Origin of the sequence: Actinoallomurus sp. NPDC050550 (assembly GCF_040655075.1) — a bacterium.
In the GTDB taxonomy this organism is placed as follows: domain Bacteria; phylum Actinomycetota; class Actinomycetes; order Streptosporangiales; family Streptosporangiaceae; genus Actinoallomurus.
The window spans coordinates 1-57,671 of record NZ_JBFAJC010000053.1 but is presented as its reverse complement, the minus strand read 5'-3'; the positions used below and the strand labels follow the sequence as shown (position 1 = coordinate 57,671).

At 71.7% G+C, this 57,671-nt stretch carries 47 protein-coding genes, 1 pseudogene and 1 riboswitch (1 of these 49 running past the window's edge); of the genes and pseudogenes, 27 read left to right on the top strand and 21 right to left on the bottom strand.

The annotated features are described in order from the left end of the window. The 6 genes in view from AB0I04_RS43880 to AB0I04_RS43855 are tightly spaced (at most 59 nt apart) and all read left to right on the top strand, a layout consistent with a single transcriptional unit that may run on beyond the window. On the top strand, positions 1–2,241 hold the 3' portion of the coding sequence (locus tag AB0I04_RS43880) for a DUF4132 domain-containing protein (protein WP_360898738.1). Its footprint begins 1,080 nt before the window's first position; 2,241 of the gene's 3,321 nt are visible here — the last part of the coding sequence; the start codon falls outside the window, past its left edge; the stop codon is at positions 2,239–2,241. Next, positions 2,238–3,335: an AAA family ATPase gene (locus tag AB0I04_RS43875; protein ID WP_360898736.1), complete on the top strand. Its 1,098-nt coding sequence runs from the start codon at positions 2,238–2,240 to the stop codon at positions 3,333–3,335. The genes AB0I04_RS43880 and AB0I04_RS43875 overlap by 4 nt, the downstream gene beginning before the upstream one ends. Then, the gene (locus AB0I04_RS43870; RefSeq protein ID WP_360898734.1) at positions 3,335–5,698 is read left to right on the top strand and encodes a DUF5682 family protein; all 2,364 of its coding nucleotides are present in this window, start codon (positions 3,335–3,337) and stop codon (positions 5,696–5,698) included. Before AB0I04_RS43875 ends, AB0I04_RS43870 begins: the two co-directional genes overlap by 1 nt. Then, positions 5,695–6,840 carry a VWA domain-containing protein gene (locus AB0I04_RS43865; protein WP_360898732.1) on the top strand — a complete coding sequence of 382 codons (1,146 nt, stop codon included), beginning with the start codon at positions 5,695–5,697 and terminating at the stop codon, positions 6,838–6,840. The genes AB0I04_RS43870 and AB0I04_RS43865 overlap by 4 nt, the downstream gene beginning before the upstream one ends. After that, positions 6,837–9,116, top strand: a complete 2,280-nt coding sequence (locus tag AB0I04_RS43860) for a hypothetical protein (protein WP_360898730.1) — start codon at positions 6,837–6,839, stop codon at positions 9,114–9,116. Before AB0I04_RS43865 ends, AB0I04_RS43860 begins: the two co-directional genes overlap by 4 nt. A gap of 59 nt (positions 9,117–9,175) precedes the next feature. Next, positions 9,176–11,122 (top strand): potassium transporter Kup, encoded by a 1,947-nt coding sequence (locus AB0I04_RS43855; protein ID WP_360898728.1) that lies wholly within the window; start codon positions 9,176–9,178, stop codon positions 11,120–11,122. Positions 11,123–11,144: 22 nt separating this feature from the next. Here the strand turns inward: AB0I04_RS43855 and AB0I04_RS43850 are convergent, their stop codons facing one another. Then, complete coding sequence (locus tag AB0I04_RS43850; RefSeq protein WP_360898726.1) at positions 11,145–11,927, bottom strand: IS200/IS605 family accessory protein TnpB-related protein; 783 nt, start codon at positions 11,925–11,927, stop codon at positions 11,145–11,147. 121 nt (positions 11,928–12,048) lie between these two features. Here AB0I04_RS43850 and AB0I04_RS43845 point away from each other — a divergent pair, with 121 nt between their 5' ends. Then, positions 12,049–12,378, top strand: a complete 330-nt coding sequence (locus AB0I04_RS43845) for a hypothetical protein (protein ID WP_360898724.1) — start codon at positions 12,049–12,051, stop codon at positions 12,376–12,378. An 854-nt stretch (positions 12,379–13,232) separates the two neighbouring features. On the opposite strand, the gene AB0I04_RS43840 is transcribed toward AB0I04_RS43845, so the two are convergent. The 3 genes from AB0I04_RS43840 to AB0I04_RS43830 form a co-directional block, all read right to left on the bottom strand. After that, a complete protein-coding gene (locus AB0I04_RS43840; RefSeq protein WP_360898722.1) occupies positions 13,233–13,940 on the bottom strand; it encodes an RraA family protein in 708 nt (235 codons plus the stop codon). 314 nt (positions 13,941–14,254) lie between these two features. Beyond that, positions 14,255–14,902: an anthrone oxygenase family protein gene (locus AB0I04_RS43835; protein ID WP_360898720.1), complete on the bottom strand. Its 648-nt coding sequence runs from the start codon at positions 14,900–14,902 to the stop codon at positions 14,255–14,257. Next, positions 14,899–15,747: an NmrA family transcriptional regulator gene (locus tag AB0I04_RS43830; RefSeq protein ID WP_360898718.1), complete on the bottom strand. Its 849-nt coding sequence runs from the start codon at positions 15,745–15,747 to the stop codon at positions 14,899–14,901. The genes AB0I04_RS43835 and AB0I04_RS43830 overlap by 4 nt, the downstream gene beginning before the upstream one ends. Before the next feature lie 80 nt (positions 15,748–15,827). Between AB0I04_RS43830 and AB0I04_RS43825 the strand changes: the two genes are divergently transcribed. Further along, positions 15,828–16,814 carry an AraC family transcriptional regulator gene (locus AB0I04_RS43825; RefSeq protein ID WP_360898716.1) on the top strand — a complete coding sequence of 329 codons (987 nt, stop codon included), beginning with the start codon at positions 15,828–15,830 and terminating at the stop codon, positions 16,812–16,814. Between the two features lie 88 nt (positions 16,815–16,902). Here the strand turns inward: AB0I04_RS43825 and AB0I04_RS43820 are convergent, their stop codons facing one another. Continuing rightward, a complete protein-coding gene (locus AB0I04_RS43820) occupies positions 16,903–18,105 on the bottom strand; it encodes a helix-turn-helix domain-containing protein (RefSeq protein ID WP_360898714.1) in 1,203 nt (400 codons plus the stop codon). Positions 18,106–18,391: 286 nt separating this feature from the next. Here AB0I04_RS43820 and AB0I04_RS43815 point away from each other — a divergent pair, with 286 nt between their 5' ends. Together AB0I04_RS43815 and AB0I04_RS43810 are read left to right on the top strand one after the other, a co-directional pair. Then, complete coding sequence (locus AB0I04_RS43815; RefSeq protein ID WP_360898712.1) at positions 18,392–19,714, top strand: aminotransferase class I/II-fold pyridoxal phosphate-dependent enzyme; 1,323 nt, start codon at positions 18,392–18,394, stop codon at positions 19,712–19,714. Between the two features lie 153 nt (positions 19,715–19,867). Continuing rightward, the gene (locus AB0I04_RS43810) at positions 19,868–20,590 is read left to right on the top strand and encodes a CHAP domain-containing protein (protein WP_360898710.1); all 723 of its coding nucleotides are present in this window, start codon (positions 19,868–19,870) and stop codon (positions 20,588–20,590) included. A 49-nt stretch (positions 20,591–20,639) separates the two neighbouring features. On the opposite strand, the gene AB0I04_RS43805 is transcribed toward AB0I04_RS43810, so the two are convergent. Together AB0I04_RS43805 and AB0I04_RS43800 are read right to left on the bottom strand one after the other, a co-directional pair. Next, positions 20,640–20,996 carry an arsenate reductase family protein gene (locus AB0I04_RS43805; protein WP_360898708.1) on the bottom strand — a complete coding sequence of 119 codons (357 nt, stop codon included), beginning with the start codon at positions 20,994–20,996 and terminating at the stop codon, positions 20,640–20,642. A 107-nt stretch (positions 20,997–21,103) separates the two neighbouring features. Then, the gene (locus AB0I04_RS43800; RefSeq protein WP_360898706.1) at positions 21,104–21,238 is read right to left on the bottom strand and encodes a hypothetical protein; all 135 of its coding nucleotides are present in this window, start codon (positions 21,236–21,238) and stop codon (positions 21,104–21,106) included. 274 nt (positions 21,239–21,512) lie between these two features. Between AB0I04_RS43800 and AB0I04_RS43795 the strand changes: the two genes are divergently transcribed. Beyond that, positions 21,513–22,646 carry an NAD(P)/FAD-dependent oxidoreductase gene (locus tag AB0I04_RS43795; protein WP_360898704.1) on the top strand — a complete coding sequence of 378 codons (1,134 nt, stop codon included), beginning with the start codon at positions 21,513–21,515 and terminating at the stop codon, positions 22,644–22,646. A 95-nt stretch (positions 22,647–22,741) separates the two neighbouring features. On the opposite strand, the gene AB0I04_RS43790 is transcribed toward AB0I04_RS43795, so the two are convergent. The 5 genes from AB0I04_RS43790 to AB0I04_RS43770 form a co-directional block, all read right to left on the bottom strand. After that, a complete protein-coding gene (locus AB0I04_RS43790) occupies positions 22,742–23,107 on the bottom strand; it encodes a winged helix-turn-helix domain-containing protein (RefSeq protein ID WP_360898702.1) in 366 nt (121 codons plus the stop codon). Positions 23,108–23,215: 108 nt separating this feature from the next. Continuing rightward, positions 23,216–23,740, bottom strand: coding sequence for a hypothetical protein (locus AB0I04_RS43785; protein WP_360898700.1), 525 nt, complete (start codon positions 23,738–23,740; stop codon positions 23,216–23,218). Positions 23,741–23,770: 30 nt separating this feature from the next. After that, on the bottom strand, positions 23,771–26,215 hold the full coding sequence (locus tag AB0I04_RS43780) for a choice-of-anchor Q domain-containing protein (protein ID WP_360898698.1): 2,445 nt from the start codon (positions 26,213–26,215) through the stop codon (positions 23,771–23,773). A 129-nt stretch (positions 26,216–26,344) separates the two neighbouring features. Then, the gene (locus AB0I04_RS43775; RefSeq protein WP_360898696.1) at positions 26,345–27,277 is read right to left on the bottom strand and encodes a hypothetical protein; all 933 of its coding nucleotides are present in this window, start codon (positions 27,275–27,277) and stop codon (positions 26,345–26,347) included. Between the two features lie 241 nt (positions 27,278–27,518). Next, a complete protein-coding gene (locus AB0I04_RS43770) occupies positions 27,519–28,427 on the bottom strand; it encodes an aminoglycoside phosphotransferase family protein (protein WP_360898694.1) in 909 nt (302 codons plus the stop codon). Between the two features lie 205 nt (positions 28,428–28,632). Between AB0I04_RS43770 and AB0I04_RS43765 the strand changes: the two genes are divergently transcribed. After that, positions 28,633–30,204, top strand: coding sequence for a protein kinase (locus AB0I04_RS43765; protein ID WP_360898692.1), 1,572 nt, complete (start codon positions 28,633–28,635; stop codon positions 30,202–30,204). Between the two features lie 6 nt (positions 30,205–30,210). On the opposite strand, the gene AB0I04_RS43760 is transcribed toward AB0I04_RS43765, so the two are convergent. Then, positions 30,211–30,552 (bottom strand): DUF5713 family protein, encoded by a 342-nt coding sequence (locus AB0I04_RS43760; RefSeq protein WP_360898690.1) that lies wholly within the window; start codon positions 30,550–30,552, stop codon positions 30,211–30,213. Between the two features lie 102 nt (positions 30,553–30,654). Next, positions 30,655–32,790 carry a SpoIIE family protein phosphatase gene (locus tag AB0I04_RS43755; protein ID WP_360898688.1) on the bottom strand — a complete coding sequence of 712 codons (2,136 nt, stop codon included), beginning with the start codon at positions 32,788–32,790 and terminating at the stop codon, positions 30,655–30,657. Between the two features lie 593 nt (positions 32,791–33,383). Here AB0I04_RS43755 and AB0I04_RS43750 point away from each other — a divergent pair. Beyond that, positions 33,384–34,613, top strand: a complete 1,230-nt coding sequence (locus AB0I04_RS43750) for a transposase (RefSeq protein ID WP_360898686.1) — start codon at positions 33,384–33,386, stop codon at positions 34,611–34,613. A 26-nt stretch (positions 34,614–34,639) separates the two neighbouring features. Here AB0I04_RS43750 and AB0I04_RS43745 read toward each other — a convergent pair whose 3' ends face one another. The 3 genes from AB0I04_RS43745 to AB0I04_RS43735 form a co-directional block, all read right to left on the bottom strand. After that, a complete protein-coding gene (locus AB0I04_RS43745; RefSeq protein ID WP_360898684.1) occupies positions 34,640–34,945 on the bottom strand; it encodes an Orn/Lys/Arg decarboxylase N-terminal domain-containing protein in 306 nt (101 codons plus the stop codon). A 174-nt stretch (positions 34,946–35,119) separates the two neighbouring features. Beyond that, positions 35,120–36,010: a TIGR03620 family F420-dependent LLM class oxidoreductase gene (locus tag AB0I04_RS43740; protein WP_360898682.1), complete on the bottom strand. Its 891-nt coding sequence runs from the start codon at positions 36,008–36,010 to the stop codon at positions 35,120–35,122. Between the two features lie 146 nt (positions 36,011–36,156). After that, the gene (locus AB0I04_RS43735; protein ID WP_360898680.1) at positions 36,157–36,489 is read right to left on the bottom strand and encodes a metalloregulator ArsR/SmtB family transcription factor; all 333 of its coding nucleotides are present in this window, start codon (positions 36,487–36,489) and stop codon (positions 36,157–36,159) included. A gap of 181 nt (positions 36,490–36,670) precedes the next feature. On the opposite strand from AB0I04_RS43735, the gene AB0I04_RS43730 reads away from it, so the two are divergent. The 4 genes from AB0I04_RS43730 to AB0I04_RS43715 all read left to right on the top strand — a co-directional run bounded on the left by AB0I04_RS43730 (position 36,671) and on the right by AB0I04_RS43715 (position 43,759). Then, positions 36,671–37,450, top strand: coding sequence for an SDR family oxidoreductase (locus AB0I04_RS43730; RefSeq protein WP_360898678.1), 780 nt, complete (start codon positions 36,671–36,673; stop codon positions 37,448–37,450). Between the two features lie 98 nt (positions 37,451–37,548). Beyond that, positions 37,549–40,335, top strand: a complete 2,787-nt coding sequence (locus AB0I04_RS43725; protein WP_360898676.1) for a LuxR C-terminal-related transcriptional regulator — start codon at positions 37,549–37,551, stop codon at positions 40,333–40,335. A gap of 403 nt (positions 40,336–40,738) precedes the next feature. Then, a riboswitch (cyclic di-AMP (ydaO/yuaA leader) is annotated at positions 40,739–40,883 on the top strand. A gap of 192 nt (positions 40,884–41,075) precedes the next feature. After that, a complete protein-coding gene (locus AB0I04_RS43720; RefSeq protein ID WP_360898674.1) occupies positions 41,076–41,624 on the top strand; it encodes a CHAP domain-containing protein in 549 nt (182 codons plus the stop codon). A 353-nt stretch (positions 41,625–41,977) separates the two neighbouring features. After that, complete coding sequence (locus tag AB0I04_RS43715) at positions 41,978–43,759, top strand: cellulase family glycosylhydrolase (RefSeq protein WP_360898672.1); 1,782 nt, start codon at positions 41,978–41,980, stop codon at positions 43,757–43,759. Positions 43,760–43,810: 51 nt separating this feature from the next. Here the strand turns inward: AB0I04_RS43715 and AB0I04_RS43710 are convergent, their stop codons facing one another. From AB0I04_RS43710 to AB0I04_RS43700, 3 genes and pseudogenes are all read right to left on the bottom strand, one after another. After that, on the bottom strand, positions 43,811–44,440 hold the full coding sequence (locus AB0I04_RS43710; protein ID WP_360898670.1) for an isochorismatase family cysteine hydrolase: 630 nt from the start codon (positions 44,438–44,440) through the stop codon (positions 43,811–43,813). Next, a pseudogene (locus AB0I04_RS43705) lies at positions 44,437–44,619 on the bottom strand (hypothetical protein); the annotation flags it as partial. The gene AB0I04_RS43710 and the pseudogene AB0I04_RS43705, both read right to left, overlap by 4 nt. Before the next feature lie 21 nt (positions 44,620–44,640). Next, a complete protein-coding gene (locus AB0I04_RS43700) occupies positions 44,641–45,252 on the bottom strand; it encodes a TetR/AcrR family transcriptional regulator (protein WP_360898668.1) in 612 nt (203 codons plus the stop codon). 155 nt (positions 45,253–45,407) lie between these two features. On the opposite strand from AB0I04_RS43700, the gene AB0I04_RS43695 reads away from it, so the two are divergent. Both AB0I04_RS43695 and AB0I04_RS43690 read left to right on the top strand, forming a co-directional pair. After that, positions 45,408–45,980, top strand: coding sequence for an ester cyclase (locus AB0I04_RS43695; RefSeq protein ID WP_360898666.1), 573 nt, complete (start codon positions 45,408–45,410; stop codon positions 45,978–45,980). 214 nt (positions 45,981–46,194) lie between these two features. Then, the gene (locus tag AB0I04_RS43690; protein ID WP_360898664.1) at positions 46,195–47,007 is read left to right on the top strand and encodes a transporter substrate-binding domain-containing protein; all 813 of its coding nucleotides are present in this window, start codon (positions 46,195–46,197) and stop codon (positions 47,005–47,007) included. Positions 47,008–47,034: 27 nt separating this feature from the next. Here AB0I04_RS43690 and AB0I04_RS43685 read toward each other — a convergent pair whose 3' ends face one another. Next, positions 47,035–47,856, bottom strand: a complete 822-nt coding sequence (locus tag AB0I04_RS43685) for a DeoR/GlpR family DNA-binding transcription regulator (protein ID WP_360898662.1) — start codon at positions 47,854–47,856, stop codon at positions 47,035–47,037. A 265-nt stretch (positions 47,857–48,121) separates the two neighbouring features. Here AB0I04_RS43685 and AB0I04_RS43680 point away from each other — a divergent pair, with 265 nt between their 5' ends. The 8 genes from AB0I04_RS43680 to AB0I04_RS43645 all read left to right on the top strand — a co-directional run. Continuing rightward, a complete protein-coding gene (locus AB0I04_RS43680; protein WP_360898660.1) occupies positions 48,122–49,204 on the top strand; it encodes a substrate-binding domain-containing protein in 1,083 nt (360 codons plus the stop codon). A 66-nt stretch (positions 49,205–49,270) separates the two neighbouring features. Then, positions 49,271–50,119, top strand: a complete 849-nt coding sequence (locus AB0I04_RS43675; RefSeq protein ID WP_360898658.1) for an ATP-binding cassette domain-containing protein — start codon at positions 49,271–49,273, stop codon at positions 50,117–50,119. Then, complete coding sequence (locus tag AB0I04_RS43670) at positions 50,112–51,356, top strand: sugar ABC transporter permease (RefSeq protein ID WP_360898656.1); 1,245 nt, start codon at positions 50,112–50,114, stop codon at positions 51,354–51,356. Before AB0I04_RS43675 ends, AB0I04_RS43670 begins: the two co-directional genes overlap by 8 nt. A 30-nt stretch (positions 51,357–51,386) precedes the next feature. Next, the gene (locus AB0I04_RS43665; protein ID WP_360898654.1) at positions 51,387–52,877 is read left to right on the top strand and encodes an FGGY-family carbohydrate kinase; all 1,491 of its coding nucleotides are present in this window, start codon (positions 51,387–51,389) and stop codon (positions 52,875–52,877) included. Next, on the top strand, positions 52,874–54,451 hold the full coding sequence (locus AB0I04_RS43660) for an FGGY family carbohydrate kinase (protein ID WP_360898652.1): 1,578 nt from the start codon (positions 52,874–52,876) through the stop codon (positions 54,449–54,451). The genes AB0I04_RS43665 and AB0I04_RS43660 overlap by 4 nt, the downstream gene beginning before the upstream one ends. After that, complete coding sequence (locus AB0I04_RS43655) at positions 54,448–55,074, top strand: histidine phosphatase family protein (protein ID WP_360898650.1); 627 nt, start codon at positions 54,448–54,450, stop codon at positions 55,072–55,074. The genes AB0I04_RS43660 and AB0I04_RS43655 overlap by 4 nt, the downstream gene beginning before the upstream one ends. Beyond that, positions 55,071–56,084, top strand: a complete 1,014-nt coding sequence (locus AB0I04_RS43650; RefSeq protein ID WP_360898648.1) for a 2-hydroxyacid dehydrogenase — start codon at positions 55,071–55,073, stop codon at positions 56,082–56,084. Before AB0I04_RS43655 ends, AB0I04_RS43650 begins: the two co-directional genes overlap by 4 nt. 216 nt (positions 56,085–56,300) lie before the next feature. Next, the coding region (locus AB0I04_RS43645; protein WP_360898646.1) for a glycosyltransferase family 39 protein at positions 56,301–57,671 on the top strand (1,371 nt) is incomplete at its 3' end.

The window sequence follows — 57,671 nt, the reverse complement described above, 5'->3', positions numbered from 1 at the left end:
GCCGAGGCCCGCGCCGTCGTCGAGTCGATCCGCGCCGCCATGGCGCAGGTCCCCGACGCACCGGCGGAGGCACTGCCGCCGGTGCTGGTCACGCCACCGTGGACCCGCAGGCGCAAGGCCGTGAAACCGGTGGTCATCGAGGGTCTGACGCCGCCGGCCGAGCGGCGCGCCGACTGGGCGCCCGGCGAGCGCGAGACCTGGCGCAAGGCGCCGGCGGCCTACTGGCGCGCTCCTGAGGAGACCGACTGGGCGAAGGCGGTCGCGCAGTTCCGCAAGGGAGAGCTGGCCTGGTATAGCCAGGCCGGCCTCTTCGTGGACGGGCCCGAGGAACAGGTCCGGCCGCTGGTGGCGGGCTGGAGGCCGAGGGACATGTGGGAGGCCGCGGAGTGGATGCGGCCGGTCGCCGCGCGATTCGAGCTCGACGCCCTGCCCGTCGCGCTTCACGTCGCCCGGTCGGAGCCCGCCAACGCCGGCGGGGCCCTGCTGCCGTTCCTGGACACGGAGGCGGCACTGCTGACGGCCGAGTGGCTGATGCGCCTCAAGACGGCCCGCAGGCACGCGCTCGCCTGGTTCGGGCGGCACGGGGTGAGCGCGGTTCCCCACCTGGTGCCCGCCGCGCTCGGCAAGGCCGGCCCGGACCGGAGCGCCGCCGAGGGCGCGCTGCGGCTGCTCGCCTCGCGGCACGGCGCCGAGGAGGTCGTGGCGTCCGCGCGGGCGTACGGCGACGACGCGGCCCAGGCGGTGGAGACGCTGCTGGCCGCCGACCCGCTCGAGGTGCTGCCCGCCCGGATGCCGAAGATCGGCGGCTGGGCGGACCCGGCCGCTCTCCCGCAGGTGCTGCTGCGCGACCGCGCGACGGCCCTTCCGACCGAGGCCACCGGCCACCTGCTCACCATGCTCGCGATCTCCCGGCTCGAGGAGGCGTACGCGGGGCTCGACATCGTCCGTGGGCTGTGCGACCCAGGGTCCCTGACCGCGTTCTCCTGGGCGGTGTTCGAACGCTGGCAGGCCGCCGGCACGCCGGCCAAGGACGGGTGGGCGCTGACCCAGCTCGGCGCTGTCGGCGACGACGAGACCGTACGCCGGCTCACCCCGGTGATCCGTGCCTGGCCCGGCGAGGGCGGTCACAGCAAGGCGGTGACCGGGCTCGACGTGCTCGCGGCCATCGGCACCGACGTCGCGCTGATGCATCTGCACGGCATCGCGCAGAAGGTGAAGTTCAAGGGCCTGAAGGCGCGTGCGCAGGAGAAGATCCAGCAGGTCGCCGCGCAGCTGGAGCTGACCTCCGAGCAGTTGGCCGACCGGCTCGTCCCCGACTTCGGCCTGACCGCCGACGGCAGCATGATCCTCGACTACGGGCCCCGCCGGTTCGTCGTGGGCTTCGATGAGCAGCTCAAACCGTTCGTGACCGACGAGGGCGGCAAGCGCCGCGCGAGCCTCCCCAAGCCCGGCGTCAAGGACGACCCCGACGTGGCCGCCGCCGCGTACAAACGCTTCGCCGCGTTGAAGAAGGACGTGCGCACGGTCGCGGCCGACCAGATCAGGCGCCTGGAGGCCGCGATGGTCACGCGCCGCCGCTGGTCCATGGCCGAGTTCGGTGAGTTCTTCGTCTCTCACCCGCTCGTGTGGCACATCGCGCGCCGGCTGGTGTGGGCGACGGAGGCCGACGGCCGTACAACGACGTTCCGGATCGCGGAGGACCGCACCTTCGCCGACGTCTCCGACGACGTGCCGGCCCTCCCGGACTCCGCGTGCATCGGCCTCGTCCATCCGCTCGACCTGGGCGACGACCTGGAGGCGTGGGCGGAGGTGTTGGCCGACTACGAGATCCTGCAGCCGTTTCCGCAGCTCGGCCGGGCCGTGCACCGGCTCACCGACGACGAGGCGGCCGAGGGCCGGCTGGCGCGTTTCGAGGGCGTCACCGTGCCCGTCGGTAAGGTCCTGGGGCTGGAGCGCCGCGGCTGGCGGCGCAGCGAGCCGCAGGACGCCGGCGTCGAGCGCTTCATCTCCAAACAGTTCCCCGACGGCCGGCACGTCGTGATCGACCTGGACCCGGGCATCGCGGTCGGCGCGATCGACATGCTGCCCGAGCAGAAGCTCGACGTCGTCTGGCTGGCCGACGTGCCGCAGGACTACTGGCCGAGCCGCGGCACCACGCATCGGTTCGGCGAGCTCGACCCGATGACCGCCTCAGAGCTGCTCGCCGACCTCACCGAGCTGACCGAGGCGGCGGTCCGATGAGCACGAACACCGAAGAGACGCTGCAGCGGCCGCCGGCCGAGATCAGGTTCGCCGACGAGCTCGAACGCCTACGGGAGACCGACACCGCGCCGCGACCGCCGGGCTGGGCGCTCAGCCTGGAGGCGGCCCGCCGGTTCATCGTCGGCGACGACGACCGCGGCATCCGGCGCAAGTTCGTCGGCGACCCGTCGCTGATCGACCGTGCGCTCGTCGCCCTTGCCACGAGCCGGGGCCTCATGCTGGTCGGCGAGCCCGGCACCGCCAAGTCGCTGCTGTCCGAGCTGGTCGCCGCGGCCGTGAGCGGCGACTCCACGCTGACGATCCAGGGCGGTGCGGCCACCACCGAGGACCAGATCAAGTACTCCTGGAACTACGCGCTGCTGGTGTCCGAGGGGCCGTCCACCCGGTCGCTGGTGCCCGCGCCGCTGCTGCGCGGCATGGCCGAGGGCAAGGTCGTGCGCTTCGAAGAGATCACCCGTTGCCCGCTGGAGGTGCAGGACTCCCTGCTGTCCCCGCTGTCCGACCGGGTCCTCGCCGTTCCCGAGCTGGCTGGTCCGGACGCCATGGTGTTCGCCCGCGAGGGGTTCAACATCATCGCCACCGCCAACACCCGCGACCGCGGCGTGAACGAGATGAGCGCCGCGCTCAAGCGCCGGTTCAACTTCGAGACGGTGTTCCCGATCGCCGACTTCGCCACGGAGCTCGACCTCGTGGAGGCGGAGGCCACCCGGCTGCTGGAGCAGTCGGGGGTGGGCGTGCCGCCGCGCCGCGACGTGCTCGAGGTGCTCGTGGCGACCTTCCGCGAGCTGCGCTCGGGGACGACCGAGACCGGCCGGGCCATGGACCGGCCGTCGACGGTGATGAGCACGGCCGAGGCGGTGTCCGTCGCGCACGCCGTCGGCATTCGTGGCTGGTTCCTGCGCGGCGAGGCGGGCACCCCCGCCGACATCGTCGAGTGCCTGGCCGGCACCGCGGCCAAGGACGACCCCGACGACCTCGCCCGGCTGCGCCGCTACCTCGAGCAGGAGGCGCCGCACCGTAAGGGCCGCCAGTGGAAGGCCCTGCACGGCGCCCGTCACCTGCTGCCCGGCTGATGGCGGTCACGTTTGTCGGGGTCCGGCACCACAGCCCCGCGTGCGCGCGGCTGGTCGCCCGGACCATCGAACGGCTGCGGCCGGCGTACGTCCTGATAGAGGGGCCGGCCGACTTCGGTGACCGGATCGACGAACTGCTCCTCGGGCATGACCTGCCGGTCGCGATCTTCAGCCACTACCGGGACGCGTCGCGGACGCACGCCTCGTGGACGCCGTTCTGCGCGTACTCCCCGGAGTGGGTGGCGCTGACCGCGGGCCGGGACTGCGGGGCGCGGGTGCGGTTCATCGACCTGCCCGCCTGGCACCCCGCCTTCGCCGACCGGCGCAACCGGTACGCCGACGCCGAGGAGCGGTACGCCGAGGTGACGCGCAGGCTCTGCCGGTCCTTCGCCGTCGACAACACCGACGCGCTCTGGGACCACCTGTTCGAGGTGGAGCCCGGCGACGACCTGGCGGAACGGCTCGCGACCTACTTCGACCTCGTGCGCGGTGAGTCGGCGGCCGGACCGGACGACACGGCGCGCGAGTCCTACATGGCGCGCTGGATCCGCGCGGCGGCCGCCGACGCGGGGGAGCGCCCGGTCGTGGTCGTCACCGGCGGCTTCCACCGGCCGGCACTGCGCGCGCTCGCCGAGCGGGGCGACCCCGCCGAGGAATGGCCTGAGGTGCCGCGGCCGCCCGAGGGCGCGGTCGGCGGCAGCTACCTGGTGCCGTACTCCTTCCAGCGGCTGGACTCCTTCACCGGCTACCAGTCCGGCATGCCGTCGCCGGAGTACTACCAGCGGCTGTGGGAGAGCGGGCCCGAGCGCGCCGCCGCCGCGCTCACCGAGATCGTCGTCACCCGGCTCCGCCGACGGCGGCAGCCGGTCTCGACCGCCGACCTCATCGCCGCCCGTACGCTCACCGACGGGCTGGCCCGGCTGCGCGGCCACCGCGTCCCCGCGCGCACCGACCTGCTCGACGGCCTGGTCGCCGCGCTCGTCGCCGACGACCTGGAGCACCCGCTCCCGTGGACGGCCCGGGGTCCCCTCGCCCCGGGCGCGCATCCGGCCGTTGCCGCGATGGTCACCGCGCTGAGCGGGGACCGCGTCGGACGCCTGCATTCCGGCACGCCCGCGCCGCCACTCCTGCACGACGTGACCGCCGAGCTCGAACGCCTCGGGCTCGACGGCGAAGGCACAGTCGTCCTCCGCCTGACCGGCGACCGCGACCTGCTCCGCAGCCGCGTCCTACATCGGATGCGGGTGCTTGGCATTCCCGGCGTCGACCGCGAATCCGGGCAGGCCGCCGGCACCGAGCCGATGGCCGAAGAGCGGTGGACGCTGTCGCCCGGCGAGCATCGGATCCCCGCCCTGATCGAGGCGGGTGCGTACGGCGCCACGCTCGCCGACGCGGCAGGGGCCGTGCTGGAGGAGCAGACCGCCGAGGCGGGGGCCGACATCGGGAGGCTCGGCGCAGTGCTGTTCGACGCCGCACTCTGCGGCCAGGCCGATCGGTCGGAGCGGATCGCCGGGACCCTCGCAGCCGGGATCGCGGCCGCGAGTGAGGTCGGAGCTCTCGGCCGGGTGCTGGGCACCGTCCTCGGCCTGTGGCGGCACGACCGGCTTCTCGGCACCGCGGGAAGCCTCCTGTTCGGCACCGTCATCGGCGAATGCGTCGGCCGCGTTCTGTGGCTCGTCGAGAGCGTCCGCGGCGGCCCCGCTCCCGCCGACCTGGAGCGTCTCCACGCGCTCGCCGCGACACGGGACGCGCTGCTGCACGCCGGCGGCCCGCTCGGCCTCGACCGGGACGCCGCACTCGGCGTGGCCGGACGGGTGAGCGCGAGCACCGACGCGCCGCCGGACCTGCGCGGTGCGGCCTTCGGCCTCGCCTGGCGCCTCGGCGGCACGGCCGACCCGGTCCGTGCCGTACACGGCGTCGCCGCTCCGAAGACCCTGGGCGACTGGCTGGCCGGCCTGTTCGCCCTGGCCCGTGACGAGGTGCTGGCCGACGAGTCCGGAGAGGACACCCTCTCGGCGGGAGACGTTGAGGCGCGGGGAGAACCCGGGCCGGGGACATCGCAGACCGGACCTGGCGGCCCCGGTCTGCTCGGCACACTGGACGAGCTGATCAGCGGGCTGCCCGAACGCGACTTCCTGGTGGCCCTGCCCGCCCTGCGACAGGCCTTCGAGTTCTTCCCGCCGCGCGAGCGGGAGATGATCGCCCGGCGCCTCCTCGACCGTCGGGGCGTACGCGACTCGGCTCGGGCGCTGCTGCGGACACCGGCCGATCCGCTGGTGATCGCGGCGGGGATGGACCTGGAGGACAGAGTGGACCGGCTGCTCACCGCGGAGGGTCTCATCACAGGAAGGGAACCGGCGTGACCGAGCCCGACCCGGACCTCGAGCGCTGGCGGCTCATCCTGGGCGCGCCCGCCGAGCGTCACACCGGCGCGCCGGCCGGCGACGCGGCCGCCCGCGACGCCGCTCTGGACTGGCTGTACGGCCGCGATCCGGACCTGGAGCGCCGTGGCGTACGCCGCGGTGGGCTCCGGCCCGAGGACCGGCAGGGCGGGTCCGGGCCGTCGGTGGTCACCACCGTCGACTGGCTCGATGACGTCCACCGGCTGTTCCCCAAGGAGACCATCGAACGGCTCGAACGCGACGCCGTCGAACGATACGAGATCCACGAGGTGGTCACCGATCCCGACGTCCTCGAACGCGTCGAACCAGACCCGGCGTTGCTACGGGCGGTCCTCCGCACCAAGCACCTGATGAACCCCGAGGTGCTCGCCCTGGCCCGGCGTCTCGTCGAACAGGTCGTCCGCGAGCTGATGCGGCGGATGGCGACGGAGGTGCGCCAGGCGTTCCACGGCACCCGGTCCCGCCGGCCCAGCCGCGCGCCCCGGGCGCGCGACTTCGACTTCCACGGCACGATCCGGGCGAACCTCGCCCACTATCGGCCCGAGGAGAAGCGCATCCTCATCGAGCGTCCCCGCTTCCTGTCCCGGACGCGACGGCATCTCGACCAGTGGCAGCTGATCCTGCTCGTCGACCAGTCCGGTTCGATGGTCGGCTCAGTGATCCACTCCGCCGTGACCGCCGCCTGCCTGTGGGGCCTGCCCGGACTCAAGACCCACCTCGTCGCGTTCGACACCGCCGTCGTCGACCTCACCTCCGACGTCACGGACCCGGTCGAGCTGCTGCTCAAGGCCCAGCTCGGTGGCGGCACCGACATCGCGCGCGCCGTGGAGTACGGTGCCGGGCTGATCGAGAACCCGCGCCGGGCGATCCTCGCCGTCGTCACCGACTTCTATGAGGGAGGCGACGAGCACCGCCTGGTCCGTACCGTCCGCGGAATGGTGGGACAGGGCACCCAGGTGCTCGGCCTCGCCGCGCTGGACGAGGACGCGAACCCCTCCTACGACCGGGATCTCGCGCGCCGCCTGGCCACCGTCGGCGCCCAGGTCGGAGCGATGACCCCGGGGCGGCTGGCGGAGTTCGTCGCCGAGAGGATCGGCCGATGATCCGCGCCGACCTCCTCGCGCTGACGCCCGACGCGCTCGCCGCGCTCGCCAACCGGGGGCTCGTGAAGCGCGCCACCAAGGAGCTCGACGCCGGGAACGCGCCCGCGGTGGATGTCGCCCCGGACGGCGCCGTTCACGGCCGCTTCCCCGACGGGGCCGAGGCCTTGCTCCCGGACGGCGGTGGGCTGGAGGGCGCATCCTGTACGTGCGCCGCCACCGGCGTCTGCCGTCACCGGATCGGCCTGATCCTGGCATACCAGCGGCAGGCGGCCGAAGGCGGAAGAGCGGCCGATGCGGAGAGCACCGCATTCGGCGAGGCTGCACCAGCGGGCACCGCACCTGGCAAGGGAGCCATCTCGGGCGGTGAAAGGAACGTGCCGGATCCCGCGGCCGGTGAGACGGATGCGGCGGGCGCTCGGGTCGTGGAGGCGGGGGAGAGCACTGAGCCGGCCGCTCCGGTCGGCGGTGCGGGTGCGGCGGGCCCTCCGGCCCAAATGGCGAACCACGGTGCGGAGCCCGCCCTGGCCGACTCGGCCGACCCGGTCAGAGCCGCCGGGCCCGCCGACTCCACCGGAGCCGCCGGGCCTCCCATGAACGCCGGCCGCCCGCCGTGGTCCCCGTGGTCACCGGGTGCCTTCGACGATGAGGCGCTGGCCCGCGCCCTCGGGCAGCGGGCGCTGACCGCGGCCCGGCGGACACACCGGGCGGGCTATTCGGCGCGGATCCGCCGGCCCACCCCCGCCGACCCGGTCGCGGCCGTCGAACTGCCCACGTGCACGGTCCGGTTCCTCGTGCCGGGCGAACTCGGGTACGTGCACACCGACGCCGCGGCCGGGCTGCGAGGGGAGGTGATCACGCTCGCGGCCTGGGCGTTCCGGGCGGCCGACGAGCGAGGGCTGCGGGGGGAGGACGTACGGGTCGACGTTGGCGGCCGCCCCGGCGGCGGTCCGGGGCGCTCGGGGCTGGAGGCCGTGGTCGGGCTCGTGGACGAGGTCCTCCTCGAAGGCGCCGTGCACGCCGGGCCGCTCCAGCCCGCGGCGCTGCGCCGCGCGTCCCGGGAGCTGACCACCCGCGACCTGCACTGGCCCGCCTCGGCCCTGGACGACCTGACGGAGCAGCTGGCGGCCTACCAGGACCGGGCCGCCCGGTACGCCCCGGAGACGCTCGCCTGGCTGCTGGCCGAGGTCCATGCCCGGCATCGTGCCTCCCGCCACCCGGGCGGCCTGCCACGCGCGCAGGTCCTCGGCACCGACGAGTCGGCCGAGACGCCGCTGCGGCAGGTCCGGCTCACCGCGCTGGGCTGCCGGGTCGGCGGCACCGAGGACGAGCGCACCGCCGACGTCTTCCTCGCCCATGCCCAGAGCGGCGTCGTCCTCGTGCTGAAACGGCGTTGGGAGGTCGCCGAGGGACAGGCTCTGACCGGCGGTGACCTGGCCTCGCGCCGGATCCTCGGTTCGACGCTGCGCTCGCTCGCCGCCGCCAACGTCGTCTCCGAGAACGCTTCGCGCAGCGCCGGCCGCGTCGTCCGGCTCGCGGCCGGGCGGGTGTCCCGCACGACGGTCACGCCGGTGGGAGCGGCCTGGACGGACCTACCCGGTTCCGTTCTCGTCCGTGACCTGCGGGTGCTCGACCGGGAGGTGGCGGCGCTGCCTCCCGCCCTCATCCGGCCGCGGGTCGAGGCCGAGCTGATCCGCGTCGTTGAGGCCGTCGCGGTCCACGAGGTCGGCTACGACCCCGGAGGCCAGCGGCTGGAGGCGGTGATCGCCGATGCGAACGGCGCGACGGCCGTCGTGTCCGCCGTTTACAGCCCGTACCGTCCGGGGGCGCTCGACAGCCTGGCCGAGGTGCTGAAAGAGCAAGCGACCGGCCCGCTCCTGCTCAGCGGCGCCGTCCGCCGCACCGGAGGCTCCCTCGTCCTCGATCCGATAGCCGTCATGGCGGGCGGTGCCGTGATCGTGCCGGACCTCGCGCCGGGCGCGGGCGGTGCGGCGCTCGACCCGTACGCCGGGCGGCAGGCGGACCCACTGGGCGCGGCGCTCGGCGACGCCATCGCCGCCTGCGCCGACGCGGCGCACCGGGGGCTCCGTCATGCCACGGACGGCGTCCGTACCCGCGTCGAGAAGGCGGCGCACGGGCTGCGCCGCGTCGGCCTGCGAACCGCGGCCGACCTGGTCGCCGGGCTCGGGACGGCGCTGCGAAGCGAGGACGCGGACCGCATGACCGGAGCATGGATCGACGCATGGATCCGCCTCGCCACTCTCGTCGAGCTGCGATGACGCGCCGCCGTCCGACCCCGGTGCGCACGTTCCTTGCGCTCGTCAGGAACTATGACCTCATGACCGATTCTGCGCTGCGGGACGCCACGTCCGAATCCGAGCCGTCCGGGTCCGGGCACCGCTCGGGACTCTGGACGCTGATGCTCGGCGCCCTGGGCGTCGTGTACGGCGACATCGGCACCAGCCCGCTGTACGCCCTCCAGACCGTCTTCTCCATCGACAACGGCGCGGTGCGCCCCACGAGCGGCGACGTCTACGGCGTGATCTCGATGGTGTTCTGGTCGGTCACGCTGGTCGTCTCGGTGAAGTACGTGACGTTCATCCTGCGCGCCGACAACGACGGCGAGGGCGGCGTGATGGCGCTCGCCGCCCTGGTGCGCCGCGTCCTCGGCGACGTCCGTGGCAAGGCGGCGGTGGCGATGGCGCTCGGCGTGTTCGGCGCGTCGCTGTTCTACGGCGACAGCGTGATCACGCCGGCCATCTCGGTGCTGTCGGCGGTGGAGGGCCTGAAGGTGTCCACCCCCGGCATCTCCCACCTGGTCCTGCCGATCGCGGCGACGATCGTCGCGCTGCTGTTCGTGGCGCAACGGTGGGGGACGCACCGCGTCGGCGCCATGTTCGGGCCGGTCATGGTGATCTGGTTCCTGGCGATCGGCGTGGCGGGTCTCGGCGAGGTGCTCCGGAAACCGGGCATCCTGCTCGGGCTGTCGCCGACGTACGCCGGCGCGTTCGTGGTCGACCACCCGTACATCGCGTTCATCGCGATGGGCGCCGTGGTGCTGACGATCACCGGTGCCGAGGCGCTGTACGCCGACATGGGCCACTTCGGCCGCAGCCCGATCCGGCGTGCCTGGTTCGCCGTGGTCTTCCCGGCGCTGACGCTGAACTACCTCGGCCAGGGCGCGCTGATCCTGCGGGACTCCAAGAGCGTGACGAGCCCGTTCTTCCTGCTCATGCCCGGCTGGGCGCGGCTGCCGATGGTCATCCTCGCGACGGCGGCCACGGTCATCGCCTCCCAGGCCGTGATCACCGGGGCGTTCTCGGTGTCCCGGCAGGCCGTGCGGCTCGGCTTCCTGCCGTACCTGCGGATCCGCCACACCTCGCCGCAGGAGATCGGGCAGGTGTACGTCCCCGCCGTCAACTGGATCCTGTTCGCCGGCGTGCTGGCGCTGATGTTCGGCTTCGAATCCTCCGAGCACCTGGCGACGGCGTACGGCGTGGCGGTCACCGGGACCCTCATCATCACCACCGCGCTGTTCCTGGTGGTCGCGCGGGCACACTGGAACTGGCCCACGTGGCGGCTCGTGGTCTTCGCGGTCGTGATCGGCGGCGCGGAGGTCACCTACTTCGCCGCGAACCTGACGAAGGTCACGCACGGCGGCTGGCTGCCGCTACTGATCGCGATCTCGGTCTTCACGGTCATGAAGACGTGGGAGCGCGGCCGGGAGATCGTCACGGCCCGCCGCAACGCCAAGGAGGGCCCGCTCCCGGAGTTCATCGAGAAGCTCCGGGAGAAGAAGGTGACGAAGGTGCCGGGCACGGCGGTCTTCCCCCACCCGGGCAAGCAGACCACGCCGCTCGCCCTGCGGGCCAATCTCGACCACAACCACGTCGTGCACGAGCACGTCGTGATCGTCTCGGTGACCTCGGAGAACGTGCCGCACGTCCCGGTCGCGGAGCTGATCACCATCGACGACCTCGGCTACCACGACGACGGCGTCGTCCACCTCACCGTGCGGTACGGCTTCCAGGACGAACAGGACATCCCCGCCGCTCTGCGCATGGCGGCGTCCAAGGAGCCTCGCTCCGAACTCCTCGACATCGACCCGGAAAACGCGTCGTACTTCCTGTCCCGGGGAACACTGCGGCTCACCGACGACCCCGGCATGCGCAGGTGGCAGAAGAAGCTGTTCCTGGCGCTGGCGCACAACGCCGCCAGCCCGGCGGAGTACTTCTGCCTGCCCGAGGCCCGCACAGTCGTCATGGGCACCCAGGTCGACCTCTGAAGTGCAGCGCGAGGTACCGTTTCTACGGACTGAGCATGAGTTGTGTGTGCTCAGCCGGACGCTCCGAACGGTGTTGGGCGTCCTGGTTGCCCGCTTTCACTCCGCGTCCAGGCGGCACGGCTCGTGGTCGTGGTCCGGGGGTGCGGGGGCGGGGTTCCTCACGCCGTGGGGCACCTGGTGCGGCCTGGACGGTCCGATGCCTCTGCTCATCGCTCTGGTGAGCAGAGGGCGGTGCCGTCCGTCGCCGGATCGGGTGTCCCAGGGCGCGTCGTCCGATCGCCACCGCTGCCGCCTGATGGCGGGTGACGGGGCGCCGGGTGCTGGTGAGGGGGTGCTGCCAGTGCTGGGCGCCCCATTTGGAGGTGTAGGCGGGGTCGACGGCGACGATGGTGATGCCGAGTTCGGCCGCCATCGCCACCAGCCGGTTGCGGAGCTTGGCCACGGGCATGCCGGAGATCAGGTTGCGGAACCGCTTGCGCCGTCCGTGTTTCTCGCGGGTCGTCTCCGCTGCGAAGTCGAGGTTCTCGATCGCGATGGCCAGACCGTGCCGTTTGGCCCAGTGCAGCAGGCGAGCGTGGGCATGCCGGATCTGGGCGTCGCGGCGCTGCGTGCTGCCAGACAGGTCGAACTCGAATCGGCAGGGCTCGCCGACGGGGTTGCCGTGGGTGTCGAGTCTCCAGGCGGCCAGGTGGTCGGCGTTGGTGTCCACACCGATCAGGCCACCGGCACGAGCGGTCTCCAGCGGGACGGTCTTGACCGGTGGGATGGTCCAGGAGGCGGTCAGGTACCAGCGTCCACGCTGCACGTCTTCGTGGATGGTAGGCCACGGCTCGGTTTGCGTTCACCCGGTCGCGCCACTGGTCGCCCCGGTGCGGGAACGACACCTTCCCCGTGAGGATGTACCGACCGTGTGAGGCGTTGGCCAGGTGCGCCAACGGCGCCGGAAGCTTGATGGAGACCTCGCCCTCTGGGGTGACGCGGATGGTCTCGTTGCCGTACCGCTTGCCGGATTCGCCATCAGCTTGGAGGAACCGGCGCTCGGCCTGCCACCGCTCACGCCATTCGGCTGCGGTGAGCTGGGCAGCGTCCAGGTTGTGTCGGTTGCGCAGCAGCCTCTTGCCGCCGCGCACGACACATACACGCCCGGCCTCATGATCGGCCCGCTGTTGTTCGAGCCGGTCTTGGAGCAGGTGCAGGCGGCGGGTCTTGGCGAACCACTCCTGAGCGCTGTGATAGCCGCCCGGTGCCTTCTTTGAGCCTTTCTCTCCGACCGGCAAGGACAGGCGGCGCGTGATAGTGCGCACCGCGGCTTGGAGGGTGTGAATGTGGGCGAGTTGAGCGCGCCGCGCCAGCGCCCACTGGTGATGAGTGGCCTTGGTGATCGAACCGGCCCAGCGCGACGACGACTCGTCTGTTAACGCCCGTTTGCGCTCCGCCCATTGATCGGTGTCGTGATCCAGCCCCGCCGCGCACCGCGCCTTAAGATCGGAGGAGGCCAGCGAAGCCAGGTGATCGCCCACCAGCCGCAGCACCTTCTCATCCTGCCGCGTTAAGCCCTTGAGCCGGTCACGGATCGCGACCCCTGACGGCCCGAGCGCAACGAACGGCGCCTCAATGGAACGCAGATCAGCCATGCCGGGCCGCCCCTACCGCCGTGCAGGCACGGTCCCGCGCTGAACGACGGCCATACAGGCGGGCGCACAAGCACGCTCGCGCCGCCCTCGTCAGCTTCATACCGCAACCATATCGTCACTCGCAGACACATCATGCGCACTCCTGAACACCAGATTCCACCAGTTCGCTACACCGTGAGTGCAGGTGCACGACTAGAAACCGCAGCGGCATCCGGCCGACGCGCGGTCGTCCCGCGCGTTCCGCAGCTGGGTGTCGTACGTCGCGGCGGAGTCGCAATGCAGAGCTCGCGAGACTGACGCGTCATTGTGGGAGCTTCCGGCCGGGGAGGCCAGCAGGGGAATGTGGGCGCGGGCTGCGAACCGTCGTTGCATAGGCGGATTCCGGAGTCTTGAGGCCGTTCCCCAACGGTTACGCCGCCGTTGTGCCTGCTTCACCCCCGATTTCCGGCGCCGCGACCAGTGTCTGCCGGGCGCAGTCACTCTTCTATGGCGCCGCCCACGGAGCGCAGGTGCTCGCGGAAGGTCAGCGACGGGTTCTCGCGGCGCGCGGCGAGGTAGGCGGCGAAGCCCACCTGCTCGCGCAGCGAGGCGCCCGCGCGGATCCGGTCGGCCTGCGCCCGCTCGGTGTCGCGGATCCGCTCGGCGATCGCGAAGAGGTTCTCGGCCTCGGCGGCCGGCACGAACAGCACCCCGTCGTCGTCGCCCAGGACCAGGTCCTCGCGGCTCACGACGTGGTCGCCCACCGCCGCGGACTCCAGCACGCCGGCGGGCCGGTCGCGGAGGCTGAGCGGACCGGTCGAGATCGCGCCCAGACTGAAGACCGGCAGCCCGATCGCCCGGATGTCGGCGGTGTCGCGGTGCAGGCCCCAGATCGCGATGCCCGTCAGGCCCGCCGCCTCGGCCTCCAGGACCACGAGGTCACCGACGCACGCCTCGTCGAGACGCCCGCCGTTGTCGACCACCAGCACGTCACCGGGCTCCGCCATCTCGAACGCCTCCAGGAAGACGTCGACGCTGCCGAGATGACGGGCGGGACAGGCACGCCCCAGCAGACGGTCTCCGGGTTCGACGGCGCTCATCGGCGCCGGGGCGCAGCGCACGGGGAGACCGGCGCGGATGCACGCGTCCGCCAGATGCGCGGTGGTCAGCGTCACGAACCGCGTCCGGAGATCCTGCCGGTCCATCCGTGGTTCCTCCCAGCTCGTACGGTCCGCGAGGCGGGCACGGACCCGCCCGCCTGCGCGCCGCGACACAGCGTCTCACGGGCGGTCTTCGCCGTCGGCGCACGAGGGCCCGCACGACCCCGCCGCACACCCACCCCTCACGCCCGAGCCGCCGCGGACCGGCGGGGAACTCGAAGGCGATCGCTGGGCGTCTCCTCCCGGTCCGCGGTCGGAACCGCCGGGCGCGTCTCCCGTACGCGCCCGGCGGTGAGTGACGGCGGCGAGCTGCCACGGTTCTCGGGGGCCCGCCGAACCGGCCCGCGGCGATGACGTCGTCAACGTGGGCCGAGTCTCGGACCGGGGCCGTACGGGGCGGGTGGCGGCCCGGCGTCGTACGGGCCGCCGCCCGGCCGGACATCGTAGGGAGCGGGCGGGTGGTGCATCGAAGCGGCCGATCCCGTGTGCCGGCCGGCGGGGCGCGGGTCGTCGCGGTGCGCGCCGTACAGGACCAGGGCCCAGGCGAGGCAGGCGAACGCGGCGAGGTTGCTGACCGCGCGGACGATGTTCCAGGCGACCCAGCGGCCCTCGAACTGATGGCGCACGGCAGCCAGGTCGGCGATGTGGCGCGGATCCCCGGCCTTGTCGAGCTGATTGTTGAGGGGGACGTTGATCCCGCTCGTGACGAAGAACATCACCAGGTAGAGGACCAGGGCGGCGACGATCCAGGGCAGCGCCGGCCGCCCGTGACCGCGCCAGGCCAGCACGGCCGCGCCGATGAGGAACACCAGCGAGCCGAGGAAGCAGGACATGAACCAGCCGTTCAGGATGACCCGGTTGATGTTCTGCATCGTCTCGACGAACGTGCGGTCACCGCCGCGATGCAGGGCGGGCATGACCGCGTACGCGAAGGCGGCGAACAGCCCGGCCATGAGGCCGGTCGTGACGGTCCCCGCCAACAGCAGGGTGGTCTGCAGAACTCTCATTGCTCGGCTCCGTTCCAGATGCCGGTGGCGGTGGTACGGCGGGCGAAGTCGCGGAAGTCCGCGGGCGGGCGGCCCAGGGCGCGCTGGACGCCGTCGCCCAGGTGGGCGTTGCGGCCGTCGAACAGCGTGGTGAACAGGTAGGTCAGCAGGTCGACGGCCTCGGCCGGCACGCCTTGGGCCCGCAGGCCGGCCGCGAAGGCGTCAGGGGCGACCGAGATGTACCGGATGTCGCGGCCGGTCGCCTCGGCGATCTCGGCGACCGCGTCGGCGAACGTCAGCAGCCGGGGGCCGGTCAGCTCGTAGACCTGACCGGTGTGCCCGTCCTCGGTGAGCGCCGCGACCGCGACGTCCGCGATGTCGTCGACGTCGACGAACGGCTCGCCCACGTCGCCGGCCGGGAGCACGACCTCGCCCTCCCGGACCGGGTCCGTCAGCTCGCCCTCGCTGAAGTTCTGGGCGAACCAGGCGCATCGCAGGACCGTCCACTCGGCGCCCGCGTCGGCCAGGGCCTTCTCGCAGGCCTGTGCCTCCTCCTCGCCCCGGCCGGACAGCAGCACGAGCCGCCGTGTCCCGCCGGCCAGCGCGGTCTCGGTGAGCCCGCGGATCGCGTCGACCGCGCCGGGCACGGCCAGGTCCGGCTGGTAGGAGAGGTACGCCGCCGCGGCGCCGTCGAGCGCGGGCGCCCAGGTGCCCGGGTCGGTCCAGTCGAACGGGGGTGAGCCCGAGCGGGAACCGACGCGTACGGGCAGTCCGCGCGCCTTGAGCCGCTCGGCGACCCGTCGGCCCGTCTTGCCCGTGCCGCCCAGGACCAGGATCGTCTCGCCATCTCGCGTGATCTGTGTCATGGCTCAATTCAAGGCCGCGAGAGTGAGACCCAACATGGCTGAAGCTATTTAATTCATGTTCAATCGTCTACAGTCGGGCCGTGGACGTCGTCGCCGGTCTGCTCAACGGCCCCCGCGCGCAGGGGGCGTTCCTGCTCCGTTCGTCGCTCGTGCCGCCCTGGTCGCTGCGCGTTCAGGATGAGGCGCCGCTGACCCTCGTGGCCGTGGTCCGGGGCACGGCGTGGGTGATCCCCGAGGGCGGGGCGGCCACGGAGCTGCATCCGGGCGACGTCGCCATCCTGCGCGGACCGGACCCGTACACCTTCGCCGACGACCCTGCCACGGCGCCGCAGGCGGTCATCCACCCCGGCCAGCGCTGCACCGCCCCCGACGGAGGAGAGCTGTCGGAGCTGGCAAGCCTGGGCATCCGCACCTGGGGCAACACCGACGACGGCGCGACCATCCTGATCACCGGCACCTACCAGGTGCTCAGCGAGATCTGCCGCCCGCTGCTGGACGCGTTGCCCCCACTCGTCGTGCTCCGGTACGACGCCTGGGACAGCCCGCTCGTCCCGTTGCTGGCCTCGGAGGTCGTCAAGGACGAGCCGGGTCAGGACGCCGTCCTGGACCGGGTCCTCGACCTGCTGCTGATCGCCGCCCTGCGCACCTGGTTCTCCCGGCCCGAGGCCGACCCGCCGCCCTGGTACCGCGCGCAGAGCGACCCGGTCGTCGGCACCGCCCTGCGTCTCCTGCACGACGCCCCGGAGCGCCCCTGGACCGTCGCCAGGCTGGCCGTCGAGACCAACGTCTCCCGCGCGGCGCTGGCACGCCGGTTCGCCGAGTTGGTCGGCGAGCCGCCGATGGCCTACCTCACCTCCTGGCGTCTCGCGCTCGCCGCCGACCTGTTGCGCGACCCGGAGCTCACCATCGGCCAGGTCGCCGAGCGGGTCGGCTACGGCAGTTCGTTCGCACTCAGCACCGCGTTCAAGCGGGTCCGGGGCATCAGCCCCCGCGAACACCGCGCCGAGATCGCCCGCACCCCGCAGCCGATCGCGACCACCAGCCCCTGGCAGCGACGCCTCGCCTGAGCGGCGGCCCGGCCGCGGGCGTGCGAAGGGTCAGGTGAGGGTGCGAGTGTGCGGGGCGGTCAGGTGAAGGTGCGGGCGGGCCAAGGGGTCAGGTGAGGGTGCGGCGGGCGAGGCGGCGGCCTTTCAAGGCCAGATGTAGTTCCAGGCGGACGAGGCCGTCGGCGAGGTCGGCGCCGAGCAGGTCGGCGGCGCGGTTCAGCCGGTAGTACAGGCTGGTGCGGTGCAGCCGCAGCCGGGCGGCCGTGCGCTGCGCGTCGCCGCCCAGGTCGAGGTAGGTCTCCAGGGTCCGTGCCAGCATGCCGCCCGAGCCTCCCGCCCGGTCGAGCGGGGAGAGCACGTCGTCGGCGGGCGGCGGCGAGGCGCGCAGCAGGGAACGGTAGGGCCCGAGCCCGGACCAGCACAGCGGCTTCGGGAGCGCGGGATCCAGCACGGCGAGTTCGGCCGCCGCGAGCGCCTGCGCGTACGCGGCGCGGGCCGTGCCGGCGGCGTACGGCGCGGGCTCGCCGGCACCCACGGCGAACCGCGTCCTGGTCGCCGCCGTCGCGTCCTCGGTCACCTCGCCGACCGCGCGCAGCGCGTCGCACGCGTCCTCATCCCCAAGATGGCGGAACAGCGCCACCACGTGCGTCGCGCCGACGAAGGAGCCGACGTACGCGGGGTGCCGGCGGAGCGCCGGGGACATCGAGGCGGTGAGGCGCTGGAAGTCGGCCGAGGTGAGCGCCGCGACGCTCTCCTCGCCCGGCCGGTACGGCACGGCGGCGCAGACCTGGATCGTGGCGCCCACGAGTGCCGGGATCGCGGCGGCCAAGCGGTCGCGGACGTCGGCGCCGGAGTCCTCGCCGAGGAGACGCCGGACCAGGCCGTCCACGTCCCACTCGAGCGGGGGACCGGGTCGCCGCGCGAGGACGTCGGCGAGGTCGTGGGCGCAGCGCAGGGCCGCGGCGATCGTGGTGTCGTCCAGTGGATCGCCAGGCTCCAGCACCCAGAGGTAACCCAGGCACCGCTGATCCTTGCGGATCGGTACGCAGACGCGCGGCGCCATGCCCAGGTCCGGGTTGGCGGGGATCCGCACCGGCCCGGTGGCCTCGGCGATGCCGTGCCGGTTCTGCCAGTCCTGGATCGCCGGAGCGACCTGCCGGGACAGGATCGAGGTGACGCGCGCGGCGTCGGCGCCGGCGTCCTGCGCGCTGTAGGCGACGAGCCGGCCCTCGGGGTCGTCGACGGACACGCCGTGCCCGATGCGGGCGGCGAGCGCGTCGAGCTCCGCCTGGAGTCCACCGCTCGGCTCCACCGCCACCTCCCGTCACGACATGCCCCGGCTCACGGCGGCCCGCCCGCGCGGCGATGGCCGGCAGCGCGGCCGTCGCCGTTCAGGCCCCTGCCGTACCGTCCCGTGACCGCCGGGGTGACAGCACGACCCCCTTACGGGCAGAGCCGCTGCGTTCCTACAAGTGTAGGAAAGGCGGCATGCAGGTCAGGGCGTACGTCCGATGCGCCGGGCGGCGATGGCGATCTACCGTCGCGGCGTACGGCCGGCGCACGCCGGCGGCCACCTCGTACGGTCAGGAGAGCACCCGATGGCTCGTTCCCTCGCGTTCCGTCCCTGGGTTCCGGCACCGAGCGAAGAGCGGGTCCGGGCCGTGTCCGAGTCGGTCGCCGACCGGTCGGCTCCCGCCGTGCTGGCGGAGATCGAGCGGCTCGCCGCCGAGAACCACCGCATCCACGACGTCGAGTCGATCAACCTTAACCCGGCGACCAACGTCATGAACCCGCGGGCCGAGGCGCTCCTGTCGGCGGGGCTCGGCTCCCGACCGTCGCTGGGCTACCCGGGCGACAAGTACGAGACGGGTCTGGAGGCGATCGAGCAGATCGAGGTCGTCGCGGCCGAGCTCGCGGCGGAGGTCTTCGGGGCCCGCTACGCCGAGGTCCGGGTCGGGTCGGGTGCGCTGGCCAACCTCTACGCGTTCATGGCGACCTGCCGGCCCGGTGACACGATCATCGCGCCGCCGCCGAGCATCGGCGGGCACGTCACCCACCACGGTCCGGGCGCCGCCGGGCTGTACGGGCTCACCACGGTGCCGGCGCCCGTCGAGGCCGACGGCTACACGGTCGACGTCGGCGCCCTGCGCGCGCTGGCCGAGGAGACGCGTCCCGCCTTGATCACCATCGGTGGCAGCCTCAACCTGTTCCACCACCCGATCGCCGCCGTCCGGGAGATCGCGGACTCGGTCGGCGCTCACGTGCTCTTCGACGCCGCCCACCTGTGCGGCATGATCGCCGGTCAGGTGTGGCCGCAGCCTCTCGCCGAAGGGGCGCACCTGATCACCATGAGCACCTACAAGAGCCTGGGCGGCCCCGCGGGCGGGCTCATCGTCACCGACGACGCCGAGCTGGCCGAACGCCTCGACGCGATCGCCTACCCGGGCCTGACCGCCAACTTCGACGCCGGACGCACCGCCGCGCTGGCCGTGACGATGCTCGACTGGAAGGTCGCCGGGCGGGCGTACGCCGAGACCATGGTCGCGACCGCGCGCAGGCTGGCCACGGAGCTCACGGCGCTGGGCGTGCCGCTCTTCGCCGCCGAGCGGGGCGCGACCCGGTCGCACCAGTTCGCGATCCGTACGCCCGGCGGCGGGCAGCGGGCCGCGCGCCGCCTGCGCCGGGCGAACCTCCTCGCCTGCGGCATCGGCCTTCCGACGCCGCCGGTCGACGGCGACGTGGGCGGTCTCCGCGTCGGCACCCCGGAGATCGTCCGGCTCGGGATGACCGACGCGGACATGCCGGTGCTGGCCTCGTTCATCGCGCGCGGCCTCGACCCGGACGTCGAGCCGGAGACCGTCGCCACCGAGGTCACCAAGTGGCGGACCCGGTTCTCCGGCGTTCACTTCACCGCCGGGTGACCGCGCCGGCACCGTACGGACGGGACTCGGGCGCTTACCACGAGCATTCGGTTTACCAACCGTGGCGCGTTGCTTTGTCACATTCCCCGCTTATGGCCCGTTGGTTGTTCACTTACCGTCAGGCTCGGATCCTCCGCCAGAAAGGGGTCTGATGTGGCCTGGATCAGACGAAGCGGCCTGACGATCGGGGCGAGCGCGGTGGCGATCGTGCTCGGCGTCTCGACGGCGAACGCGGCGACCGGCACGGTCAACACCAGCGGTACGGCCCTGACCGTGCGCTCCGGCGCCGGCACCGGCTACGGCTCGGTGGGGACCGTCGCGGACGGAGCGGGCGTCACGATCACCTGCCAGACGCGCGGGACCACGGTCACCGGCACGTACGGCACCAGCAGCGTGTGGGACAAGATCACGAGCCCGACCGGGTATGTCGCGGACGCCTACATCTACACGGGTTCGGACGGCACCGTCGCACCCCCGTGCATCCAGACGGTCACCGACGATTACCCGTACAAGTCCGACTCATGGAGCGACGCGGATCCCTGGCTCTTCTACAAGCGCGAATGCGTCTCCTTCGCGGCCTGGCGGGTCCGCCAGCGCCTCGGCGTCGACTTCACCAACTCCTACGGGGGTGTGCACTGGGGCAACGCCATCAACTGGGACAACGCCGCGGCGTCCGCCGGGGTGAAGGTCGACCACACCGCCAAGGTCGGCGCCGTCGCCCAGTGGAACACCGGGACCTACGGCCACGTCGCGTACGTCGCCCGCGTGAACAGTGACGGCACGATCCTGGTCGAGGAGTACAACTACCTCAGCGGCCACAACTACGACACGCGCACGATCAGCGCGAGCAGCGTCGGCAACTACATCCACTTCTGAGCCGGTCGGCCGGGGTCCGTGCGGGTGGGCGCACGGACCCCGGTTCCGCTCACTCCAGGACGGACCTGACCGCCTCGGGGGAGCGGCCGACCACGGCGGTGCCGTCGTCGGCCGTGATGATCGGCCGCTGGATCAGGATCGGATGCTCGGCCAGCGCGTCGAGCCACCGGCCGCGGGATGCGGGCTCCCGCCCCCAGGACGCCATGCCCAGCTCCTTGGCGACGGCCTCGCCGGTACGGGCGATGTCCCAGGGCTCGAGGCCGAGACGCCCCAGGACCTCCTCGAGCTCCTGCCGCGTGGGCGGCTCATCGAGGTAGCGCCGCACGGTGTACTCGGCGCCCTCTTCGTCCAGCAGGGAGAGGGCGGACCGGCATTTCGAACAGCGAGGGTTGATCCAGATTTCCACGCGCCCATTCTCTCCCGCGCGTCGGCTGCGGCCGCCCCGAAAGCGCTCAGCAGGACAAAGACGGAGGGCTACCCGAGACCGCCCATGCGACTGAGCGATCGGTCGGGTCAGGACGGGGCGCCCTCCGCGGACCCGCCCTGCTCGTCGCCGGCGGGCACCGGCCGGTCACCGCCGTCGAGGAGCACCCGCTCCAGCTTGGCGAGGGCCAGCACCAGCACCAGCGCGGCGATCGGGATCATCACAGGTGTAACCAATGCCGTGATCAGCATCCGGCACGCCCCCTCTGTGCCGATCCGTACGCACTAAATGCCCTGCCCGCCCAGAAGGAGAAGTTTTTCTGTTTTGAGTAGATATCGCGTCAGATGGGCAAAACTTGCGGCCGGTGGCCGGGGAGGCGGCTGATCCGCGCGCCGGTCGAGGTGTGCGGCGTCCTGGTCGGCGGGTGCGCGACGCGGGGTTGGCGAACATGTTCGTTAGGAACTTGTTCGCGACGAACGTGTTCGTTACAGTGCGGGCATGAGCACTCATGACCCCATCGCCATCGCCGGCGCCGGTCTCGGCGGCCTCGCCCTCGCCCGCATCCTGCACGTCAACGGCATCCCGGCCACGGTGTACGAACGCGACACCTCGCCAGAGCTCCGCACGCAGGGCGGCATGCTCGACATTCACCATGACTCCGGCCAGGTCGCCCTGCGGGCCGCCGGCCTCCACGACGAGTTCCGCGCGATCATCCATCCCGGCGGGGAGGCCGTCCGCGTTCTCGACAAGCACGCCGTCGTCAGGTTCAAGGAAGAGGATGACGGCGAGGGCGGCCGCCCGGAGGTCGAGCGCGGTCGGCTGCGCGACCTCCTGCTGGGCTCATTGCCCCCGGACACCGTCCGCTGGGGTGCCGGGGTCACCGGGGCCCGTTCGCTCGACGACGGGCGTCACGAGGTGACCCTCGCCGACGGCTCCGCCATCACCACCGACCTGCTCATCGGCGCCGACGGCACCTGGTCCAAGGTCCGGCCGCTCCTCACCGACGCCGTCCCGGAGTACACCGGCATCACCGTCGTCGAGGCCGACCTGCTGGACGCCGACACGCGTCACCCCGGCAGCGCCGCCCTCCTCGGCGGCGGCATTTTCTTCGCGCTCGGCGCGGGCAAGGGTCTCCTCGCCCACCGCGAGCCCGACGGCAGTCTCCACGTCGCCATCGCCCTGTCCACGCCCGAGGACTGGGCGGCCCGGATCGACTTCGCCGACACCGACTCCGCGAAGACCGCCGTACTGGAACACTTCGCCGGCTGGGACCCGCGCCTGCGGGCACTGGTCACCGACGCCGACGGGCGGCTCGTCCCGCGCGGAATCCACGCCCTGCCGGTCGGCCACCGCTGGGACCGCGTGCCGGGCGTCACCCTGCTCGGCGACGCCGCCCACGTGATGCCGCCCTTCGCCGGGGAGGGCGCCAACATCGCCCTGGCCGACGCCGCCGAACTCGGTGCGGCCATCGCCGCGCACCCCGGCGACACCGAGGCCGCGCTCGCCGCCTACGAGCAGGCGATGTTCCCGCGCGGTGCGACCGCCGCCGCCGAGTCCGCCGCCGGCCTCGTCCTCTGTTTCGGCGAGGACGCGCCGCAGAGCCTGGTCGACATGTTCACCGCCACGGACTGACGCCAAGGCGGCCGTAGCGGCGGAGGCGGCCGATCAGACGGTCGCCGGATGGCGGGGCAGGCGTGCGGGAATCGCGGCCGGACGCCGCGGATTCGTCATTTCGCCGTTCCCCGCTCATCGGCCTCCGGCGCTTCCGGTGCGGCCGGTGTGTGGTCGTCGTCGTGGCGGGTGAAGACGGTGAGGAGTCCTTCGATGCGGTGGTCCGCGTCGGCCGGGTGCCGGAACGGGCGAGTCGGGTCGACGCTGTAGTGGTTGCGGCGCCCGACCCGGGTGCGGGTGATGTAGCCGGCCTCTTCGAGGTCGGTGACGATCGTCTGGGCGGCGCGTTCGGTGATGCTCACGGCCGCGGCGATATCGCGGAGCCGCGAACTGGGGTTTCGGGTGATCTCGACCAGCACGCGGGCGTGGTTTGTCAGGAATGTCCAGGTCTTTTCGCCGGATCTGCTGCCGGCTTGGCCCACAGGTTCTTCTCCTTCGCGGGTAAGGCGCGGCTGAGCCGGCGACTCCGGATGTTGATTTAGCGAATGTAATTTCCGGTACCGGGACGACGGTAGCGTACGGCCGCGGCCTCAGGGGACGCGCCGGACCGGTGGCCGCCGGTGAAGCCCAGGCGGCCGTCCCGGCGCCGGCCGGGTCACCGTCCCGGGGGCAGATGACGGCCGAGGAAGTCCAGCAGCGTACGCGCGAGCCGCACGCGGTGGTCGGACAGGGCTGTGCCCGACCACCGCCGTCCGCGTCGTGTCCAGCCGGTGAGCGGCTGCGAACTCCGGCTCGCGCACCGCGCTCACGACCCGCGCCGCGTCCTCCAGCACGTGGCCCCACGACCAGGAACCTCCGACCCCCCATGAGCCGCGGTAGTGGAAGACCAGAGACGCGTACCCCGCCCGGCGCAGCGCCTGCGCGAGGTCGAAGTTGCGCTCGTTGCCCGGAAAGCCGTGCAGCAGCACGACGACCGGGTGCGGTCCGGGACCGGCGGGGAGGTGGAGCACGCCGAGCAGCGCGGCGCCCGCACTGTCGAAGGTCACCGCCGGAGTGCTCGCGGCGGGCGCAACCTCAGGCGCCGGGTCGGTCACGAGGGGGTCGAAGCTGGTCAACGACGGCACTCCCGGAGATCGAACCGAACGTTACGATGAACCATTATGCCCATCGCGGTCCACGAACTCGTAAGGCCCGATGTCGATACCCCGGCCCTTGGGACGGGTCACGCCGTCCAGGTCGTCGGCCGGCGCGCCGGTGGCGGTTCCGGCGTCGACGCACGGGCTGGACGCCGTCAGGTGGTAGTCACCCGTACCGTCCGCCGTGTAGTCGACCAACCGTGGATCGGCGTCGAGCGTTCCCGATGAGTTCGGCGGCGTGAACTCCCTGCTGTTGTTCAGCCCGTACCTCCCCTTGCCGTTGCGGTAGAACAGGTTGTCCCGGTACTGGTTGTGCGCGCCGTTCGCGTCGTCACGGACGTTGATCCCGTACATCGCGTTGTCCCGCACGATGTTGTTGTCGATCACGAAGTGGTCGGCGGTCGAGTCGCCGCCCGTGATGTAGATCCCGTGGTCGGCGTTGGCGAACGACAGGTTGTTGGCGATCGTGGCGCCCTTCGCGTTGTGGTTGAACCGGATGCCGCTCCCCGACGTCCGGTACACGATGTTGTTCTGGATGAGGTCTCCGCCGCCGGACGGATAGATGCCGTGGATGTACTCGCATTCGGTCGGATAGGGGCCGATGTGGTCGACCCGGTTACCGAGGAAGGCGTTGTCGGAGGCCGACGCGTCGTCGCCGATGCCCTGCCCGCCGGGGCTGCCGTCGCAGTCCTTCGGCGCGATGTGCGTCAGCACGTCGTGCACGTGGTCGCCCTGGACGACGTTGTGGCGGCCCCAGATGAGGATGCCGCTCCAGGCTCCTCCGGAGCCGCTGATGTCGAATCCGACGATGCGTACGTAGTCGCCCCGGTTCTCGAAGGGCACGTCGGAGTTCTTCGGGGCGATGTGCGCCTTGCCCGGGTGTTCGGCCTCGAACGTCAGGTAACCGCCGGCGTGCCCGCTCTTCGTGTTGCTCACCGCCTCGGCGTAGGTGCCGTCGGCGACGTGCACGGTCGCGCCGGCGCTCGCCACCGTCACACGCTCCGCGGCGTGCTGGATCGTCGCCCACGGGTGTGCGTGGGAGCCGTCGCCTTTCGAGTCGTCGCCGTCGGGGGCGACGTAGTACTGGTTCCCGGCCGCCTGCGGCACGCCGGGCGTCCCGGGAGACCGACCCGTACCGGACGATGACGGGGTGCCGTGCGGTGAACCGGGGACCGGCGACTCCGGTGACTCGGCGCCCGGTGACCGGCGCGAGCCGGGGCCCGGCGACCGCGGTGACTCGAGAGCCGGTGATCGGGGCGAGTCAAGGCCCGGCGGTGACTCGGCGGCCGGTGACCGGAGTGACCCGCTGCTCGGCGACTGCGGTGGTTCCGAACCCGGTGACGACTCGCCCTCGGATGAGGGGGTCTCCTTCGGCGATGGTGTCGTGTCCTTCGGCGGCGCCACCGCGGACGAGCCCACCATCGCCCGCTGGAACGCCCGGCCCTGGGCGGTGACCTGATCGGCACCCGTGACCAGGCCGAAGTTCCCATGGTCCGTCGCGGTGTAGATCATCGCCCCGGCCGGTGCGGGCCGCAGCGCGCGCAGGTGGTCGACCGCCTTGGCCGTCCACGCGGCGAGGTAGCCGGCGTTCCCCGCCCGGTAGACGGGACTCGCGGCGCTGGAATCGGCGTTCCACTCGGAGATGAAGTACGGCAACTGCCTGCCGATCCTCCCCTGGACGGCCATCTCGACGTCGGTGACATGGGTCTGCCAGTTGCCGAGGTGGCCGTCGCAGGCGTCCTTCCAGTGCGCGTCGGTGGCCGCGCCGCAGACGTACTCGTGCCAGGACAGGAAGTCCGGCTCGGGCGTGGCCCCGGCGACGAAGGCGCCGATGTACTTCACGTAGTCGTGGTCGACCCGCCAGGACGCGGGTCCGACGTAGCGATAGGCGGCCTTGGGGTAGCGGCCTTTCAGGGCGGGCACGACCGTGTTCCAGGCCGCCGTGTAGTCGGCGACGGGCACGTCGGTCCCCGGGAGGTCCGGCTCGTTGCCGAACTCCAGGTAGGCGGTGCCGTCGCCGAAGACCTGGTGGATGAGGTCGAGCAGGTGCAGGTCGGTCTTCTTCACGTCGTCGGCGGCCAGGCCGGAGCCGGGCCCACGGATGATCAGCATCGGTGTCGCGCCGATGTCCCGTACGGCGTGCATGGCGGAGAGCAGCAGGTCATCGCCGACCGGGGTCGTACTGCCTTCGAAGTGGTCCCGCAGCGGCACCCGTACGATCGGGACGCCCCAGGAGCGGAACAGTTCCCGGGTGGCCGGCCGGCCGACCAGCGCGTCATCCGGGCCGAAGAACGACATGTTGACGCCGAAGAGCGGATCGGCGGCCGTCGCCGGGGCGGCGGGCGGTGCGACGGTGAGGTCCGCCACCGTGAAGGCGGCGGCGAGCAGCAACATGAGCGCGAGGGTGAGTCGGGCGCCGAGCCGGCGCGGCGCGCCGGGGGACGGTCCGGGCATGAGAGTGTGCCTCCTTATCGGGGGGAGCCCGCGGCCGTTCGACGGTGTGCGTGGAACGGCCGCGGGGGATCGATCGGCATTCGGCGGCCTATGAGCGGACTGCCGGTGCGAAGCGCAACGGGCGGGGATTCAGGCCTTCGGCGGGCAGGCGATGGACCGGGCTTCCCAGGAGACGTCGCCCTCACTTGTGTCGCCGTCGGCCTTGCCTCCCTGCTCCAGCGACGCACCTGCGCCGCTGCTGACGACACCACCGCCCTCGACCGACGTGTTCTTGCCGCCGACGGCACCGCCGACGGTCACGGAGAAGGTGTGCGTCGTCACCCCGGTACCGTTGGCCCTCTCCTTGAAACGCCAGGACGTCGGCCCGTTCTTGGTGCTGAGGAGCACCGGGGACGCGTTCCCGGAGTCCTCGTATCCGGTGTCCTTGTCCGTGACGTCGATCCCGGTAATGCCGAGAGCCGCGGTCGAGAACTCGATGTCGATGGTCTGCTCGGAGGTGAACGAGATGGTGTTCAGCCCCGGGTCGAGGATCCCCGCCGCGCATTTGTTCCGCGGGATGTCCCAGCCGGGCGACGGCGCGCGCACGACGGGATGCTGGGGGTCGCCCTCCGGGAGCGGAGGCGGGGCGGGGCAGGCGGTGAGGCTCGTCCAGTCCGTCTTGGTCCCGCCGCTGGTCAGGGCGAGGTCGGCGTCGAGAAGGTAGCCGATCGGCTGGTCCGGACTGGCCGGGTCGGCGATCCGGTCCCAGGCTCCGGTGGCGTCCGAGTACGCCACCGGACCGGCCGTGCCCGGCTTCCTCGCACCGGAAGCCGTCGTGCACAGCACCGCGTACGACTTGCCGGCCTGCGCGGTCCCCGCGGGCGGGTACGCCTTGCTCGGTCCCGAGTAGATCGTCTTGGTGGAGACGTAGGTGGGCACGGGCCCCTGGGCGAGGGTCCCCGTCACCCCGGTGTCGGCGTGAGCGGGGCCGGACGTGATCGTGACGCCAGTGGCGAGGCCGAGTACGGCGAGCACCGCCAGGGGCGCCTTCTTCCAGAGGGACGGGCGCGACTGTTCGGACATCGGAACTCCTTGATCAACCGGATGAGGCGGACAGCCACATGGTCGGGTCGAGGAGGACGGCCGGAACAGCGTTCCGGATTGATCTTTCGATTGTTGGTTTGATGGGTTGTTCGGCGCCGTGTTCTCCCAGCTCAGCGGCGTCACCGGCGACTACGCGGTGAAGACCGCTGCCACCGACGTGGCCCGTACGCGCGCTCCCGGCCGGGACTCCCGGCGGCTTCCGGATCCGGCCGCGTTGGGATCAGGCGAAGACGGCGTGGTCGGCCAGGACCTCGTCGACCACGCGGCGATGGCCCGCCGTCCGTTCAACGTCGATGCCGTCGGCGAGGCAGAGAAGGGCCTTCCACAGCGCCCAGCCGCGGGCCCGCGCCCACGTGGAGGCGTCCTGGTCGACGGCGGTGCGGAACGCCCGCCGGCTGCGGCCGGAGAACAACGACCAGGAGATCACCAGGTCGCAGGCGGGGTCGCCGACGCCTGAGGTGCCGAAGTCGATGACGGCGGAGAGCCGTCCGCCGTCATCGACGAGAAGGTTGCCGGAGGCGATGTCGCCGTGGAACCACACCGGCGGCCCGGCCCATCGCGCCTCGAGGGCGGTCTCCCACACGGCCGTCGCCCTGTCGGTGTCGACACGGCCGTCGAGCGCGGCGAGGCAGCGGCGGGTCTCGTCGTCATAGTGGGCGAGTGACGCGCCACGGTAAAAGGAGTGGGCGCCGGCCGCCGGCCCGCCAGTGGCGTCGGCGCGCTGGAGGGCGCGGATGAAACCGGCGACGTCGGTCGCGAATTCGCGCAGATCGGCGATGCGCTCGGGGGCCGCGGTCCGGCCGTCGATCCAGCGGCGGATCGACCAGTTGAAGCGGTAGCCCTCGCCGGGAGCGCCTTTCGCCAGCGGCGTCGGGACCGGCACCGGCAGGGAGGGCGCGAGGACCGGCAGCCACCGATGTTCCTTGTCGACCGCGGGCGCATAGCCCGCTTCGGTCGGCAGGCGGACCGTCATGTCGTCCCCGAGGCGGTACGTGCGGTTGTCCCACCCGTCGACCTCGACCGGTGTCACGGGAAGCCCGCTCCACTGCGGGAACTGCGCCGCGAGCAGGCGCCTCACCAGCGCCGCGTCGATCCCCGCGCGCCCGTCCCGATACCGGTCGTCGATCACCCGACGAGTGTCGGGGCCGCCCCCCGCGCCGCGCAAAGGGTTTTGCGTGCGGCGGGGGTCCGTGCCGCGATCCGGTGAGTACCCCCGGCGGGGACGGCCGTACGGGCGAATTTTCGCCACTTGTGTACGGGGAGCTGTGAACCGGCCACCCATTGCTCCCGTCTCACATCTGGCGGACTCTTCCGGACGGAGGGACGATCGGGCCATGCGCGTTGGAGACAGGTACGAATTGCTCAGCAGGCTCGGTCAGGGCGGCATGGGAACGGTCTGGCACGCGCACGACGAGCTCCTCGGCCGTGACGTGGCGATCAAGGAGGTGCTGTTCCCTCCGGACTTGAGCGAGACCGAGCGCCAGGAGCGCCACGCGCGGACGATCCGGGAGGCACGGTCGGCCGCGCGGCTCAGCCACCCGAACGTCGTCACCGTGCACGACGTGATCGAGGACCAGGGCCGTCCGTGGATCGTCATGGAGCTGGTCGCCGCTCCGTCCCTGCAGAGCGTGATCGACGCCGAGGGGCCGCTGCCACCGCAGCGGGTCGCCGTGCTCGGGCGGCAGATGGTCGCGGCGCTGCGGGCGGCGCACGCCGCGGGCATCGTGCATCGCGACATCAAGCCCAGCAACGTCCTGGTGGCCGACGGCGACCGCGCCGTCATCACCGACTTCGGCATCGCGGCGATCGAGGGCGACGCGACGCTCACCGGCACCGGCGTGCTGATCGGCTCACCGGCCTACATCGCTCCCGAGCGGGCCGGCGGCGCGCACGCCGGGCCCGCCGCCGACCTGTGGTCGCTGGGCGCCACGCTCTACGCCGCCGTCGAGGGCCGGTCGCCGTTCGAACGGTCCGGGCCCGTGTCGACCATCGCTGCGATCATCGCGGAGGAGGCCCCGCCGTCCCGGAACGCTGGGCCGCTCGCACCGGTCCTCGCCGGCCTGCTCCGCCGGGAACCGGCGGACCGGATGACCGCGCCCGAGGCGGAGCGCCTGCTCGCCGCCTCGGCGGAGGGCACCCAGCCCGACGTCGTCGCGTGGACGATCCCGGTCGCCGCGCCCCAGCCGGCACCGGTGGCGGCGGCGGAGCCCTCACGCCGGCCCACCGCGATGGTGCTCGCGAGCGCGCTCGCCGGAGCCCTCATCGTCGCGGCGTTCGGCGCGGTGTGGCTGCTGGGCCGGCACTCGAACAAGACGGTCCCGACCGCGACCACGTCCACCGCCGCGAACCGCTCCGGCACCTCCGGCGGCTCGCGCGAGACGTCGCCGACCGCAGCTCCGGACTTCGGGCAGGGCACCAATCCGGACTCGGGTTCTTCCCCGAGCACCGGCCGGTCGACCTCCGTCTCCCCGGCGGCGTCCTTCCCCCAGGACTGGACGACGCGGAGCGAGAGCGGCTTCTCGGTGTCGGCGCCCTCCGCCTGGTCCCGGCGCAACGACGGGGACAACTTCTTCTACCAGGACGCCACGACCCGATACCTGCTGCAGATCAGCACGACATCGTGGGACGGCGACCCGCAGAGCCAGGCGCAGAGCGTGGGCGACCACCTGGCCGGGACCTTCCCCGGCTACCGGGAGGCCACGGTCACCCCCGTCACCTACCGCGGTGTCCCCGCGGCGGACCTCGATTTCGCCTACGACCGCTCGACCGGGGTCGAGCGCGTCAAGGACCGGTTCTTCCGCGTCGGCGGCCAGGCCTTCGCCGTCTACTTCCGGATGCCGGCGGACCAGTGGCCGGACTCCCAGCGTTACCTCGACCCGATCTTCAGCAGCTTCCAGCCGCACTGAGGCACGTCACCAGTCTCTGCCCGCGATCAGCTCTTCCGCGTCGGCCTCCGGGAACCCGTAGGCCGACGCCACGAACCAGAAATCCTCAGCGATCAGCTCCCGCGCAATGGTCTCGATCTCACTTCCGGCCGCTTCGAACTCCGCTTCCAGCGCGTTGAACTCCTCCGTCGCAGCCTGGGTGAGCACGTACAGCGCCGGTAGATCCGACGGCCGCTCCGCTTCGATCCGCTCGCACAGCCTCAGCAGGATCGCCTTCCCCTTGTCGACGACGTGATCGGGGAAGTACCCGTCCTCGTACATGCCCTTGAGAAAGGCGTGGTCGACCACCTGCTGGTTCGAGAGCGCCACAGTAATCTCCTGTTCTCGCCGTAAGCCTGACGTCCCGATACTGCACCGCGCCACCGACAGCGCCGCGGGGCATGCTCCGGGCCGAGACGCCGGAGGTCTCGCTCAGGGTGCGGTCCGCAGGAGGAGCAGGGCGATGTCGTCGGTGCGCTGGGCGACGGGGCGGGCCCGGTGGAGAAGCTCGTCGATGAGCTCGTCCAGCGGGAGGTTCGCCGCGTCCGCGAGGTGGTGCGTGAGGTCGGCGGTGCTCTGCGTCATGTCGACGCCGGGGATCTCCACGAGGCCGTCGGTGTAGAAGGCGAGGATCGCTCCGGGCGGCAGGGGCAGGGTCGTGACCGGGTACGGGGCGTCGATCCCGATGCCGAGCAACGGACCGGGTTCGATGTCGAGGATGCGCGCGCTCGCCCGGGACCCGGGGTCGGCCAGGAGCGGGGACGGGTGTCCCGCGTTGGCGAAGGCGATCCGGTGTTCGGCGAGGTCCAGCTCGGCGTACAGGCAGGACACGAACAGGTCGGTCCGGAAGTCGGCGAGGATGCGGTTCGTGCGGTCCAGCACCTCGCCGGGGGACGCCCCGGCGGTGGCGTGGGCGTGGACGGCGGTGCGAACCTGGCCCATGAGGGCCGCGGCGGTGACGTTGTGCCCCTGCACGTCGCCGATGACCGCGGCGACGGTGGTGTCGCTGAGACGTACCAGGTCGTAGAAGTCGCCGCCGATGTCCATGCCGTGGGAGGCGGGAAGGTACCGGGCGGCGACGTCGAGTCCGGACATGGCGGGGAGTGCGTGGGGCAGGAGGGCCTGCTGCAGCCCATGGGCGAGGTCCTGCTTGGCGTCGTAGAGGCGGGCGCGCTCCAGCGCCTGGGCGACCAGGCCCGCCAGGGAGGTGAGGACGGCGCGTTCGTCGGCGCTGAAGTGATGCGGATGGTCGTACGTGATGGTCCAGCCGCCGACGGGCCGCCCGGAGACGATCAGGGGGAGGAACGCCCATGCCTGCTTGCCGCTGAGCGAGGGAAGCTCGGGATACGCGGCGGACATCTCATCGGGATCGGCGAAGAAGTGGGGCACACCGTTGGCGAGGACGTGGCCGACGGGGGATATGTCGGTGTCCAGCGGCAGGCCGTCGAAGCGCTCGATCACCTCCGGGTCGTAACCGCAGTGACCGAGGATCTTCAGTCGTCCGGCCTCGGTGGCGGATATCACCATGCCGTCGGCGCCGAAGGCGGGCAGGACCTGGGTGGCCACCAGGTCGACGACGTCCCGTACGCCGACCGTCTCGGTCAGCGAAGCCGCCAGGTGCACCAGCTGGTACAGCCGTCCGACGCGGACGGGGCGAGCGGCCGTGGCGTCCGTGTCGGCGGGAGGAGACGGGTGCGTGGGCCGGCGTTTCTCGCCCGTGTCGATCGGGGTCACGCGGACGCTGATGCCACTGACGTCAGGGTAGAGCTCGAGCTCCAGCCACTGGTCCGGCGGCCGCAGGACCGCGTAGGAGACCGGCTCGCGGCTCATCAACGCGGCGCGGTAGTGGTCTTCGTTGACCGGATCGTCCAACCAGGGCATCGACTGCCAGGGCCGGGTGCCGAGCAGCTGTTCGCCGCTGCGACCGAGGAGCTCGGCGGCGGTGGTGGTGACGAAGGTGATGCGTCCCTCGAGGTCCAGGGCGACGCAACCTTCGGGGAGGCGTTCGGCGAAGTCGACGGCAGCGAGGCCGAATCGCGTCGAGCGCGCAGCCGACCGGCCGTACACCGGGACGATACGTGGCCGGTCGGGGATGTCCGCGGGGCGGGCGGCCTCGTCCAGCAGCCGGGCGATGCGCCGGGCACGGGAGGTGATGTGGCTTCGTTCGCGGTGAGTGGCGGTCGTCGGGTGACTGGGGGGCCACGTGAGCATCAGCGCCCCCCAGGGGCGGCGCGCGCCGATCAGTGGTGCGGCCGCGAGCGCGAGCCGGTAAGGCCATGTGGCCGCGACGCGTGGATACACGCGTGCCATGTCCTCCTGCCGGCCCATCCACACCAGGCGCTCCTCTCGCAGCGCGTCCGCGGCCGGGCTCGGCCAGGACAGCGGCACGTGCAGCCATGGCGTGACGAGTTCGGGTGGTATGCCGCACACCACGGCGAGCCTCAGCATCGGCTCGTCCTCGTCGAGCAGGTAGATGCTCCCCGCCGAGGCGCCCGTACGGAGGACGGTCGCGGCCAGTTCCCGATCCAGCAGGGCGAGGCCGTCCGGCCGTTCATCGTGCGCGGCCACTGAGCTCTCCTCGCGGTCCCGCCGCACGCCGCCGGGCGTCATGGCCGCAGGGATCGTCGCCCGGCGCATCGATCGTCGGCCGGATCGCCTCGACCGGACGAGCCCGCCTGGCCGGGGGGACCTGGAGGTCCGTGAGCTCGGCGGGGCGTCGACACAGGGGCGAGTGGTACCAGCGGCCCCCGTGAAGGGCGTCCGGTCGCCGGACTGCCCGCTGACGGCAAATGCCCATATCCGGACAATATGCCCCGTCGTTGGAGCGTCGACTCAGGGGCGATCCGGCGGCCGGGCCGGTCACCCCGGGCCGTTCAGCGTGTTCTTGCGATTCCTCCCGGCCTTCAGGTCCGGGAGGAATCGCATCTTGATCTTTGTGGCGGCGGAGCGCTGCGACAGCGTTGAAGGGCTGCCTGCTCCGCTCTGGCGGTGCGCTCCTTGTCAGTGGACTCCTTGGCGATCGGCAGTGGGGCGCGCTCGTATGAGTCGGCGGAGTGGGCGAGGGACCAGAAGCGGTCGCCCCACGGGTACGTGCGAATGTGGCAGGGAAGCGCTTTCCCTGTGAATATGAGTTCGATTTCCCGGCACAGTGACGTAAAGCGATGGTAACGTCGCGGACCGTGAAGGTCGTGACGCAGGTCAAGCTGGTGCCGACGCCCGAGCAGGCAGCGGCGCTGAAACACACCCTGCGCACGGTCAACGAAGCCGCATGCTGGGTATCTGATGTGGCCTTCGCCCGAGGCGTGCCCCGTGAGTACGAACTGCGTAAGCACACCTATGCCGAGCTGAAGGAACGTGGTCTGGGCGCGCAGGTCGCCCAGCATGTGATCAAGAAGGTCCGGGACGCCTACACCAGCCTGCACGCCAACCTGCGGGCGGGGAACCTGGGTAAGAAGGGCTCGAAACGGCGGATCAAGGCCGAGTCCAAGCCGATCACTTTCCGGCCTCAGGCCGCGCAGCCGTATGACGATCGCTGTCTCAGCTGGCAGTACGACGCGCAGACCGTTTCGATCTGGACGGTGGCGGGCCGGTTGAAGGGCGTGCGGTTCGCCTGCTCACCGAACGCGCTCAAACAACTCATCGCCCACCGCAAGGGCGAAAGCGATCTCATCGAACGTGATGGCGTGTTCTACCTGGTCGCCACGTGTGAGGTGCCCGAGGCCAAGCTTGGCGAGCCGGGCGGCTTCATCGGGGTGGATCTGGGGATCGTCAACATCGCGACCACCTCCACCGGCCATCGGGCTGCCGGACGCAAGCTGAACCGCTACCGCCGACGGCAGCTCGGGTTGCGGGCGAAGCTGCAGGAGAAGGGCACCAAGTCCGCCAAACGCCTGCTGAGGAAACAGCGCCGCAAGGAATCACGGCGGGCCAAGGACATCAACCATTGCGTTTCCAAGACGATTGTGACCGAGGCTGAACGCACCGGACGCGGCATCTCCCTCGAAGAGTTGACGGGGATCCGTGAACGGGTACGGCTCCGCAAGCCCCAACGGGTCGCCCTGCACTCCTGGGCCTTCGCCCAGTTGGCGGACTTCATCGTCTACAAGGCACGCCGGGCCGGCGTGGCTGTCGTGTTCGTCGACCCGGCATGGTCCTCCAGGCAGTGCGCCGAGTGCGGGCATATCGATCGGCTCAACCGGGTCTCTCAAGCTGTGTTCATCTGCCGGGGCTGCGGCGTCGTTGCGCACGCGGACCGGAATGCCTCCCGTGTCCTGGCCCGAAGAGGCCAGGACACGTGGGATGCGGGGCGGAAGTCACACGTCCCGACTACCAGCCCACCCAGGCTGACGGCCAAGACGCGGCAGACCACCTCACAGCCAGTGAGGCTCTAGCCGCAAGCTCGATCCTTCAGGATCTCTCAGGACCGAGAAGTTGACGAACGCCACGCCGCGGGGGTGTGCCAGGAGTAGCGGTGGCGGTCCTCCAGGTGCCGCAGCGCCTCGAAGAACGGCGGCAGGATCCGCTCGGTGTACTCCTCGGCCGCGTGCGCGATGCGCCCGGCGATGAAGTCGGGCGTGTCCTCCAGCGGAAAGACGTAGCCCTGGATCACCTCGTACACCCACAGCGGGACGTCGCGCGGCTCGTGCTCGGCGGTCAGCAGGAAGACCGGCAGGCGGTGGAATCGGCTGGTCACCGCCTCCATGATCTCCTCCGCAACCTCCACGTCGCCGGGGGGAACGCCGGCCGGTGCGGGTGTGGTGCCGGCCGACGGCCACAACTTGTAGTCGAGGCAATGCGAAACGTAACAGTATCGGCGATCGACGGATAGTGCCCATCGGGTATCCGAGAGTGACCGTCGCGCCAGCGCATTCGCCCCCGGCGGTAAGCGCTCCGTGGATCAGGCGCCGCCGTTCCGGGGCAGGAGCGCGTCGCCGAGCATCCGCCACTGCGGCATCGCGGACCGGCCCGGCTTGACCCCGATCACCTGCACGGCGACGTGGTCGGCGCCGGCCTCGACGTGGGCGTGGAGCTTCTCGGCGATGGTGTCCACGTCGCCCCAGAAGACGAGGTCGTCGACGATGCGGTCGCTGCCGCCACCGGCGATCTCCTCCTCTGAGTAACCCAGCCGGCGGAACTTCGCGACGTTGTACGGGGTGGTCAGGTAGAGGTGCAGGTGCTCACGGGCGATCGCGCGGGCCTTGCCAGGGTCGGACTCGAACAGCACCGCGTGCTCGACCGCCAGGAACGCGTCCGGTCCGAGGATCTCCCGGGCCTGCGCGGTGTGCGCCACGTTGACGTGGTAGGTCTGGGCGCCCGCGGCGCGGTCGCGGGCGAGCTCGAGCATCTTGGGCCCGTACGCGGCCAGGATGCGGCGGATCGGGACCTGCGAGGCGGGGTTGGGCGTCTCGGTCGCGTCCATCTCGTCGAGGTACTCGACCATGGCCGCCAGGGGTTTTACCCCCGGTCGCCCGCCGCCGAAGCCGAGGCCGAGCACGTGCCGGCCGGGGTAGGCGTCGGCGAGCAGGAGGGCGGCGCCGTAAGTCCACCGGGCCCCGCGCGACCAGATCTGGGTGATTCCGTTGACGACGTGCATCCGTTCGGTGCAGGAGAGCAGGTAGGCCGCGTGGGTGAGCGCTTCCCGCCCGAGGAGCTCTGGGAACCAGAACGCCTGCCATCCCTGCTCCTCGAGCTCCTGGATCGACTCGCGCATCTGCGCGGCCGGCTGGTGCTCGAAGTCGAAGGTGTAGACCCCGAACTGCCCGAGATCAAGGCCGTCGACACTGCCCATTGAACTCTCCCTCATCGCATCACCGATCAGAACACATCGAAGTATCGCAGAATTACGATATGAGCGCCAAATCGCGCTCCACCGTTCACCGAGTGCGCGATGTGAGGCCTGGCGCGGGGCGACGCCGGCCATACGGCGTCGTGGGTCTAGAGGGTCCGCCCGAGGTCGGCGACGAGCCGTGCGATGCGCTCCTCGTCGCGCTTGTAGTGGGTCCACTTGCCCACGCGCGTCGACCGCACCAGGCCGGCCCGCTCCAGTTCGGCCAGGTACGCCGACACCGTCGACTGGGCCAGCCCTGCCTTGGCCTGGATGTGGCTGACGCACACCCCCACCTCGACAGGGTCGGCGATCGCCTCCTCCCGCGAGAAGTGGCGATCGGGTTCGCGCAGCCACGCCAGCAGCTGGAGTCGCATCGGGTTCGACAGCGCCCGCAACGCGCGGATCAGGTCGGGATCCGGGGAGACCGCAGCATCCGCCATAGACGCGGAGTATAGGGCTCTATCGACGTTTCGCGGGAAGTCGATATGGCGACCGGCCGACCCGGTGCGCCGGGATCCGGCCGGTCGGCCGACCCGGCGCACCGGGATCGGGGCGATCACGAGATCATGTCTGCCGGATGTGAACGGCCGCCTCATGAGGCGGTGAGGCGAGGGAGGCGCAGTGACGTTCGGGCTGGGGGACCGCGCGGTCGTGGTGACCGGCGGCAGCAAGGGGTTCGGCCGGATCGTGGCACGCCGGCTCGCGGCGGAGGGGTGTTCGGTGGCGCTGTGCGCCCGCAACGCCGAGAAGCTGGCGGCGACGGCGAGTGAGATCGAGACCGAGTACGGGGTCCGGGTTTTCGCGCGCTCGTGCGACGTCACCGTGCCGGATGAACTCGGGGCCTTCATCGACGCGGCCGCGGAGGCGCTGGACGGTCTCGACGGGCTCGTGACCAACGCGGGGGACGCTTTCGGCGGCGGGCTGATGGACTCGACGCCCGAGGAGTGGACGAGGACCTTCGAGCTGAACGTCGGACACTCGGCGCACGCGATCCGGGCCTGCGTGCCGCACATGCGGGCGCGTGGGCGGGGCGACGTGGTCATCGTGTCGTCGATCTCCGGATGGAAGCCGAGCCGCAACACCCAGTACGGGGCGGCCAAGGCGGCGGAGATCTACATGGCGAGCACGCTGGCCCGGGAGCTGGCCACGGACCGGATCCGGGTGAACACGGTCAGTCCGGGTTCGATGCTGATCCCCGGTGGCGGGTGGGACGAGTTCCGGCAGCGTGAACCCGAGCGCTACGAACGCTTCCTGGGCGAGTTCCCCGGCGGGGCGCTGCCGAGCGGCGAGGACGTGGCGGAGGTGGTGGCGTTCCTGCTCTCGGACCACGCCAGGGCCGTCAACGGCGCGAACATCCCGGTGGACGCCGCCCAGAACGCCCCGGCGGCGAGCGGCTACTGACCTCCCTGTCCGCGACGGCGGCCCGCCCCCGCCCGGGTCTCGGTCCTTTAAGGCCCAGTTGTTGACTCCTGTCGTGACCGCGAAGCACGCTGGCTTTCATGGCGATTGTGCCGTCGCGCGTGGAGGCGGCCGTCGACGGGAAGGTGATGCGGGGCCGCGAACACGTGTGGTGCGCCGTCACGAGCCTTCTCGGCACCGGCCGGTCCGGCGTTCTCCTCGTCGATGGGGAGGCGGGGACGGGGAAGAGTCTCCTGCTCGCGGTCACGGCGCGGGCGGCGGCGGAGCGCGGGTACTCCACGCTGGTCGGGGAGGGGCGGGAGTTCGGGCCGCCGACGTGCTTCGAGCCGTTGCTCTCCGCGCTCGGCGGCTGCGACGGTGAAGGGCCGGTCCGGTGGGCGCACGAGCGGCCGTGGATCGTCGAGAGGCTCGGGTCCGCGTTGGCGGAACGCGCCGGCGCCGGTCCGGTCATGGTGGGCCTCGACGACCTGCAATGGGCGGATCCGGCGGCGCTGAGGGCGATTCAGACCCTCTCGCGGCGGCTCGCCGCCGTTCGCGTGGTGTGGCTGCTGACCCGCCGAACGACGGACCACGCGACGGACGCCGGTCGCCTGTTCGATCGGCTCGAGCGGGACGGCGCCGTCCGGTTCACGATCGGCCCGCTCGACGCCGCCGCCGTGCGGCAGGTCGCGACGGACGTGCTGGGAGGCGTTCCCGACGCGGACGTTCTGCGCCTCGCCGGCGAGGCGGGCGGCGATCCCGCGTTGCTCACCGAACTGCTGTCCGGGCTGCTGGCCGAGGGGGCCGTCCGGATCGTCGACGGGCACGCCCGGCTCGTGGCCGTACGGCTCCCCGGCCGGGTCGAGGACGACGTCAGGCGACGTCTCGACACCATCGGCCCGGCGACACGTCAGCTGCTGAGCGTCGGCGCGATCATCGGACGGTCGTTCGCTCCGGAGGACGTGGCCGAGCTGCTGGGGACCACGCCGGCCGCCCTCCTGCCGTGGATCGACGAGGCGTTCTCCCGGGGGCTCCTCGTCGCCGGACCGGACGAACTCTGCTTCCGGAACGACCTGGTGTGGCGGGTCACCGCCCTCACCGTGCCCGCGCCGGTGCGGCGGGCGCTGCACCGGCAGATCGGGGACCTCCTGCTCGGACGGGGCAGGACGGCCGCGCTCCCCGCCGCCTCCCACCTCATCCGGGGCATCCGGGCGGGCGACGCCCGGGCGCTCACCGCACTCGACCGGGCGGTCGCCGAGGTGATCCCCGCCTCCCCGCGAGCGGCGGCGGCCCTCGCCACGCATGCCCTCCGGCTGACCGACCCCCGGGAGCCCGCCTGGCCCGCCCGGGCGCTGACGGCGATTCACGTCCTCACCGCGGTGGGCCGGCTCGAAGAGGCCGCGGAACTCGTGGATTCGCTGTTCACCCGGCCGTTGCCGCACGCCTCGTACCTCCGGCTGCACTGTCTGCGCGCCGAGCTCCTGTATCTCCGAGGGCGGGCGGCCGAGGCCGCGGCCGAGGCGACCGCCGTCCTCGGCCGGCAGGGCGTCCCCCGCGAACTCCGGGACGACGCCGAACTGGTCCTGCTCGACGCGCTGGCAGGGGCGGGCGACGACGCGGGCGCGCGCGCCCACGCGGATCGGATCGTGTCCGCCGCGGCCGGGCACGGCGACGTGCTGATCACCGGGGCGCTGATCCGGCTGGCCCTGTCCGACTGGGGTGCGGGGCGGCTGACCGACGGACTGGGGCTCGCCCGTGAGGCCGTACGCCGGGCGAGGTCCGCGGAGGCGCGCCGCCTTCACCCCCGGATGATCCTGGCGATGCTGCTGACCGACGTCCGCCGGCTGGACGAGGCCCGCGCGGTGATGGGGACCGCGGGGGAGGACGCCGAAACGACCGGGAACCTGGCCTGGGCGGCGGCGCCCGGCGTCATTCGCGCCCGCCTCGACCTGGCCGCGGGCCGGTTCCACGAGGCCGTCGCCGAGGCCGAGGCCGCCCTGGCGAGCACGCGCGACCTGGGGCCGCATCTGCTGACGTCGTCCGCGCTGGCGGTGCTGGTCGCGGCGACGCTGCGGGCCGGCGATCTGAGCGCGGCGTGGCGGTACGCCGAGGCGGAGCGGCCCGCGCTGTCCCAGTACGGATCGCCGCGCGCGGAGGCCGGGTTCCATCTCGTGCGGGCGCAGGTCGCCGCCGCCCGTGCCGGGCCCGCGTCGGCGGAGGAGGCCGTCGTACGGCTCTGTGACGAGGCCACGGCGAACTCCTGGACCTTGGTCGGCGAGCCGACCGCGGCGCCATGGCTCGTACGGACGGCGCTCGCCCTCGGCGACCGGGCCCACGCCGAGAGGGTGGTCTCGGCGATGGACCGGCTGGCCGCCGACCACCCGGTCTTCGACAGTGTCGGTGTCACCGCGACGCACGCGCGCGGCCTGTTCGACCGTGATCGGGCCGCCCTGCGACGCGCCGCCGAAGAATACGCCGACCCGTGGGCCCGCGCCTCGGCGGCGGAGGATCTGGGAAGCCTGCTCGCGGCGGACGGCCCCGGGACACGCGGGGAGGCCATCGCCGGCCTGGACGCCGCGCTGGCGGCCTATTCGGCACTCGGCGCGATCCGCGACGCCGCTCGGGTCCGCCGCCGGCTCAGGCGGTTGGGCATCCGGCGCCGGCACTGGAGCCGGGCCGACCGGCCGGTCTCCGGCTGGGCCAGCCTCACCGACACCGAACGCCGTGTCGCCGAGCTCGTCGCCCAGGGCCTGACCAACCGCGAGGTCGCCGACCAGCTGTTCATGAGCGCGCACACGGTCGCCTTCCACCTGCGTCACATCTTCCGGAAGCTGGACGTGACCTCCCGGGTCCAGCTGACCCGGCTCGCGGTGGAGGTCGGCGACTGATCCCCGGCGCCCCTCGGATGGTACGTGGCCTCTGACGTCACATCTGCATCATCGTGACAATTGGCATTTCTGGCCCCACAATGCCATATAGAAAGCACCATGCTCATCTGTGGGGCTGCATTACGTTGATCTCGGTAGTTAAGTGACCCAGATCACATAAATGCCTAGTGTCGTCTGCGTGTTTTGTCCTGCTATGTTCCTATAACTCTTGCGGCGCTCGTATGCGTCGCCCGCATATCCGCTGGTGATGGCCGGTACGTCGACCCGGGCGAGGACGCGTTTTAAAACGCGTGTCCGGGGCGAGTTCGGCCGAGCCGGTTCATATCCAAAATCGCACGATCCCCCAAACGCCGCCATCGCAATGGCGGCCATTCCCCAACCCTCTTTTGACGCCGCCCGTCCTGCGGGCGACCCGCTGAATCCGCGCCCCCGCGGAACCGGGGACCCACCAGAAGTCCCGGGGTGAATCGGCACGCCCCCTCGTGCCGTAGGGCAGCTTCCACGCCCGAACCCGTCAGCTAACCCGGTAAGCGGCATGGAAGCCAAGGAGTTCCCCCGTGCCCTGTGTCCCCCGACCCGAGAAAACGCCATCCGCATTCCGCTTCATTCCCGCCTTCGCCGGCGTCGCAACGGCCGGTGCCGCCGCGATCATTCTGACCTCGGCCGGACCGGCCGAGGCATCCTCCGCCGCTTCTCTTCCTGACCATGCCGCGGTCCCGTTCCCCCCGGCAGGCCGGCCCGTGCAGTGGCCCATCCCCGGCAGGGGACTGGACGCCAGGCCCAAGGACGAGCCCAAGGTGGTGCAGAAGGTGCCCACCGCCGCCGACGCGCTGAAGCTGGCCCTCTCCCAGGTCGGCACCACGGAGACCGCCGCCGGGGGCACCAAGTACAACCAGTGGTTCATGTCCTCGCCGTTCGCCAAGAGAGGCGTCCAGCGAGACGGCGGGGCGATCAGCGACTATGCCGACGCGAGCTGGTGCGACATGTTCATCACCTGGGTCGGCTCTCAGGCGGGCGTCAAGGGAATCGGCGGTGACGCCTTCACCCCGGAGCACGCCCGCTGGTTCGAGCAGCAGGGCCGCTGGGGAAGCGTTCCCAAACCAGGCGCGGTGGTGTTCTTCTCCTGGAGCGGCGGAGGCATCGACGGCATCGACCACGTCGGCCTGGTCATCAAGGACAACCACAACGGCACCATCCAGACCGTCGAGGGCAACACCGACAACGCCGTGCGGATCCGTACCCGCAGCACCGGCCAGGTCGTCGGCTACGGCTATCCCCAGTACGGCTGACACTGACTTTCCTCCCCCCCCGCGTCGACGTCGGGCCCTCTGAGGGCCCGGCGTCGACGCACGCTGCCATCGTCCCGGCGGCTCGGTGATGTCGTCCGGTCTCGATGAGGCCTCCGGTCCGCACGCGCTCGCTCGCCGGGCGTGAGCCGTCCGGAGGCGCCGGTGGCCGCGGCACGCGCGGCTGAAAGTTTCAGCCGCGTTCCCGGTCCTGTCCCAGGTCGGCGTGCGTGCGTGCGCCCGGAGGACGGGGCGCTCTTGCGATGCGATCGGGGGCGGGTGATCGTTGCCAGCGCCCGCAAACGCCGGAGCAGGACCGCGTGCCGCTTCGCCGCCTTTCGCCAGGGAGAACGCCCATGCCGATCCACCGGAGCCCGTGGTGCAGAGCCGTGCTGGCCGCGGTCGCGGTACTGCTCGCCGTATTGGGGCTCGCCACGGTCCAGACCGCCGCCCATGCCGCCGTGTCGTGTTCGGCCACGTACGCCAAGAGCTGGGACAACGGCAGCGCGTTCGGTGCCGACATCACGGTGACCAACACCGGTGACCCGCTCACCGGGTGGACGCTGAGCTTCGACTTTCCCGGCAACCAGGTGATCACCCAGATGTGGGGCGGCGTGCCGTCTCCGGCGGTGCCCACGCCGGCGGGTGCGGCCATCACCGTCACCCCGGCCTCGTACAACGCCGCCCAGGGCACCGGGGCGACCTGGACCGTCGGCTTCAACGGCACCTACACCGGCGCCGACAACGCTCCGAGCGTGTCGTGCGCCGGCCCCGGTTCCGGAGGAACGCAGCAGGCCCTGGTGGTCTCCCCGACGAGCGTGAGCGTGCCCGAGGGCGGGACCGCCGGCTACACGGTCCGCCTGAACGCCCAGCCATCCGGCGACGTGACGGTCACCAGCACCGCGGGCACCGGTGACGGCGACATCACGGTGGTGAGCGGCGCGACCCTGACCTTCACCACGTCCAACTGGAACACCCCGCAGACCGTGAAACTCGGTGCCGCCGAGGACCCCGACAGCACCAACGGCACCCGGCCGATCACCGTGGCGTCCAGCGGCCTGACGTCGGTCACGGTCAACGCCACCGAGGCCGACAACGACGGCGGCGGCACCGGGGGACCGGCACCCGCGCTGCACGTCTCCGGGAACCACCTCCTCACCTCGACCGGCGCCACGTACCGTCTGCTGGGCGTCAACCGGTCCAGCGGCGAGTTCGCGTGCGTGCAGGGCAAGGGCATGTGGGACAGCGGTCCGGTGGACCAGGCATCGGTCGACGCGATGAAGGCCTGGAACATCCACGCCGTCCGGATCCCGCTGAACGAGGAGTGCTGGAACGGCACCGACGGCACGCCCAACGGCGCCACGTACCAGCAGAACGTCAAGGACTACGTGAACCTGCTGGTCGCCAACGGCATCACGCCGACCGTCGAGATGCACTGGAATCACGGCCAGTACAGCGGTCAGGGCGCGGGCTGCTCGGACACCGCCGCGACCTGCCAGAAGCCGATGCCCGACGCGCAGTACGCGCCGACGTTCTGGACCGGCGTCGCGAACGCCTTCAAGGCGAACAACGCGGTCGTCTTCGACCTGTTCAACGAGCCCTACCCGGACGCCGCCGCGAACTGGGACGCGACCGCCGCCTGGACCTGCTGGCGGGACGGCGGCACCTGCACCGGCATCGGCTACCAGGTGGCCGGCATGCAGTCCCTGGTCAACACGGTGCGCGCCACCGGCGCGACCAACGTGATCATGCTCGGAGGCGTCGCCTGGTCCAATGACCTGAGCCAGTGGCTGACCTACAAGCCGACGGACTCGACCGGCAACCTGATGGCCGCATGGCACACCTACAACTTCAACACCTGCTCCAACACCTCCTGCTGGGACAGCCAGGTCGCCCCCGTCGCCGCGAAGGTGCCGGTGCAGGCCGGTGAGATCGGCCAGAACTCCTGCGCCCACGACTACATCGACCAGGTGATGGCGTGGGCGGACGCGCACGGCATCGGGTACACCGCCTGGACCTGGAACGCGTGGGGCTGCAGCCAGGGCAACGTGCTCATCAACGACTACAGCGGCACCCCCACCAGCACGTACGGAGAGGGTTTCAAGGCACACCTGCTCACCCAGAACCCGCTCTCCTAGCCCGGCCTCTCAGCAGGGCGAGCGAGACGTGCTTCGGGGGCTTGAGAGGTGTCAGGCCCGGGCTCCCTCGAACGCGGCGACGACCTCGTCCGTGGTGGAGATGGCGTGGGCGTAGGTGGGGCCGTTCAGCTCGTGCGCGGCGTGCATCATCTCGGGGAGGAACGCCGCAGTGGCGTCACGCACCAGCGTCACGTGGTAGCCGAGTTCCATGGCGTAGCGGCCGGTGGACTCGATGCAGGTGTTGGCCAGCAGGCCGACGAGAACGACGTGGGTGATGCCGTGCTGCTTGAGCTGGAAGTCGAGGTCGGTGTTGGCGAAGCCGCTCTGGGCCCAGTGCTCCTTGATGACGACGTCGGTGTCGGTGGGCTGGAAGTCGGGATGGAACTCGCCGCCCCATGTGCCGAACGCGAAGGTGTGGCTCTGTCGGACGCGCTGCTGGGTGGGGTTGGGGTGGTCCCAGCCCTCGTAGTCGCCCTCCCGCCACCGGCGGTGGGGGACGAAGAAGATGTGGACACTGTTCTCGCGTCCGGCGGCGACGACGGTGCGCAGATTGTCCAGCAGCCCGACCTCAAGGGCGACATGGCTCACCGCGGGCCAGATCTTGCCGCCCTCGGAGAGGAAGTCGTTGTACGGGTCGACCAGCAGGATCGCCGTGCGTGTGGGGTCGTAGGTGTCGGTCATCGCCGTCCTCGGTTTCCATCACACCCGCTCTCAGGATAGGACACCGGTGCGCAGCCTTCCCCGGATTCGTACGGGGGCGGCCAGAGCCCGTTGCAGCACCTCACCGGCCGGTCCGGCCTTGTGATCTGAGCGGGCATATAGCCGTCGGCCGCATACACGAGCAGGCCGAGCGGCGTCTTGTCACCTCCCCATGAGCGGTGTCAGCGGAGGGCGGCGAGCGCCGTGCTACAGAGGACGTCCTCGGCCCGGTCCCAGGTCCAGCCGTTCTCGACCACGAGGGTGCGCCAGCCGGTGGGTCCGAACCAGTGCCAGAGCAGGTCGGCTGTCTCCTTCACCGAGTAGGTAGGGGGCGGAGGCAGCGTGTGCAGATGGCGGGCGGCCGTGTGCAGCGCGTCGCGGTAGTCCGCGGTGGCGCGCTCCCACAGGGCCTCGCCGTCCTCGTGGACGGGCAGTGCCTTGCGGATCGCCTCGTGCACGGTGAACTGACCCTCGTTGCCCATCCGCGTGCCATGAGCCAACGCTCGCAGCACCGACTCCGGTGTCCGCTCCTCGAGCAGTGCCTGCATCGCCTGCTCGTAACCGGAGGCGCTCACTCCCTGGTCGACGATGCGGTTCAGGATGTCGCTCTTGCTCCCGACGCTCGCGAACACGGTCTTCGATGCAACACCCGCCGCCGCGGCGATGTCGGCGACGGTCACCCGCCCGTAGCCGCGCTCGGCGAACAGCTCCGTGGCCTGACGCAGGATCAGCTCGCGTGTCCGTGCGGCGGACTGTTCGCGCAGCGGGGAGACGTAGGAGCGCTTGGCCGGCATGATCGCATTCTATCGCGATGAATTCATTAGGTGTGCTATAACCTCAATTATGGTCGGCCGCATCCGGACGCGGCCGACCATGCCGCCGGCCCCGCGGGCCGGCCCACGTCTTCACCGCGACCGCGCAGCCGACGAGGGGCAGCCACACCATGGGAATGGACTCCACAGAACTCGCCTACGGACTCTTCCGGGTCCTCGAAGCAGGTGATCCAGCACTGGCCGCCGATGTGGTCCACGAGGACTTCCACAACCGCGAGGCAGCCGTGGCACCCCCGGCCTGCGCTCTGCCCGGCCCGGCCGGGGTCCTCGCCTCGGGCGCGTGGATGCGCTCCGCCTTCAGCGACCTGCGCTTTCCGGTCCTCGGAATCGCCCGCAACGACGACCAGATCTGGGTGCGGCTGCGCATGCGGGGCCGCCACACGGGTCCCTTCGTCCGCTACCGCGACGGCGCACTCGACCAGGCCATACCCCCGACCGGGCGTGACATCGATTTCGAGCAGATCCATGTGCTCGGCCTCCGCGACGGCAAGGTGGTGAGCCATGAAGCTATACCCGACGACATCACCATGCTCGGCCAGCTCGGCGTCTTCCCCCCGGCCCCGCCCACGGCACTCCGCATGATCGCCTGGCGTGTGACCGGACGGGCTGTCCGCGCCGCCACCCGGGCGATCACAGAGGCCGCCGAGGCGGCCGCACTGCTGCACGACAATCCGGGCGTAGGACACTGAGTCGACCGCGCCATGTCCATCGGTCGTAGCAATTGATCTTGGTTTGAGGCTTCGTCGCCGTCCGGGGCGATGCCGGTAGCGGCGACCATGCGGCGGGCGATGGCCCTCTGAGGAGTCACCCATTCCGTGTGATGATGATCTGCCCGGCCGCCTGCCCGGCACGACGCCGGTGCGCGACTCGGCCCCGTCCCCACCTCGGAAGCAGGAGTGATCCTTGCGGCGTACCACCACACTCTCCGCCCTGGCCCTCGCTCTCCTCACCGCCGTCGGCGGTGCCGTCTTCACCACCGCGCAGGCCGGCTCCGCCGCGCCGTACGGCGCCCGCACCCTGCTGGACGGGGTGCCCCGGCGCGGTGTGCTGCGGGTGTGCACCACAGGCGACTACCGGCCGTTCAGCTACTTGGATCCGAAGACGAGCACGTATACCGGCATCGACATCGACATGGCGAAGAACCTGGCGAGCAGCCTGGGGGTGAAGGTCGCCTTCGTGCCCACCACGTGGGCGAAGATCGTCGACGACCTCACCGCGCGCAAGTGCGACATGAGCATGGGCGGCGTCTCCGTGACCCTGCCGAGGGCCCAGAAGGCGTACTTCAGCGCGCCCTACCTCACCGATGGCAAGGCCGCGATCGCCCGTTGCGCCGACAAGGACAAGTACCAGACCCTGGAGGGCATCGACCGGCCCGGGGTCCGGGTGATCGTCAACCCGGGCGGCACCAACGAGAAGTTCGTCACGGCGAACATCAAGAAGGCCACGATCATCACCCACGCCGACAACAACACCATTTTCGACGAGATCGTGGCCGGGCGGGCCGACGTCATGATCACGGACGCGAGCGAGACGAAGTACGAGGCGAAGCTCCATCCCGAGCTGTGCGCCCTCAACCCCGACAAGCCCTTCACCTTCGCCGAGAAGGCCTACCTGTTGCCACGGGGCGACGAGGAGTTCAAGCAGTACGTCGACCAGTGGGTACACCTCACGACCAATGACGGTACCTACGCGCACTTCGCCGCCGCCTGGCAGTGACGCTCGGCGCGTGCCTCGCCCTGGGGCCTACCAGGGCGGGGGCGTGCCGGAGCCGGCGATGTGCAGGGGGACGCCGCGGGCGCGCAGTGTGGCCAGCTCGTCCTGGGGGGTTTCGGAGTCGACGACGACCAGGTCGAAGGCGGTCAGCGGGGCGAGCTGGTGCAGCCCGTTCTTGGCGAACTTGCTGTGGTCGACCAGCAGGACGCGACGGTCGGCGGAGTCCATCAGCGCCCGCTTCACCGCCACCGTCTCCTGTGACTGGTGGTAGCAGTGGCCGTTGGTGATCGCCGTCGTCGACATGAACAGGACGTCGGCGTGCAGTGACCGGATGGCCTCGGTGGTGCGCAGGCCGAGGAAGGCGTCGTAGGCCGGGTAGTACGCGCCGCCGAGGCCGATGAGGTCGATGCCCGGCTTGTCCGCCAGCAGGTTCACCGCGGCCAGGAAGTTCGTGATCACCGTGAGCGGTCCCCGCGCCGGCAGCAACTCGGCGATGGCCAGGCCGGTGGTGCTCTCGTCGATCATGACCGACGCGCCGGGGAAGACGAGGTCGACCGTCGCCTGGGCGAGCTGCCGTTTGGCGTCGGCCATCGCCTGCAGGCGATGCCGCACGTCGCCGTGGTAGATCGCGGACGGCTGTGCGGTGGCGCCGCCGCGGATCTTGCGCAACCAGCCCTCGCTCTGCAGCGCGTCCAGGTCGCGGTGGATGGTCATGACGCTCACGTCGTACGTCTCGGCGAGGCTCTTGACGTGCACGAACCCTTCGTCCGCGACGCGCCTGCGGATCTTCTCCCGCCGGTCCCGCGCGCCCTCGGCGTCGCTCGCGGCCGGTGCCGTCGCATCCTCTGCCACCTGCGCTCCTCGACCCCCGATGTGATGTCGATGTGAACGTAACACAGGCCTGACCGCCGGCGCGAGCATGCAAAACACGACACCAACGGCACTATCGACACTGACGGGCGCCTTCGTTTCACGCTGCTTAACGCGATTCGGCGTTAAAATCTCTCAGATACTTGACATGGTTCGGGCGTCGGGTGTTTCGTTCGTCACCTGAACAGGCGGTTCGCGCGGGCCGCCATGCCTCCTGGCTCCCGAACTCTCGGAGGAGAACGTGACAATGTTCCGCACCAGAACGGTCGCAGCGGCCACGGCCGCCCTCACCCTGCTCACCGCCGCCACGGCCTGCGCGAAGAACTCCGGCGGAGCCGGAGCCGGCGGCTCCGGCGACGCGAAGAACGCCAAGGTCGCCTTCCTCATGCCGGACATCGCCTCGACCCGGTACGAGCTGTACGACGCGCCGCTGTTCAAGGCCAAGATGAAGCAGCTGTGCCCGGGATGCACGGTGCTGTACCAGAACGCCGGCGCCGACGCTTCCAAGCAGCAACAGCAGGCCAGCTCGGTGCTGGCCCAGGGCGTGAAGGCCATCGTCATCGACCCGGTGGACTCCACGGCGGCGGCCTCGATCGTGCGGACCGCGCAGGCGCAGAAGGTCGCGGTGATCGCCTACGACCGGCCGATTCCGGCCATCAAGGCCGACTACTACGTGTCGTTCGACAACCAGAAGATCGGCGCGTCGATCGCCCAGTCCCTGGTCGACCACCTCAAGCAGACCAAGGCCAAGGGCGGGATCCTCGAGGTCAACGGATCGCCGACGGACGCCGCCGCCGGTCTGATCAAGAAGGGCATCCACAGCGCCGTCGACCCCAGCGGGCTGAAGCTGCTCGCCGAGTACGACACGCCCAACTGGGAGCCGGCCAAGGCGCAGGACTGGGTCAGCGGGCAGATCAGCAAGTTCGGCAAGGGGCAGATCGCCGGCGTCGTCGCGGCCAACGACGGCACCGGTGGCGGTGCCATCGCCGCGTTCAAGGCGGCCGCCGCGCCCGTGCCCCCGGTGACCGGGAACGACGCCGAACTCGCCGCCGCGCAGCGGATCATCGCCGGCGACCAGTACAACACCATCTCGAAGCCGATCAAGATCGTGGCGGAGGCCGCGGCCACCGTGGCGAACCAGTTCCTGCAGGGCAAGCCGCCCGCGGGACAGACCACGCTGTTCAACACGCCGTCCCAGCTGTTCACCCCGACCGTGGTGACCCAGCAGAACATCGGCCAGGTCCTGCTCGGCCCCGGCGGCGCCCTCAAGGTCTCCGACGTCTGCACCCCGACGTACGCGGCGGCCTGCGCGAAGCTCGGCATCAAGTGACGGTCCGCCGGCCCCGGTCCACCCGACCGGAGCCGGCGGCTTCGGCCGTATCGACGAAGGATCAGCATGTCCTCATCGCCTTCCCAAGCGAGCCCGCTGCTGTCACTGCGGGGCATCAGCAAGACCTTCGGTGCCGTCGCCGCCCTCACGGATGTCGACCTCGACGTCTCGGCGGGTGAGGTCGTCGCCGTCGTCGGCGACAACGGCGCCGGAAAGTCCACCCTGGTCAAGGTGCTGTCCGGGGTCCACCAGCCCGACGCGGGCACCATCGCGTTCGACTCGCGCCCGGTCACGGTCCCCAGCCCGGCGGCGGCGCAGCAGCTCGGCATCGCCACCGTCTTCCAGGACCTGGCGCTCTGCGAGAACCTCAACGTGATCGAGAACCTCTTCCTCGGCCGGGAGCTGCGCGCCCTGCGCCTGGACGACGTCGCCATGGAGGTCCGCTCCCGCGAGCTGCTCCGCAGGTTGTCGGCGAAGATCCCGAAGCTGTCGGTCCCGGTCGCCGCGCTGTCGGGCGGCCAGCGGCAGACCGTCGCGATCGCCCGTTCCCTCCTCGGCGACCCGAAGATCGTCATCCTCGACGAGCCGACCGCCGCGCTCGGCGTCGCCCAGACCGCCGAGGTCCTCAACCTGATCGACCGGCTGCGTGAGGGCGGCCACGGAGTGATCATGATCAGCCACAACATGGACGACGTGCTGTCGGTCGCCGACACGGTGGCCGTGCTGCGCCTCGGTCGCAACAACGGGGTCTTCGACGCGGTCGAGGCCTCGACCGAGCAGATCGTCACCGCGATCACCGGGGCCGCCGACAACGCGGTCACCCGGCGCAGGAGGCGGGCGCGCCGCGCCGCGTCGGCGGCCGCCGAGGAGGGCACCGTGTCCGCAGGCGCCAAGGAAGGGGCCGACCATGAGTGACCTGGGCACCGCGCCACCGCTCGCCGAGCCCGAACAGCCGGAGCCGTACGAGCCGGTGGAACCCGGCGGGCTGCGCGCGCTGGCCTCCCGCTTCCGCGGCGGCGACCTCGGCGTCCTGCCGGTCGTGGCGGGCCTGGTGGTGATCTGGACGGTGATGCAGTCCCTCAACAGCGTCTTCCTGTCCAGCACCAACCTGGTCAACCTGACCCTCGAGTGCGCGCCGGTCGGCGTCATCGCGCTCGGGGTGGGACTGATGCTGCTGGTCGGGCAGATCGACCTCTCGGTCGGTTCGCTGAGCGGGCTGGCGGCGGCGCTCACGGCCATCCTGTTCGTCGATCAGGGCCTGTCGCCCTGGCTGGCCGTGCCCGCCGCGGTGGTGACCGCCGCGGTCATCGGCTGGCTCTACGCGCAGGTGTTCAACCGGCTCGGCGTGCCCAGCTTCGTCATCACCCTCGCGGGCCTGCTCGGCTTCCTCGGCGTGCAGCTGTGGGTGCTCGGCACCAAGGGGGCGATCAACCTCCCGTACGACTCCGGGCTCGTCACCTTCGCCCAGCTCGACTTCCTGCCTCAGTGGCTGTCGTACGCGCTGGCGGTCATCGCGGCGGGCTGGCTGTTCGCCACCGGATACCTGCGGGCCGGGGCGCGGCGGCGCGCCGGGTTGCCCGCCGCGTCGCTGCGCGGTCTGCTGCTGCGGAGCCTCGTGCTGCTGGCCGGCCTCGGGGTGGCGGTGGGGTACCTCGGCCAGACCCGCGGCGTGGGTTGGATGTTCGTGCTGTTCCTTGCGCTGGTGCTGGCGACGCACTACGTGCTGGCGCGCACCAAGTTCGGCAAGTCGATCTACGCGGTGGGCGGCAACGTCGAGGCGGCCCGCCGGGCCGGCATCAACGTCAAGGCGGTGTACACCTCGATGTTCGTCCTGTGCACCACCCTCGCGGCGATCGGCGGCGTGCTGGCCGCTGCCCGCCTCGCCGCAGCGAACCAGAGCACGGGCGGCGGCGACGTGAACCTCAACGCCATCGCCGCCGCGGTGATCGGCGGCACGAGCCTGTTCGGCGGGCGCGGCAACGCGTTCGCGGCGCTGCTGGGCATCGTGGTCATCCAGTCGATCTCCAGCGGGCTCACCCTGCTCAACCTCGACTCCTCCTTCCGCTACATGGTCACCGGAGCGGTGCTGCTGCTCGCGGTGGCGCTGGACGCGGTGGCCCGGCGCTCGCGCGCCTCTCACGGCCGCGCCTGACGACATGATGAGACCAGGAGGGAAGTAGCCATGGCGGTGGTCTGCGTCGACGCGGGCACCACGATGATCAAAGCGGTCGGCTACGGCGACGACGGCGCCGAACTGGCGGTGGAACGCCAGAACACCACCGTGCGGAGCCCGGCGCACGGCCACGCCGAGCAGGACCCGGCCGAGGTCTGGCAGGCGGTCGTCCGCGGCGTCCGGCGGGTGCTCGAACGCCTGGACACACCAGTGACCCACCTGGCCCTGACCGCGCAGGGCGACGGGTCCTGGCTGGTCGACGCGGCGGGAGCACCGACGGGGCCGGCGATCCTGTGGAACGACGGGCGGGCCGGGGCGATCGTCGAGCGCTGGGCGCGCGACGGCGTCCTCGAGCGCGCGTTCCGCCGCAACGGGTCGCTGACCTTCGCCGGCCTGCCGAACGCGATCCTCAGCTGGCTCCGCGAGCACGACCCGGACCGGCTCGCGCGCTCGGCCGCCTCCCTGACCTGCGGAGGCTGGGTCTTCCTGCGGCTCACCGGGGAGGTGGTCGCGGACCTGTCGGACGGCTCGGCGCCGTTCATGGACATCCGCGAACGCCGCTACTCCGACGAGCTCCTCGCCCTGTACGGGATGGAGTGGGCCCGGCCGCTGCTGCCCGAGCTGCGCGGCGACGGCCGGCGTGTCGGCGGGCTGACCGCGTCCGCCGCGGAGGAGCTCGGCCTGCCCGAGGGCACGCCCGTGGTCCTCGCCCCGTACGACATCGCGACCACGGCGATCGGCGTCGGCGCGGTCGACGCCGGTCAGGCGTGCACCATCCTCGGCACCACGCTGTGCACCGAGATCGTGCTGGACGAACCCGGGCTCGACGGCGACCCGTCCGGCCTCACCGTGGCCCTCGACCGGCGTTACCTGCGGGCCTTCCCGACGCTCGCCGGCGGCCAGGTGATCGACTGGGCCTGCCGCATGCTGGACCTCGGCGGTGACCCGGCGGCGCTGTCGCGGCTCGCCGAGCGGTGTTCGCCGGGCGCCGACGGGCTGCTCTTCCTGCCCTACCTGTCACCGGCGGGGGAGCGGGCGCCGTTCCTGGATCCTCGCGCCCGTGGATCGTTCCACGGGCTGTCCGTCGACCACGAGCGCGAGCATCTGGCCCGCGCCGTCCTGGAAGGGCTCTGCCTGGTGATCCGCGACTGCCTGACCGCATCCGGGGCGCGGCCAGTGGAACTGCGGGTCAGCGGCGGCGGATCCGCCAGCGCCGCCTGGCTGCGGATGCTCGCCGACGCGACCGGCGTGCCCGTGGTGCGCACCGCGGACGCCGAGGCGGGCGCGCGCGGCGCGTTCATCGTCGGGGCCGTGGCGACCGGCCGGGCCGCCGGCGAGCGCGAGGCGGCCGACGCGTTCATCCGGCCCGGCGACGTCTTCGCACCGGATCCCGGCAACGTCGAGCGGTACGCCCGCCTGTACGAGGCGTTCCTCGAGGTACGCGGGGCCACCGCGGCGGCCTGGCCGACCCTCGCGACCCTGCGCGGCGGAGCGGCGTGAACGGCCACGACGAGGTCTGGCTCGGCATCGACCTGGGCACCCAGAGCGTACGGGTCGTCGCGGCGACGGCCTCCGGCCGCATCGCCGGCGCCGGCGCGGAGCCGCTGACCGGACGGCGCGAGGCGGGCCGCCACGAGCAGGACCCGGAGCAGTGGTGGCGGGCCACCGCGGCGGCCTGCGGTCAGGCCCTTCAGGGCGTACCGCCCGGCGCGGTGCGTGCCGTCGCCATCGACGGCACGTCCGGGACGATCCTCCTGACCGACGACGACGGGACGCCGCTGACCCCCGGCCTGATGTACGACGACACGCGCGCCACCGAGGAGGCCCGCCGGGCCGACGAGGCCGGCGCGGCGGTGTGGGATGAGCTGGGGTACCGGCGGATGCAGCCGGCGTGGGCGCTGCCGAAGCTGCTGTGGCTGCTGGACCGGCACGAAGGACCCGCCCGCCTCGCCCACCAGGTCGACTTCGTCAACCGGCGGCTGGCCGGCCACGCCGTCCCCACCGATCTGAGCAACGCGCTGAAGACCGGTGCGCACCTGATCGAGGAGTCCTGGCCGGCGGACGTCCTCGACGCGCTGGGGGTGCCGGCCGGCACGCTGCCGGAACTCGTCCGTCCGGGCACCCCGATCGGCACGGTGTGCGCGACCGCGGCCGAGGCCACCGGCATCCCCGCGGGCACCCCGATCATCGCCGGGACGACCGACGGCTGTGCCGCGCAGCTCGGCGCCGGGCGGTTGACCGTCGGCTCGTGGAACTCCGTGCTCGGGACCACGCTCGTGCTGAAGGGCGTCTCCACCGAACTCGTGCGCGACCCGTACGGCGCCGTGTACTCGCACCGCGCGCCGGACGGCGAATGGCTGCCCGGCGGCGCGTCGAGCACCGGCGCCGGCGTGCTCGCCCGCGACTTCGCCGGCCGCGACCTGCCCGCCCTGGACCGCCTCGCGGCGGGGCACGAGCCCGCCCGCGCCCTGGCGTACCCGCTGGTCTCCGAGGGAGAGCGGTTCCCGTTCGCGGCGCCGGACGCCCGCGGCTTCCTGCTCGGCGGCACCGACGACGAGGCCGACGACTACGCCGCCGTCCTGCAGGGCGTCGCGTACATCGAACGCCTGTGCTTCGACCACCTCGACCTGCTGGGCGCGCCCACCGGCGGCGACATCACCCTCACCGGCGGCGCGGCGCGCAGCGCGTACTGGAGCCGGCTGCGCGCCGACGTCCTCGGGCGGCCGGTGATCGTGCCGGCCAACCCCGAGCCCGCCCTCGGCGCCGCCGTCCTGGCCGCCTCACCCGGCCGTCGCGTCGCCGAGGTCGCGGCCGAGATGGTCGCGGTCCGCGACACGATCGACCCGGGCCCGCACGCCGGCCGGTTCGACGACGGGTATCTGCGCCTGGTAGGGGAGTTGGAGCAGCGCGGCTGGCTGCCGGCGCCCACGGCCGCCCACGCACGCACGCGGGCGGCGTCCGGAGGGGCAGCGTCTGGAGGGGCCACGTCCGGAGGGATCGCGCCCGGGGGAACCTCGCCCGGAGGGGCCGCGTCCGGAGGGGCCGCGTCGACTCAGGAAGGAATGCCACGATGACCCAGTTCGTCCTCGTCCGCCATGGAGAGACCGAGTGGCACGCGGAGAACCGCTACGCGGGCATCAGTGACGTCTCCCTGACCGCGCGGGGCCTGGAACAGGCACGGCAGCTCGCCGCCTGGGCCGGGAAGGCGGGCTTCGCCGCGGTGTGGACCTCCACCCTGACCCGGGCGCAGCTCACCGCGGCCCCGTGCGCCGATGCCATCGGCGTACCCCTGAACGTCGACGAGCGGCTGCGGGAACTGGACTTCGGGCAGGCCGAGGGGCTGACCCGCGCCGAGATGCACGAACGGTTCCCCGAGGCGCTGCAGGCGTTCCGCGCCGACCCGGTCGCCGACCACCTTCCCGGCGGCGAGGACCCCACCGAGGCGGTACGCCGGTTCACCGGATGCCTGTACGACCTCGTGGACCGGTATCCCGGCGACCGGGTCCTGGTCGTCGCGCACACCACCGCGATACGGCTCGCGCTGTGCGAGCTGATCGGGGTCCCGCTTCGCGACTACCGGCGGATCTTCCCGTCCGTGCGCAACTGCGCGCTGACCGAGATCCGCCTGAGCCGCGAGGAGACCGCCCTGCTGGAGTTCAACACGCCCATCGAGAGCATCCAGGAGCTCACCACATGACCACCCGCCTGCTCGCGGCCGGAGACCACTTCGTCCTCAACCGGCTCCTCATCGACGCCGTACGGGCGCAGGCCCCTCGCGACCTGGAGTTCGCCGAGATCACCCTCGACTGGCCGCTGGTGCCGTTCGGCCGGGTCGCCGAGGTCGACGAGGCGTCCGGCACCGAGGACCAGCTGATCGAGGCACTGGGCGACGCCGAGATCTGCCTCACCCAGATGGCGCCGCTGACCCGCCGGGTCATCGAGGCGTGCCCGCGGCTCAAACTGATCGGGATCGGCCGCGGCGGACCGGTCAACGCGAACCTCGAGGCAGCGGCCGAGCACGGCGTGACCGTCTGCTACGCGCCCGGCCGCAACGCCGGCGCCACCGCCGAGCACACCCTCGGCATGATCCTCGCCGCCGCGCGCCGCATCCCCCAGACCCACGCCGACCTGACCGCAGGCCGCTGGCGCAGCGACTATTACCGGTACAGCGAGGTCGGCATCGAACTGGACGGCAGCACGGTGGGCCTCGTCGGCGGCGGAGCGGTCGGAAACCGCGTCGCCCAGATGCTGGACGCCCTCGGCGCGCGGGTGCTCATCCACGACCCGTACCTGACCGAGACCGCGGTCGGGGAGCTGGTCTCCCTGAAAGAACTACTGTCCCGCGCGGAGGTCGTCACGCTGCACGCCCGCGTCACACCGGAGACCACCGGAATGATCGGCGCACCGGAGATCGCCGCCATGCCACCCGGCGCGATCATCGTCAACTGCGCCCGCGGCGCGCTGCTGGATTATGAGGCCGTCTGCGACGCGATCGACGGGGGACACCTGTTCGGCGCGGCGTTCGACGTCTTCCCCGAGGAGCCGATCCCCGCGGGTTCGCGCCTGCTGTCCACGCTGGGCATCGTGCTGACCCCCCATCTGGCCGGCGCCAGCCGCCAGACCGCCGCCAACGCCGCCCGCATCCTCGCCGAGGACGTCGGCCGCTACCTGCGCGGGGAGCCGCCGGCCCACACCGCAAAGGCCTGACCGGCCGCCCGCGCGGGCGCGTCCCTGACCTCGAGGATCGGGGTGGACCACCCGCCGTCCAACCAGCGATCATCGTTAGCGACGGCGAGTTCCTCGGCTGAACGGCGGCTCCCGACTGTCATTACGGGGGGATACTGTGCGTCCGTGGACACCCCCGCATCAATCTCGGCGCCCGTCGGGGCCACGGATGAGCCGGTCCGCCCGCCAATCACCTGGGTGCCGATCGGCGGTGCGGCCGCCGTGGCCGCCGCCGTTCTGGTGGCCACCAACAGCCGGTACGACTACCACCGTGACGAGCTGTACTTCCGGATGCTGCGGCCGGCCTGGGGCTACGTCGACCAGCCGCCGCTGACTCCGCTGCTGGCCCGCGCCTCGGCGGCCGTGTTCGGCGACACGGTCTGGGCCATGCGCCTGCCGGCCACCGTCTGCGTGGTGGTGGCGATTGTGCTCACCGCGCTGATCACCCGCGAGTTGGGCGGTGGCCGTCGCGCGCAGACGCTGTGCGCCTGGGGATACGCGTTTGCGGCAATGCCCCTGCTGTTCGGTCACGTCATGCTGACGGCGACCGTTGACCTGCCGGTCTGGGCGGCGGTAATCCTGTTCGCGCTGCGCGCCCTACTCCGCGGTGAGCCGCGATGGTGGCTGGCGGCCGGCGCGGTGACCGGGATGGCCCTCTACAACAAGCATCTCATCGTGCTGCTGTTGGTCAGCCTGGCGTTCGGGTTGCTGTGGCTGGGCCCGCGCTCGGCGTTGCGTTCGCGCTGGCTGTGGGCCGGTGTGGGCCTAGCCGCGCTGATCGGATCACCCAACCTGATCTACCAGGTCACGCACGGGTTCCCGCAGCTGGATATGGCGGCCGCCTTGTCCGAGAACAAGGGTGCGACCCGGGTGCAACTGCTGCCGTTCCAGCCGCTCCTGCTGGGCCCGCCGGTCACCGCGATCTGGGTGGCCGGCCTCGTCGCCCTGTTCCGCCGGCCGGCCTGGCGCCCGGCGCGGGCGCTCGCCGGCGCATACCCGGTGCTGCTCGTGATCGTGCTGATCTCCGGCGGGCAGATCTACTACCCGGTGGGCTTGGTCGGCTTCCTCTTCGCCGCCGGCTGCGTGCCGACCGTGGACTGGGTGGCGCGCCGACCCGGGCCGCGGCGGGCGCTGGTCGTCGCCGGGCTCGCCCTGAACACCGCAGTCACGCTGGTGCTCGCACTGCCGTTGCTGCCCGTCGACGTGCTCGGCGACACCCCCGTTCCGGCGATCAACCAGGCTACCCGCGACCAGATCGGCTGGCCCGCCTACACCCGAGAGGTGGCGGCTGTCTACGCGGCGCTGCCGCAGGCGGATCGGGCCAAGGCCGTCGTCGTGACCGGCAACTACGGCGAGGCGGGGGCGCTGGACCGGTACGGCCCGGACCGCCGGCTGCCGCTGCCGATCTACAGCGGACAAAATGAACTGTACCGGTATGGGCCGCCGCCGGAGGCGGCGACGGTGGCCGTGGTGGTCGGGCTGCCGCTGCCCTACCTGCAGGCCCGGTTCGGCAACTGCACCGTGGCGGGCGTACTCGACAACGGCGTCGGCGTCGACAACGAGGAGCAG

Bases quoted from the DNA above. Each gene is read 5' to 3' on its own strand.
- AB0I04_RS43875 (WP_360898736.1), top strand. From the start codon at position 2,238: ATGAGCACGAACACCGAAGAGACGCTGCAGCGGCCGCCGGCCGAGATC.
- AB0I04_RS43870 (WP_360898734.1), top strand. From the start codon at position 3,335: ATGGCGGTCACGTTTGTCGGGGTCCGGCACCACAGCCCCGCGTGCGCG.
- AB0I04_RS43860 (WP_360898730.1), top strand. From the start codon at position 6,837: ATGATCCGCGCCGACCTCCTCGCGCTGACGCCCGACGCGCTCGCCGCG.
- AB0I04_RS43855 (WP_360898728.1), top strand. From the start codon at position 9,176: ATGACCGATTCTGCGCTGCGGGACGCCACGTCCGAATCCGAGCCGTCC.
- AB0I04_RS43840 (WP_360898722.1), bottom strand. From the start codon at position 13,940: ATGGACCGGCAGGATCTCCGGACGCGGTTCGTGACGCTGACCACCGCG.
- AB0I04_RS43835 (WP_360898720.1), bottom strand. From the start codon at position 14,902: ATGAGAGTTCTGCAGACCACCCTGCTGTTGGCGGGGACCGTCACGACC.
- AB0I04_RS43830 (WP_360898718.1), bottom strand. From the start codon at position 15,747: ATGACACAGATCACGCGAGATGGCGAGACGATCCTGGTCCTGGGCGGC.
- AB0I04_RS43815 (WP_360898712.1), top strand. From the start codon at position 18,392: ATGGCTCGTTCCCTCGCGTTCCGTCCCTGGGTTCCGGCACCGAGCGAA.
- AB0I04_RS43795 (WP_360898704.1), top strand. From the start codon at position 21,513: ATGAGCACTCATGACCCCATCGCCATCGCCGGCGCCGGTCTCGGCGGC.
- AB0I04_RS43780 (WP_360898698.1), bottom strand. From the start codon at position 26,215: ATGCCCGGACCGTCCCCCGGCGCGCCGCGCCGGCTCGGCGCCCGACTC.
- AB0I04_RS43775 (WP_360898696.1), bottom strand. From the start codon at position 27,277: ATGTCCGAACAGTCGCGCCCGTCCCTCTGGAAGAAGGCGCCCCTGGCG.
- AB0I04_RS43765 (WP_360898692.1), top strand. From the start codon at position 28,633: ATGCGCGTTGGAGACAGGTACGAATTGCTCAGCAGGCTCGGTCAGGGC.
- AB0I04_RS43750 (WP_360898686.1), top strand. From the start codon at position 33,384: ATGGTAACGTCGCGGACCGTGAAGGTCGTGACGCAGGTCAAGCTGGTG.
- AB0I04_RS43740 (WP_360898682.1), bottom strand. From the start codon at position 36,010: ATGGGCAGTGTCGACGGCCTTGATCTCGGGCAGTTCGGGGTCTACACC.
- AB0I04_RS43735 (WP_360898680.1), bottom strand. From the start codon at position 36,489: ATGGCGGATGCTGCGGTCTCCCCGGATCCCGACCTGATCCGCGCGTTG.
- AB0I04_RS43725 (WP_360898676.1), top strand. From the start codon at position 37,549: ATGGCGATTGTGCCGTCGCGCGTGGAGGCGGCCGTCGACGGGAAGGTG.
- AB0I04_RS43715 (WP_360898672.1), top strand. From the start codon at position 41,978: ATGCCGATCCACCGGAGCCCGTGGTGCAGAGCCGTGCTGGCCGCGGTC.
- AB0I04_RS43710 (WP_360898670.1), bottom strand. From the start codon at position 44,440: ATGACCGACACCTACGACCCCACACGCACGGCGATCCTGCTGGTCGAC.
- AB0I04_RS43700 (WP_360898668.1), bottom strand. From the start codon at position 45,252: ATGCCGGCCAAGCGCTCCTACGTCTCCCCGCTGCGCGAACAGTCCGCC.
- AB0I04_RS43695 (WP_360898666.1), top strand. From the start codon at position 45,408: ATGGACTCCACAGAACTCGCCTACGGACTCTTCCGGGTCCTCGAAGCA.
- AB0I04_RS43680 (WP_360898660.1), top strand. From the start codon at position 48,122: ATGTTCCGCACCAGAACGGTCGCAGCGGCCACGGCCGCCCTCACCCTG.
- AB0I04_RS43675 (WP_360898658.1), top strand. From the start codon at position 49,271: ATGTCCTCATCGCCTTCCCAAGCGAGCCCGCTGCTGTCACTGCGGGGC.
- AB0I04_RS43670 (WP_360898656.1), top strand. From the start codon at position 50,112: ATGAGTGACCTGGGCACCGCGCCACCGCTCGCCGAGCCCGAACAGCCG.
- AB0I04_RS43665 (WP_360898654.1), top strand. From the start codon at position 51,387: ATGGCGGTGGTCTGCGTCGACGCGGGCACCACGATGATCAAAGCGGTC.
- AB0I04_RS43655 (WP_360898650.1), top strand. From the start codon at position 54,448: ATGACCCAGTTCGTCCTCGTCCGCCATGGAGAGACCGAGTGGCACGCG.
- AB0I04_RS43650 (WP_360898648.1), top strand. From the start codon at position 55,071: ATGACCACCCGCCTGCTCGCGGCCGGAGACCACTTCGTCCTCAACCGG.